The organism is Micromonospora sp. NPDC048040 (genome assembly GCF_055587185.1).
On record NZ_JBVJGT010000034.1, the window covers coordinates 1 to 53,782 of the forward strand.

A 53,782-nucleotide genomic window follows, 5' to 3' on the forward strand; every position below is an offset into this window, starting at 1 on the left:
GGCGAGACGACATGATCACCGAAGCCGTCTTCGTGTCCACCCACGACAGCGCGAGACATCAGGCCAGAGAGCCGAAGGTTAAAAAACAAGACTAGGTGAATTGCGGCTCGTCGTCAGCCGACACAGGCCGGGCGACATAGCTGAGGACAGCCGTTTCCGTACCGTCTGCCAGGCAAACCTTCGTTCTGACAGCTGCACATCGTGGACCGTCTGCCGTTCGATGTTCTCGACCGAGTGCGGCCCACACCGCAGCATCCGCTTCCCAGCCTCGACTGGCTGCGGATCCTGCCCCGTGACCCTGTCGCCGCGTTGCGTGAGTTCGTGGCCGGTTGGTTCGCCGACATCCCACCCAGCGACAACGCGCCTGGCGACTTGGACCGGCCGCTTCCCGGACCGTTGCTTGCCTATTGCCAGGCGGCGGCCTGCCGTGAAGAGGTGGACGGGTTGCACAACCAGATCTACACCGTCGACGAGTTGGAGGACGAGGACGACGGGCTGGTGCAGTTCGGGGCGGAGAACCAGGGCGTCTTCGTGATGTTGCTGCATCCGACCGAGGCAGACCCTAGGGTTCAGTGACCCGGCCCAGCCCTACGTCGCTCCCGGCCTCGTCGTCGCGACCGCGACCTTCCCCGACGGTTCAGTAGAGGTATACGCCGGGAGCCGACACCGGTCGGCGCTCCGACCGCTGCGCGATCCAGGCTTCACCTGAGAACGGTTCGATGGCTAGCAAAGAAACACTCCGCTGCCGAGGCAGGAAGCAGCGAGAAGGCAGCGAAACGGCCGGCGGCTGTCGACAACATGCGGCACCAATCAGCAACGGAGCCGCGTTCCGAGGTGCAAGAGAGCACCGAACGACATCCAACGGTGCACCGCAACCGCGTTCGCGCTCAGACCCAACGGGCCGTTGAGCTGCGACCGCACATCGAAGCTGCCTTCGAGCGACCGCACGTCACCATCGACTTGCCGGCTTCTCCGGCGAGACGCTGCGAGGCCGCCGCGAGCCGATGACGAAGTCAACCAGCTCCAAAATCACATCAGTTCACCTGGCGGTGTCTCATAGGGCCCGAGGAACCGCTCGCCGTTGAAGTGGATCAAGTGTGTGGGTGCATCCCGGATCCAAACTTCCGTCTCCCAGGCGATGTCGACTGCGGCGGCCCGGAAGGTGGCCCTGTCTGGAAAGGCAGTCACGAACACCAAGCCGGGGCGACAGCCGGCGAACAACTTCCGCAGCTCATCGACTCTCTTCGCGTCCATTGGCCCGACTGACTGGTAGGCCTCGACGCAGACCAGCCAGTCTCGGTCGACGTCATGCAGGAGCACGTCGGGCATCTTGCCGTGCGGGTCGACCTTGATCCCGAGGTCGGCGAGGTACGCCTCTTCGTTCACGACCCACTTGGCGCCTGTGTCGCCCAGGTACACGACCTTGGCGCCCGGTGTGTAGTAGGCCGCGAAGTCCTCTACCACAGCCGCGATCAGAGCGCTGTGCTTGCCGGCGCTGAGCGTCACGTTGGACTCGTCCGGCAGCCGTACCGGCACCCGATGCCTCTCACGCTCGGCGGCCCACCGGTCCCGGAGCGACCCAAGCTCTCGCTCGAACATAGCCCGAGCGGTAGGCCAACCCGACGTGCCGAAAGTCCGAAGGGCAACAAGCGCGATCTCCGTCGGCCGGTATGAGTAGTCCCCGCTGTTCACCGCTCGGTCGGGCGCGTCGCTGTTAGCTTCAAGGATTCCCGCAGCCATCAACTGGTGAACGCTCTCCTTGCGGACGCTTTCCCGGCTGTTCGGGGCGTACCGAACTGGATCCTTCCGCCCCTTCTTTACCAAGGGGTAGCGCTCTGCCATCCAGTTCATACTCTCGGTGATGCCGAGCGTCTGCCGCCGCGCTGATATCCACGGCTCGTTCGGGCCTAGGTCGAGCATGCTCAAGAGCACAAGAGCTGTACGAACGTTCTGCTGGGGCTTAGGTAGCCCCAGTTGCTTCAACGCGTCTTGCGCCTCTCGAACACGGGCGTTCTGCGCATCTTCCCAAGACACAGAGGTGCTCCAAGGTCATGAGTACAGGCCTGGCACCACATCCTGCACGACTGCATCCACAGAGCCAACGTTGACCGACTGTCCGATCCTCGATCCAATCTGGCGCAGCTGCTCCAATGACGGGTACCGAAGACTGCGCAGGTCGCCCGCATTGATCTGCGTGTGACCACTGAACAGGCGAACGAACTGGTCGACCGGCGTACTGTTCAGGAACGCTGCCAGACCGGCCGCGACCTGGGGATCTATACCAGCATTGTTCGCGTGGAAGACGTTCAGGTGGTTCTCGATCGCGACGGTCGCGCCTGGGAGGTCGTCCGGCAGTAGCAGCGCCGCGCTGACCCGCCGTGGCTCCTCTTTGGCGCTGAACCTCTTGACCAGCACATACGCTCCCGATGGAAGCAGAAGCGACGCGGTGTCGATGTTGTCGGCGAGGGCGTTCGGCTTGCGGCCGGTAGGCATCGGCCAACTGATACGCCCGGCGCTCAGGTGCCCTGGAAATAGCAGCGGCACCGTGCCCTCGCCGTGCTCAGCCCGCAGGTTGGCCCGAGTTCGGAAGTCCACGACGCGCCCCGTACTCACCTTCAGCTCAAGATCGGCAAGCGATGCGGGTAGCTCAGCCACCCGTTCGGCCAGCTTGAGCCCGGCGATGTCAGTCGTGATCCGGATGAAGGACTTGGGATCGGTCGGGCTTACCACCTGCCCATACGGCACCTCATGCGAGATCGGGCTATCGGTGTATCCCTCGCTGGTTGAGATCCGTACGGTACTCGGCACGTCTCCAACGACCACCCGAAAGATCACGTTCTCTTGAAGAACTTCGCTATCCGCAAACACGACGTTGCGCTTGTCGAATACATGCAGGTTGCGCAGCGCGGCGGTTCTCAGTAGCTCCTCCCGGAACTTTTGGAAGTAGGTGCCGTTCGCGAAGCTGCGCGGAGTGATAGCAATGAGCTGACCACCAGGCGCGAGCAGCCGCAACGCGAGCAGGACAAACGCCGTGTAGAGGTTCGTCGTCGATGCGCCTACGGGATCCAGCACGGCACGCTCAGGACTGTCGGCGCGGATCTTGCGATACGGCGGATTCAAGATCGCCAAATCGAACTGCGGCTCAGCGCCCGTGCGTAGCTGTTCGGCTGCCCAAACAAGGAAGTCGTCGGTGCGCTGATCAATAGTGACGGGGTGCGCATCAGCGCAGTCGGCGAGTGTGACGGTCAACTCAGCATTGACGTTGGCGTCAACTTCAAACGTCGTCAGGTGCAGCTTGAGGTCGGGGGCTTCGCGGGCGGCTCGTGCGACTAGCGCCGCAGTAAGGGACCCCGTACCGGCGCCCGCGTCGAGGCTGCGGATGCTCCCCTTGTCAGGCATATCGGCGAGACCAACGATCAGGTCAGCGGCCGGCGCTGGCGTAAAGAACTGCCCGAGCTTGGCGCGCGTTCCATCGGTGAGCTGTGTACCGCACGTGAGCCGGCGTTGCTCCGCGCGCGCGACGAGGTCGTCGGGCGTGGTTGTCATGCGCTCAGTCTGCCGGCTCGTGTCTGACAGATCGAGCCAGGGCCGGCAACGAGACGGCGTGTGTCTCGACCGCCACTGCCTGTCGGCGCCGCGCAGGGCAGCGAGGAGGCAGCGAGAGCATCGCCACCAAGCGACAACAGCTGCCAGAAGCAAGCATCACGGCCACGGTCGACGGCACCGGACACCACCGGATGACACGCGATCATACTGAGTACCCGCGTTCACACCGAAGAGGTCGGCGTGGCTGTAGCTGCCAACGTCAGTGCTGCCCAGCTGGTTGACATCCATAGGAGCCCCCAGCATGACGAGGGGGCATCGGCCGGTCGCCGCCGGTCAGCCAGGAGGCGCTCGGCAATGGCGGAAGGAGTGTGGCCGTGCATCCCGGGCGGCGGGGCGCGGGCGGGGCGCGGGCGGGGCGCGGGCGGGGCGCGGTGGCCGCGTCGGGCGTGGGAGGCGACGCCCTCCACGCCCGGCCGCTGGACGTCGACGCCCGGTCGGCGGACGGCCCCGACTCCCACGGTCAGGCCGGGTGGGCCGGCCCTCCGACCGACGTGGCGGAATGGACCGACCCGCCCACCACCCGGATACGCAACGGGCGCGAAAAAGCCCGCAAAAACAGGCCGTCACGGGATCACGCGCAGGACCGCGACGGAGTAACGTACGTCACCGGAGAGGCCGCTCCCCCCGTGGCGGCCTCTCCCTCACTTCTCCGCCGCGACCACCACGGCCGGCACGACCGGATGCCGCATCCCCGGGTGACCCGCCGGCAGCGACCGACGCACCACCACCCAGCTCACCGCCAGCGCGGTCGCCACCAGCGGCCAGGTCAGCGCCACCCGGGCGACCGTCAGCGCGACCACCTGGCCGCCGAGCCACAGCGGCAGGAACACGAGCACCCGCAGCACATAGGTCGCCGCCCACACCCAACTGCCCCGGCCGTACCCGCGCAGCAGCGCCGGATCGCGCCGCCACCGGCCGCGCTGCCCGAGCGCGACGCCCACCACCACCCCGAGCAGCGGCCAGCGCACCGCGATGCTGACGACCCAGGCCAGCGCGCTTGCCGCGTTGGAGAGCAGTTGGACGAGGAAGAAGTCCTCGGCGCGTCCGGTGCGCAACGCGACCAGCGCGGCCACGCAGACCGCCAACAGCCCGACCAGCACCGAGCGCGGTCGGTCGCCCCGCCGTAACCGCCAGCCGGCCAGCGCCGCGCCCGTGACGACCGCCGCGCCGACCCCGGCCCACAGTGAGTGGCCGCCGATCAGCCAACCGACCGCGAACGCTACCGGCGGCAGGGTGGCGTCGACGGCGCCCCGACGCCCGCCGAGCAGGTCGGTGAGGCTCTCCGGCCGGTCCGCCGGGGTCGTCTCGCGCTCCGGTGTGCTGACCACCCGCCACCTCCTCACGTTCGCCCCCAACCTATCCGTCGGTGGTGGGCAGGCCAGCGGGTGGCCGGGGCGGGCTGGCCGCTACGGTGTGCGGGTGCGAGCGACGCCGAGGGGTTGGACCGCAGTCTGGTTGGTCGTCCTGGCGATCGTTCAGGCAGCCGCCTTCCTGGCCGTGTGGCGGGTCGCCCTGCACATCGAGGCGGGCCAGTGGGTCGACACCGTCGCGCTGACCGGCAACCGGATCGGTCAGGACCGCATCGACGGCCCGGTGGACCGGATCCTCAACGCCATGTCGGTCGTGTCGCTGCTGGCGGCGACCGCGGTGATCGGCTTCATCGCGCTGATCCGGGGTCGCATCGCGCTCGCCGTCACGGCCACCCTGCTGATCGCCGGCGCGAACGGCACCACCCAGCTGCTCAAGTACGCACTGGCCCGGCCGGACTTCGGCATCGACCCGGAGCGGATCTACGCCGGCAACAGCCTGCCCAGCGGGCACGCCACCGTCGCCGCGTCGGTCGCGGTGGCGCTGGTGCTCGTGCTGCCGCGCAAGGTGCGGGCGCTCGGCGCCTTCCTCGGGGCCGGCTACGCCGCGGTCGCCGGGGTAGCCACCCTCTCCGCCGGCTGGCACCGGCCCAGCGACGCGGTGGCGGCGTTCCTGGTGGTCGGGGTGTGGGCGGCGCTGGCCGGGCTGCTGCTGGTGGTCACGCAGCGCGAACAGGCGCAGGTGGAGTCGGCCGACGCGCACCGGGTCGCCGCCACGGTGCTCGGCGTGGGCGGCGCGCTGGCGGCGGTGGCCTGCGGGCTCGCCCTGGCCTGGCTGCTCGACCTGCGCGCCACCCCGCCCGACGAGTTGGCCCGCCGACCGCTGTTCGTCGGGTACGCCGGCAGCGCCGCGGGCATCGCCGGAACGATGGGCATGGTGATGGCGCTGGTGCTCGCCGCCGTCCACCGTCTGGTGCCCCGCGTCAAGGGCTGAGTCGGGCTCGCCGCCTCCCGGCAGGGCTCAAGCGGCCCTGCTGCCTCCAGGTGCAGGGTTGGCCCCCGGCTCGCCGCCTCCCGGCAGGCGTTGCGCCCGCGTCAGCGGGAGTAGGTGCCCACCATCGTCGCGCTCGCGATGTCCCGCTGTACGAGCGTGCGGTGCACGTCGTCGGCGTGCGGCGTGTCGGGCAGTTCCAGCGGCCGGTCCAGCGCGTAGAGCCGGAAGAAGTACCGGTGGGGATCGTCGCCCTGCGGCGGGTGCGGCCCGCCCCACCCGGTCGTGCCGAAGTCGTTGGGCCACTCCCGGCCGCCCAGGGGCACCCCGCCCTCGGGCACCCCGGCGGCGGTCGGCGCGATGCCCGTCACCAGCCAGTGCAGGAACGGGGTCTTCCCGGCGTCGGGGTCCTCGACGAAGAGGACCAACTCGGTCGCGGACTCCGGCACCTGCGACCACTCCAACGGCGGTGAGACGTTGCCTCCCTCGCGGGAGAAGCGGGTCGGCAACACGTCGTGGTCGTTGAACGCGGTGCTGCGGATCATGATCCCGGCCATCGGTGGCGCTCCTCTCCTCGACCCGGCCGCGCGTACCCGCCCGGCGACCGCCGAAACGGCCACGCCGCCGCCGATCGGCGGTGTGAGAGGGTCGGGGCGGCAGACGCGGACGGGGGAGGACCGGTGGAGCGGGTACGGGCGGCGTTCCGGGACGAGTGCGCGCGGCTCCGCGAGGTGCTGCGCGGCGTCGACGAGGCGGATCTCGACCGCCCCACCGACTGCCGCCCCTGGACCGTGCGGGAGCTGCTGGCCCACGTACGCACCGGCGCCGGGCGGCTGGTCGACATGCTCGCCGCGGCGGCCCCGCCCGGCGCCGAGGTCGACGCCGCCGGGTACTACGGCGCCGCCAAGTTCGCCCCGCCGGTGGACGCCGCCCGCATCGACAGCGGCCGGCGGGAGGCCCGGGAACTCGACGGCTCCGCCCTGGTGGCCGACTTCGACCGGGCCTGGCGGGACGCCCTGGCCGCCGTCGACGCCCAGCCGCCCGGCCGGGTGGTGCGCACCCGCCACGGCGACGCGATGGCGCTGGCCGAGTTCCTGCGTACCCGCGTGGTGGAGGTCGGGGTGCACGGCCTGGACCTGGCGGCGGCGCTGGACCGGGAGCCGTGGCTGACGCCCACCGCGGCGGAGGTCGTCGCCGGCCTGCTCACCGGCGGGCGGCCCGTCCCGGCGGAGCTGGGCTGGGACCGGCTCACGCTGATCCGCAAGGCCACGGGCCGGGCGGACCTCACCGCCCGGGAGCGGGCCGTCCTGGGCGCCACCGGCTTCCGCTGGCTCTCCTTCGGCGGCTGACCGGTCTCCTCCCGCCGACCGCGCGAGCCGCCGCCGCGTCCGCGCGACCGGCGAGGCCGGGGGCCGGGCTGCTCGCGGTCTCCCCGCGCGGGTGTCCGCCCCTGCCCGGGACGGTCGTCGCATGGCGACGCGGGTCAGGTGGTGGCGAGGGGGTCGCCCGCCGCGCGCGGCGCGGGCACCCGCGGCACCGCCTTGCGCAGGTGGTCCAGCACCACGGGGTCGATACGGCCGGGCACCAGCCGCTCCTCCAGGTTCTCCATCCCGGCCCAGGCGAAGAGCGCCTCCTCCGGCCGGTCCGGGTCGACCGGCAGACCCAGCGCGGCCAGCAGCCCGCCGACCTCCGCGGCCACCGCCCCGGTCAGGTCGAGCAGGGTGGCCGGATCGGGCCGGCCGAAGAGCAGGGTGTGTAGCGCGAGCAGCCGGCCCAGCTCGGTCACCGGATCGGGGTGGTCGTCGACCCGCAGGTCGACCAGGACGTCGCTGGTGCCTCCGTACCCGCCGCCGCGCTCGACCACCAGCAGCCCGGCGCTCTGCCGGCCGCGGCGGTCGCCGCCGGCCTGGTCCCCGGCGCGCAGCGCGGCGAGCAGCCGGTCGGGGAACGGCAGCGCCGCCCCGCCCAGCCAGGCGTCCCGCACCGCGTCGATCACCTGCGGGCCCGCCAGGATGTTGCCCTGCGCCGCCCAGCCGTCGCCGGCCTGGCCGCCGGCCCACGGGTGGCAGGCCGGGCCCGTCCAGGTCGCGCCCGCGCCCGTGGCGGCGACCACGCCGAGCTGGCGGTGGTCCCGGTCGGGGTCGGCGGCGACGAGGCCGGCAACCACCTTGGCCGCGGCCACCCCGGTGCGCAGCAGCGTCAGCCCCTGCGGCCGGTATGCGAGGTTGACGTGCGCCTGGGTGGCGAGCGCGCCGACCTCGGCCTCGGCGGCCGGGACCAGCGCGCCGGCGGCCAGGAACCTGCTGGCCACGACGACGCCGTGCAGGCGGCCGTCGTCGGAGCGGGCGACGAGCGAGAAGGTCATGCGAGGAGGTTAGCTCGCGGCCGGCGCCCATCGTCGATGCTGGATGCGGCGTCTTGCCGGGGCGGGTCGGGCGGTTCACCCGGTGCTCAGAAGGGCGGCGCCGCGGCCTCCGGCGGCGCGCCCCGGGCCCGGCGGGCGTCGGCGACCGCGACCGCGGTCAGCAGCGCGGCGGCGACGGCCGCGGCCACCAGCGACGCGGTGCGCAGCAGCACCGGCATCAGGACCAGCAGCACGACGGCGGCGATCCAGCGCGACGGCGACACCCGGCTGAACACCTCGTACTCGAACCGGGCCCGGCCGGCGAGGAAGAGCACCGGCCCGCCGAGCACCATCGCCAGCCAGGCCGCCTCGGGGCGGTCCAGCGGGTGTTCGATCACCAGCTTGTAACCGATCGCGGTGGCGGTCAGCCCGACCACCATGACCAGGTGGGTGTCGGCCGCGGACCGGCCGATGCTGGCCGGGTGCCGGGCCCGCACGACGGCCTCGGCGAGGATCTGCCCGGCCCGCTGCACGTAGATCCGCCACAGCACGATCGAGGTGGCCAGCGCCAGGGCGAAGGCGAGCGTGTGCCCGACGCCGGACGGGCCCTCGCTGTAGGCGAGGCCGGCGACCAGGATCGTCTCGCCGAGCGCGACGAGGAAGAACTGCTGGTACCGCTCGGCCAGGTGCTCACCAGCGATGTCCCACCGGGAGACGGTCGAGCGACCCAGCCCCGGCACCGGCCAGCCGAACCGGGCGGCCAGGTACTCGGCGGCGAGCGCGGTGGTCCACAGCAGCACCCGCGGATTGGTCGGCACGAACGCGCCGATGATCCAGAGCGTGCCGGTCGCGCTGAAGACGAGCAGCATCCGCAGGTTCAGCCGTCGGTACGGGTGCGAGCCCAGGGCGAGCAGCAGGATCAGCGGGCGGGAGAGCTGCGCGGCCACGTACGCCACGGCGAACATCAGCCCGGTCTCCCGGAACGCCTTGGTGATCGCCACCCCCATCACCATGCTGGCCACCAGGGCGGTGATGACGACAGCCTGCAACCAGGCGTGGTGCGGGTCGTACCGGCTGGTCGTCCAGGAGGTGCCCTGCCACACCGCCCAGAGCGCGAGGAGCAGCAGCAGCGTCTTGGCGCCGCCGGTGACCGCGCCCCAGCCCCGGGCGCCCCCGGGCTCCAGCGCCAGGTCCTCGAATGAGCGGACCGAGATGCGGGTGAGCGCGAAGACGTACACCAGGTCGAAGAAGAGTTCGAGGAACGTCGGCCGGTCGGCGGCCGAGGGCAGCCGGCGTCCCGCCTCGTGGGTGGCCATGGTCAGCTCGCCCCGCCGTCACGCGCGCCCATCCCGCAGTCGTAACACCGCCGACCGCCCGACCGCCCGGCTACCGGGAAACCGGGGCGGGATCTTGATCCGGGTGACAGCCGGCGGGCACCATCGACCGATGACGACCCGATGGGGCATGACGGTGCCGCTGGACGGCATCCCGCTCGCCGACCACGCCGCGGTCTACGCCGCTCTCGACCGGGCCGGTTACACCGACGTGTGGTCCTCCGAGGTCGCCGGGGCGGACGCGTTCACCCCGCTGGCGCTCGCCGCCGCCTGGCAGCCGCGGCTACGCCTGGGCACCGCGATCACGCCGGTCTTCACCCGGGGGCCCGGCCTGCTGGCGATGAGCGCCGCCGCGCTCGCCGAGACCGCGCCCGGCCGGTTCGCGCTCGGCATCGGCGCGTCCTCGCCGGTCATCGTGCGGAACTGGAACGCCGTGCCGTTCGACGAGCCCTTTCGGCGCACCCGGGACGTGCTGCGTTTCCTGCGCGCGGCGCTGTCCGGCGCGACCGTCGACGAGGCGTACGACACCTTCGCCGTGCGCCGGTTCCGCCTGGAACGGCCGCCGGCCGTGCCTCCGCCGCTGCTGCTCGCCGCGCTGCGCCCGGGCATGCTGCGGCTGGCCGGCGCGGAGGCCGACGGCGTCATCCTGAACTGGCTCGCCGCAGGCGACGTGCCGCGGGCGCTCGCCGAGGTGGGCGAGCGGCGCCCGGGCTTCGAGGTGGTCGCCCGGATCTTCGTCTGCCCCACCACCGACGCCGCGCACGCCCGCGCCCTGGGCCGCCGGCTGATCACCAGCTACCTGACCGTTCCCGCGTACGCCGAGTTCCACCGCTGGCTGGGCCGGGAGGAAGTGCTCGGGCCGATGTGGCGGGCCTGGGCCGCCGGGGACCGGCGCGGCGCCGGCGCGGCCGTACCCGACGAGGTGGTCGACGCGCTGGTGCTGCACGGCTCGCCGGAGCACTGCCGTGAGCAGGTCCGCCGCTACGCCGAGGCCGGGATCGACGTGCCGGTGCTGGCCCTGCTGCCCACCCCCGAGGTGGCCGCCAGTGGCACGGCGGCGCTGGCTGACCTGATCACGCGCCTCGGTCGGGGTGAGCCGCGTTGAACCTCACCGACCGGGTGGTGGTGATCACCGGCGGGGCCGGCGGCATCGGATCGGCCCTGGCGCGGCGGTTCGCCGCCGAGGGCGCGGCCGCCGTGGTGGTGGCCGACCTCGACGCCGACGCGGCCCGCGCGGTCGCCGACGGCGTCGGCCCGGTCGCCCACGCCGCCGCCCTGGACGTGACCGACGAGGAGCAGGTCCGCGCGCTGGTCGCCGACACCGAACGGCGGTACGGGCGGATCGACCTGTTCTGCGCGAACGCGGGCGTGACCACGAGCGGGGGAGTGGAGGTCGACGACGCCGGCTGGGACCGGGCATGGCGGGTGAACGTGCTCTCCCACGTCTACGCGGCCCGGGCGGTGCTCCCGGCGATGCTGGCCCGGGGCGGCGGCTACCTGCTGCACACGTGCTCGGCGGCGGGCGTGCTGACCGCGGTCGGCGACGCGGCGTACACGACGACGAAGCACGCCGCCGTCGGCTTCGCCGAGTGGCTCTCCGTCACCTACCGGGACCAGGGCCTGCGGGTCAGCGCGCTGTGCCCGCAGGGCGTGGACACGCCCATGCTGGCCGAGGGGCTGGCCGCCGGGCACCTCGGGGCCCGGGTCATCGCCGCCTCCGGCGCGGTGCTCAGCCCGGACCGGGTCGCGGACTCGGTGATCGCCGGCCTCGCCGAGGAACGCTTCCTCATCCTGCCGCACCCGGAGGTCGCCGCGTACGCCCTCCGCCGCGCGGAGGACCCGGACGGCTGGCAGGCCGGCCTGCGCAAACTCGTCCGCCGCCTCCGGGCGTAGTGCTGCGACGGCAGACAGAGGAGGGCCAGCGGCAGGCGGCTGCTGGCCCTCACGTTCGGGTGGTGTTGTCGAGATCGGCGCCAGGGGTCCGCGTTGTGCCGGGGTAAGGCGCTTGGGGGAGACCTAGGCGTGGGTCTGTGCTGCTTCCGTACGGTCGGCGAGCTTGAGCCAGATGACACCGGCGATGATCACGGCGAGCCAGCCGGCTTTGGCGGGATTGAGGGTCTCGTCGAAGAAGACGGGGCCGAGCAGCGCGGCTCCGACGGCGCCGATTCCTGCCCAGACCGCGTAGCCGATGCTGACCTCGATGGTGCGCAGCGCGAGGCTGAGCGCCCACAGTGTGAGTAGGAAGAAGACGACCGCTACCAGTGACCAGGACCAGGTGGTGAAGCCGTGGCTGCCACCAACGGACAGGGCGTAGCCGACCTCGAAGAACCCCGCGAGGAGCAGGGTGAACCAGGCAGTGCGGGACGGGTGGTTCTGTGTCATGACGGGGTTCCTTCGGTGAGTGCTGGACGTGGCTGGGGCAGGTTCTAGGCGGTGCCGGTCAGCTGCAGACCGACCACGCCGCCGATGACGAGGGCGATGCCGATGGCCTTGCGTTGGGTGAGCCGCTGACCGAACAGCAGCGCTCCGAGGAGCGTGATGCCGACGCCAGCGAGGGAGGTCCACAAGGCGTAGCCGACTCCGACGTCGAAGGTGAGCAGGGCGCGGCTGAGGAAGTAGGTGCCCAGCCCGCCGGTGATGAGGGTCGCGACGGTCCAGCCGCGGTGGGCGAAGCCTTGGGCCTTGCCGGCACAGATCGCGACGGCGACTTCGAAGACCACGGCGATGGCGAGGTGGAGCCAGTGCATGAACGGTTCCTTCTGGGAGTAGGTGAGGTGGTTGTCGGCATCGGGATGCCGCGGCGTTGCAGGTAGGTGGCGAACGGCCTGAGACTCCCCTCAACGGGCCTGTCAGCGCTTCAGCCCCACGACGTGCGGCGAGGGAACGCATCGCCACGATCTCGGCGTGGGCGGTGGGGTCACCTGTTGTTCGCACCTGGTTGACGCCGTACGGCGACACCTCGCCGTCCTCGGTCACGACCACGCCGACGAACGGCAGGCCGCCTTGCTCGACATGGTCGCGGGCGAAGGCGACGGCCTCGGTGAGCAGCTCGTCCAGGGTGGTGTCGTCGACGCTCACGCGGTGCCCCTGGCCGCGTCCTCGTCGAGGGCACGCAGGAGCACACCCTCGGTGGCGACGCCCTCGATGCGTCGTGCGCCGATGACGATGGTGGGCACCACGGTGATGCCCATGGCGGCCGACGCATCGAGGGCCTGGGCGTGCCGGCGGGCGTAGTCCCGGGCCTCCAGTGCCGCGAGGTAGGCCGCGCGATCCAGGCCGACGTCGGTGGCGAGCTCGGCGAGCGTGGCCTTGTCGCCGATGTCGCGGTTCTCCTGGAAGAAGGCCGTCATGATGCGGCGGTGGTAGGCGTGAGCGTGACCCTGGTCGGCGGCGTAGAGGCTGCCGCGGAATGCGATCGCCGTGTATGGCTGGGGCGAGATCGTCGGCAGTGTCATCGGCACGTGGTGACGACGCGCCATCGGGTAGACGGTCTGGGCCCAGATGCGCGGCAGGTAGGGGTCTTCCGGCCGCAGCGTTCGGGTCGGGCTGGGACGCAGCTCGTGGGCGTGGTGGATGACCTCGACATCACTCCGCCCAGTGATGGCGCGGTCGATCAACTCGTCGGCGATCGAGCAGAACGGGCAGACGTAGTCCAACCAGACATGGATCTGCTGCATGGCACCTCCTTGAGGAAGGTCGCACCCGGGGGGCGACCTCCAAGAGGGTCGGACTTCACACCAATGTCAGGTGCAACACTTGCCGCGAAGCCGAGACCGTCGGAGGTGTGATGCGCATCGGTGAACTAGCTCAGGCCAGTGGCGTTAGCGCCCGATCACTGCGCTACTACGAGGAGCAGGGGCTCATCCGTTCCCAGCGCACCGCGGGAGGGTGGCGAGACTTCGATCCGTGCATGATCGAGCGCGTCGTGATGATCCAGCACCTGCTCGCCGCAGGCTTGTGCAGCATCACCATCGGCGAACTGCTCCCCTGCCTGGAGGCACCCCCCGAGGAGCGCACCGGCGTCATGGAAGCACTTCTCACCCAGGAGGTCGCCAGGCTCGAAGCCAAGCGTCGAGACATCGACCGTGAGCTCGACGTGCTGCGGGCACTCCGACGAGATGTCACCGACACTCCAGGCGTGTCCAACCCAGGGATCGAGCAGCGATGAGTTTTTCCGGCGCGGAGAGTCTCACCAGCGTTGTCGACAACAGGAGGAACGCGTGGCTCAACTACTGAGAGTGCAGAATTTCAATGTGTCGAGTGACGGAATCGGTGCCGGTGAGGGCCAGAGCCTCGAGCGTCCGTTCGGTCATGCCGATCCCGAGAGGCTGTTCGCCTGGGCCGGCGCCACGGCGAGCTGGCCCATGCGCACCGCCCCCGGGGGAAGTCGGGGCCTCGACGACTACTTCACGCGGGACTACGCACGCAACATCGGCGCCGAAATCATGGGCCGCAACAAGTTCGGGCCCCAGCGCGGGCCCTGGAGCGACCATGAGTGGCGCGGCTGGTGGGGTGACGAGCCTCCGTTCCGCACCCCGGTGTTCGTCATGACCCACCACAAACGTCCTTCGTTCACGCTCTCCGACACCACCTTTCACTTCGTCGACGGCGACCCGGCCACGGTCCTCGAGCAGGCGCGGGAGGCGGCGCAGGGCAAGGACATCCGACTCGGCGGTGGGGTTACCACCATCCGGCAGTTCCTGGACGCGGACCTCGTCGACACCATGCATGTGGCGGTTTCGCCGGTGAAGCTCGGGTCCGGACTACGACTCTGGGAGTCCTGCGATGAGCTGCTCGACCGGTTCCATCTCGAGGTTGTGCCCAGCCCGAGCGGCGTGACACACCACCTGTTCTGGCGAAAGTGACACGATGGCACCTGGGTAGCGGCCTGCTTGGCTGCTCTGCGGTTCGTTCGAGGGCAGCGCCCGGCTGAACAGGTGCGGATGCGGAACGGCACAACTCCGCCGAACCGACTACGCGTCCTGCTCGGCGGGGACGGAATCGGGCGTCGGGCTCGACAGCCCGTCGTCGGATGCGGTCTACTACGCCCCGTGGCGGGAACAGCGGTGAGCGTCCTGAGTCCGTACCCGGCCGAGCGCGTCACGCCGATCGTCGTGGCCGAGATGACCGCCGAGGGTCTGAGGCCGCACGAGACCGATCCGAGCCTGTGGTATTCCGCCGACGGCCTTCCCTACGGTTTCGACGTCCAGGCTCCGGACCTCGAAACCGACCCGGAGGAGCTACGGCTCGTCGAGCGGGCCACCGGGATGGCGGTGCGCTGCGACATCGTGCTGCACGTCTTCGTCAGCGACCTCGCCGCTCGACCGGCCCTGGCCCGGATCGCGCACCGGGTGGCGCGACGCGTCGAGGGCTTCGTCCTCGTCGAGTTCCCCGGACCACCCTCGGCGGACCTGCTCCGCCGACTGAGCGACGCGGGCCAGTGCGTCCGGGCCGGCGACGCGGTGTATCTCGACGCGGCGGCGACGGGCGCGTGGATCGCCCACCCCGACTTCCACGTGGTTAAGTGACCGCAGCGGCCATGGCAGGGTGCGGTGACGGTGTTCTGAGCAGGTGGTGCGGTGGTGGATGGGCAGAGGCACCCCGCTGCCCGCGGAGGGGCACGCCCGGTCGTCAGCGGGCCGTGCGGCGGCCGCGCGCCCTGGACTGGCCGTACATCGACAGCACCAGCGCGGTAACGCCCCAGAGGACGATCGCCCAACTCGTCGGTGGAGTCCAGGCCGACAGCCAGCCCGCACTGTCCGCCGCGCTCAGCGGAGCACGCGGCTGCACCGACATGGCCGCGACGGTGAAGCCGGCTGCCGCAAGGCCGCACAGCACCGGCACCACCGCGCGGCGGAACACGACTGCGGTGAGCAGAGCCGTTACCAGCCACAGAGATGCCCCGGACAGGACAGCGGCGGTGGTGGTGGCGTGGTCGGTCGGAGAGGGCTGCTCACCGAAGAATGCCGCGGAGGCGATGAGGCCCGTGTATAGGGACCATGCGGCGCCGGGCAGCGCCAGGATCAGCATCAGCCATGGGTACGCCCGGTGGCCCCGTTCTCGGGGAGGGGAAGAGCCCGCAACGGCACCGTCGTGCTGCTCGCCATCTCCTGCGTTGGTCATGCCCTGATCCTGGCCCGGCGCGCGCCGGGTCGCCTGAGTTGCGGCACTCACCGGCCTGCGCAAACTCGTCCGCCGCCTCCGTGCCTCGTTCCTCGTGCTGTCCGCGATCGTGGGCCGGTCAGTGAGCGAGGAGGGTGTTCAGCAGAACCACGTGGACGGTGGTGCCGCCGAGGATGCTGAGCAGGGCGTTGCGACGCCACAGGTGTAGTCCGATCGTGACGGCCAGGGCGAGCAGCGGGCTGAGCAGGCGCGCGGAGTCGACCTGTGGCAGGTCGCGCAGGCAGTACGCCACGAGGATGACCATGACCCCGGCCGGCATGCGGGTACTGAGGTAGTGGACGGTTCGGCTGGCGCGCAGCCGGGCCAGGGCTACGAAGGGAAGCGCGCGGAGGCCCCAGGTGACTACGGCGGACACGGCGACTGCCGCGAGCAGGTACGGGCTCTCAGGCATGGGCCGGCCGTCTGGTCGTGATCAGGTGGCGGGTCAGCAGCGCGGCGGTGAAGAGCATGAAGCCGGCCAGCAGCATTTGTCCCGGGAAGGCCAGCCGGGCGGCCACCGCGGCGAGTAGCGCCAGGACCGGGGTCGGTAGGTCGCCACGCCGGGCCCGGATGGCGTCGAGGGCCAGGACGGTGAACAGGGCGGTCAAAGCGAAGTCCAGGCCGATGACGTTGTCGGGGATCAGTGAACCGAGCAGGGCGCCGGCGGTGGCGCTGCCGACCCAGTACAGGTGCATGAACACCTGAAGCCACAGGATGCGGCGGCCGGGCCAGGAGCGGGCCTGTTCGGCGGCGGTCAGCGCGTACGCCTCATCGGTCAGGGCGAAGGTGCCGTAGGCCTTGCCGGCGCGGCTGCGCACCTGGTGCAGGGGAAACGACAACGTGTAGAAGACGTGCCGGACATTGACCAGAAAGGCGGTCACCGCGACGGTTGTCAGGGGGGCCAGCCCGGTGACCAGGCCGACGAGCAGGAACTCGAATGATCCGGCGTAGATGACGGTGGTGATCAGGCTCGCCCACCACCAGTCGAGGCCGGAGTGGGTGAGGAACACTCCGAACGCGATGCCGAGAGGGCCGAAGCCCAGCCCCACGGAGACGGAGTCCCGCAGGGCGGCTCGGGCGTCCGACGGTGCGGGGCCGGCGCGAGTGGGGTCGTCGGCGGCGATCGGGAGTGTTTTCATGATGCAATTTTAATGCGAATTGCAGGCAATGTGGTTTCAACTTATTGCCGTATCATTGGTATGTGAGTAATAAGTATCGGCTTGACGCGCTTGACCGCGACATTTTGTTTCACCTCGGTCGGGACGGGCGGCTGAGCAACGTCGAGCTGGCGAAACGGGTCGGTCTGACGCCGCCGCCGTGCCTGCGCCGGGTGAAGCGGCTGGAGGAGGCCGGTGTCATCACCGGCTACCGCGCCGTCATCGACCCGGCGGCCACCGGTCGGGGTCTGGAAGTGCTGATCGATGTGGAGATCCACGCCCAGGACCTGAAGACCGTGCAGGAGTTCGAGACCGCCGTGGCCGCCTACGACGAGGTCAGCGAGTTCCGCCGGATGTTTGGCCGCCCCGACTACTTCATCCGCGTCGCCGTTGCCGATCACGATGCCTACGAGGCTTTCGTGAGCAGCAAGCTCATCGGCCTGCCCGGCGTCCTGCGGGTCGAGTCCCGCCTCACCATGAAGAAGATCAAAGCCGACTGCTGACTGCCCTCGCCGCACCACCATGACGGCAGGCACGGCACCGCTGTCGGCGACCTCGTCGACCCGCTTCTCGCGGCCGTCGCCGACCCATACGGCGACAAGGACGCGTTCGCCCTGCTGGTGGAGATGGGCGGGGTAGACGCGGTGTCGGGCTGATCGAGTGAGCGCCCAGCCTCTGGGCGGCGCTCACCCGCGTCGGGGAGGGGTCACCTGGGCCAGCGGAGGGGACCGGGGCGGACGGACCAGAGGACGCGGCGCCACCAGGGGCGGGCGGCGCGCAGCGCCGCGACGTAGTCGCCGGCGGTGGTGACGGCCCGGGCGGCCTGCTCCGGCGTGGCCGTGCCCGGGGCGAACGCCGTCCGGTTGAGCAGGCCGGCCAACTCCTCCACCCGCGCGTCCAGCCGCCCGGTGCCTGCCGTGTCGCCCGGCAGGCCGGTTCCTGCGGAGGCGGAGCCGGTCCGGGGCCCGGACATCCTGGCGCGAGCCTCGGTCACGGCCCGGCAGGCGTGGGCGGCGACCTCGGTGGCGGCCAGGTCCCCGCCGACCGCTCGGCCGGCCAGCCGCAACGCGTCGGTGACCTCCCGCCAGGCGCCGGCGATGCGCTGGCCGGGGTCGCCCCGACCCAGCCGTGCCCGGCTCTGCGCCCGGCGCATCGACATCAGGACGACCAGCGCGGCCACGACCAGCAGCAGGGTGCCGCCCGTACCGCCGCCGACGAGCAGCGCCGTGGACGGTCCGCCGGCGTCGGTCGACCCACCCGGCGCGGCCACCGGCTCCGGCGGGGCGGTCGGCTCGACCGTCGGCTCCGGCACCTCCGACGGGGGCGGCTCGTCGGGCGTCGGGCGGAAGTCCTCCTCCACCGGGCGCGGTTCCTCGTCGGGTCGGGGCAGCGGGTCGAACGGCACCCAGCCGAGCCCGTCGAAGAGGACCTCCGGCCAGGCGTACGCGTCGCCGGCCCGGACGGGGCCGTCGCCGGTGGACCGGAAGCCGACCACCACCCGGGTCGGCAGCCCGGCCAGCCGACCCAGCACGGCGAACGCGGCCGCGAACTGTTCGGAGGTGCCGCGCTGGCCGCCGGCGTCGCGCGGTCCGAAGAGGAGGAAGTTCAGGTTCGGGTACGCGTGCCCGCTCGGCGCGTCCGCGACGAGGCGGTAGTGCTCGGCGAGGAACTGTTCCACGGCGGTGGCCCGCGCGTACGGGGCGCCGTTGGACTCGGCGAGCTGGGTGGCGAGCCGGCGCAGCGGCTCGGGCACCCCGTCGGCGACCCGCAGCACCCGGGCCACCTCGTCGCCGGCGGGCACGTCCGCCGTGCTGAGCAGGTTTCCGTCCGGCGTCTCCGCGGCCGAGGTCACGGTGTAGCGCAGGCCCGGTGTCAGCCCCTCCGGCCGGATCAGCGTCCCGGTCGTCGGGTCGTACGCCACCCGCGCCCCGGTGACCTCGCGCGGCGCGGCGACGGCGGGCAGCAGCCGGCCGCTGAGTTCGGCGACGGTGATCTCCTGTCGTACCGTCTGAACGGTGCTGTTCGGGGCGGGTGCCGTTGCGGGCAGGATCCGCCCCGCGTTGCGGTACGTCGCGCCGACCCGCCAGGTCACGCCGTCGTAGTCGCTGAGCACGGCCAGCCGGATCGGTGCCGGCCGGCCGCCGGCTTCTGGCCCGGTGCCGGAGTCGGGGTCGGGGGTGGGCGCCCCGGTCGGCGCGGGCGTGTCCGGGGAGTCGGTGCGGATGTCGAGCAGCTTCTGTCCGGGGTTGAGCGCCCACCCGGAGATGCGGATGAGGGGGCTCTCGTCGAGGGCCTCCACCTGCGGCGGCTCGACGTACCGGCGCGGGTCCACCGGCCGGCCGTCGACCTGGCCGGCGAGCGCCGGGCCGAGTAGGGCGGCCAGGCCGACGACCACCGCCAGCCCGGCGGCGGAGGCGGCGGCGAGCCGGGTCCGCACGGCGGCGCGGACCGCGGGCGCCAGCCCGGCGGTCGGGTCGCCGCCGGCCGTCGCCGCGCTGCCCGGCGGTACCGCCAGGCCGAGCACCGCCACGGCCACGAAGGTTAGGGTGGGCCCGATCGCCGGGTCGGCGTTCGGGCCGACCACGTAGAGCGCGGCGGCGTAGAGCAGCACCGGCGGCAGGTAGCCGAGCAGCACCCGGCCGGCCCGCAGCGCCACCTCCGCCGCGGCGAGCCCGGCCAGCCAGGCGGCGACCAGCGGCACCAGCACCGTGTCGGGGGTCGGCTCGACCGGGATCATCGCCGTCAGCAGCCGGGGGATGCCGTTCGTGGCGGCGTCCGCGGTCACCTCGGCGAGACCGCCGGGCAGCTCGGCCCGGGTCGCGGTCAGCCGCAGTGACCAGGCCGTCCAGCCGGCCATCGCGGTCACCGAGACCGGCGCGACCAGCCACGACGGCAGCCGGCGGGCCGCCACGCTGACCAGCACCGAACCAATTGCGGCACCGAGTACCAGCCGGGTCAGCAGCGGGCCGGCGTAGACCCGGCCGAGCACCGCGCCGGCCAGGCCGATCATCGCGATCAGCGCCAGCGGCACTGGCACGGCCCGCAGCGCCCGCAGTATTGCCCGCCCCGGCCCGGCGGTCCCGCTGCCGCCGGCGCCGTCCCGGTCCGGCCCGGCGCCGCCCGTGGTCTGGCCGGTGCTGCCCGTGGCCTGGCCGTTGCCCGTGGCCTGGCCGCCGCTGTCGGCCAGCGGCGGCGCCGCCGTGCCGTCGCGGACTCCGCCGGTCGCCCTCACCATCTGCGCACCCCGTCCCACTCGGCGGCGAATGCGGCGCCGTCCGGGGCGTCGATCACCACCAGGCCGGCCGCGCCCGACGGTGCCGGCTCCGCCGCCGCGAAGATCCCCACCACCACCGACGGGTACGCGGCGCGCAGCGCGCCCACCGCGCCGAGGTCGCCCCGGCCGCCCGGACCGGTGAGGAAGACGAGCGTGTCGCCGAGCCGTTCCCGCCGCAGTCGGGCGGTGGCGGGTTGGAGGACGTCGTCGTCGGCGAGTTGTGCCGCCGCGAGGCGGTCCAGCGGCCCGCGGCCGTGCCCCGTCTCGTCGCCCGTGGTGTCCGGCCCGGACGGTTGCGGGGCGACCATCAGCAGCATCACCGGCAGGTCCTCGCGGACCGCGGCGGTCACGACCGAGGCGGCGGCCTCGCACGCCGACTCGAACGACTCGGCTACCCCGTCGACCCGCTCCGGGTGGGCGACCGCCCGGTTGTCCAGCAGCACCACGATCCGGGGCAGGCTGGTGTCGACGTTCTCCCGCACCATCAGCTCGCCGACCCGGGCGCTGGTGCGCCAGTGGACCCGGCGCAGCTCGTCACCGACCACGTACTCGCGCAGCGAGTCGAAGGTGATCGACCCGTGCGGCACCTTGTCCACCCGGCCGTCCAGGCTGCGTCCCGCCCCGGTGGGCACCGCGTGCAGCGGATGGATGCGCGGGTGCACCCAGACCGGCACCGTGCCGCCGTACGGGCGGGCCAGCGCCACCAGGCCCAGCGGGTCGCGCCGGGTCACCCGCAGCGGTCCGACCGGCACCACCCCGCGGCGGGAGGTCGGCACGTCGTAGCGGACCGTGGTGTCGCGGCCCGGTCGTAGCCGCAGCAGCGGCACCGGGACCGACCGGTTCCCGCACCGGTCCTCGGCCACCAGGCTCGCCGCCGGCAGCCGGCCGGCGTTGCGTACGGTCAGCGTCATCGCGGCCGGCTCGCCCCGCGCCACCCGGTCCGGGTCCGCGCTGCGGGTCACCTCCAGCCGGGGCCGCCAGGCCGCGGTCGCCAGGGCGTAGCCGACGGCGGTGCCGGCGGCCGCGCCGAGCAGCGTCAGCTCCGGGTACGCGAAGCGGAAGCCGGCGCCGAGCAGCACGACGGCGGCGACGAGCAGCCCGACGCCTCGGGCGGTGAGCGCGGACACCGGCGTTGCCGGTCAGCCCTGGACCGGGGCGGGCTGGCCCGAGGGCAGCGGCACCGGCACCGAGGCGACCGCCTGACGCAGCACCTCGGCGGCGGTCACCCCGCGCACCTGCGCGTCCGGGGTGAGCAGCAGCCGGTGTGCGAAGACCGGCTCGGTCAGCGCCTTGAGGTCCTCCGGCATGATCCAGCCCCGCCCGTCGATCAGCGCGTACGCGCACGCCGCCCTGGTCAGGGCGATCACGCCCCGGGGGCTGACCCCGACGCGCACCTGCGGGTGGGCGCGGGTGGCCGCGGCCAGCCGCACCGCGTACGTGTAGAGCGGCTCGGCGATGTGGACCCGGCGGGCCATGCGGACCATCTCCCCGACGGTGGCCGTGTCGGTGACCGCGGTGAGCGCCTCGGGGGAGCGGACCGTCGCGCCGCGCAGCACCTCCACCTCGACCGCCTCGTCGGGGTAGCCGACGGACAGCTTGACCAGGAACCGGTCGAGCTGGGCCTCGGGGAGCCGGTAGGTGCCGTCCATCTCCACCGGGTTCTGGGTGGCCACCACCAGGAACGGCTGCGGCACGGGGTGCCGGACGCCGTCGACGGTGACGGTGCGTTCCTCCATCACCTCCAGCAGCGCCGACTGCGTCTTCGGCGAGGCCCGGTTGATCTCGTCGGCGATGACGATGTTGGCGAACACGGGCCCCGGGTGGAACTCGAAGCCCCGGGTGGCCTGGTTGAAGATGGTCACCCCGGACACGTCCGATGGGAGCAGGTCGGGGGTGAACTGGATACGCCGCCACTGCCCCTTCACGGTGGCGGCGATGGCCCGGGCCAGGGTGGTCTTGCCGACCCCGGGCACGTCCTCCAGCAGCACGTGTCCCTGGGCGAAGAGCGCGGTGAGCGCCAACCGGACCACCTGTGGCTTGCCCAGCACGACCGCGTTGACGTTCTCGGCCAGCCGGGCGGCGAGGGCGGCGAAGCCCTGCACCTCCGGCTGGGTGAGCGGCTCGTGGGTGTTCACGGTCGGTGGTGCTCCTTGCCTGGGTGGTCAGCAGGTGGGCAGGACGTTGATGTTGTCGCCGCCCTCGAGGTTGAGCCAGGCCCAGGGAATGTAGTTCTTCCCGCTGTACTCGACCTGCACCCACCAGGTGCTGCGCTTGTGGTTGTTGTAGATGTAGGCGTAGACCTCTTCGCCCTGCTTCTTGCAGTACGCCTTCAGCCGGGTGCCCGGCTCCGCCCAGCCGACCTGCCGGTTGTTGTCCTGACGGGGCACCGAGAAGACCTCGTTGCCGTTGCGGCCATCCACGTCCTGGTTGCAGTAGGTGGCCTCCGGACCGGAGGCCCCGTTGCGGCAGGTGGCGATTCCGTACAGCGCGTCGGTCGCCTGGGCGCGGCTGGCGGTGCTCTTGCCGGCGGCGTTGCTCGCGGTCACGGTGAAGGTGTACACCGTGCCCGGGGTGAGGCCCGTCATCGTGATGCCGGAGCAGTTCCCGGTCTTGGTCGGCTCGCCGTTCGTGCTCAGCGAGCAGGTCGCCTTGCCGCCGCCGGCGTCCACGGTGAACGTCACCGTCGCGGAGGTGGCGGTCGCCGACGAGCCGGTCACGGTGATGCGGGGCTCGGCCACCGTGCGGGCCGTGTCGGTGGCTTCCGGGCCCGGGCCGGCCTCGTTGACCGCCTTCACCTTCACGGTGACGTTCTGGCCGTTGCCCAGCCCGTCCACGGTGGCCCGGGTGTCGGTCACCTCGCTGGTGCGCCCACCCACGTCCACCAGGTACTTCGTTACGGGGCGGCCGTTCGCCCCGGCCGGCGACCACTGCACCGCGACCGTGCCCGGCCGGTCGGCGACGGTGGTCGCCCGCAGGTCGGCGGGCCGGTCCGGCGCCGCGTACGGCACGACGGTGTTGCTCACCGGGGAGGCCGCCGAGCCGGCGCCCCGGTCGTTGACGGCGACGACGGTGAACGCGTACTGCGTGCCGTACTCCAGCTCACCGGCCGGCACCACCAGCTCCGTCTTGCGGGACTCGCCGGCCGGCGCGTTGGTGCCCGCCGAGGTGGCCGTGACCACGTACTTTGCGATGGTGTTGCCCTGACCGTTCGCCGCCGGCCAGCGCACCAGCACCGTGCCGTCCGGCCGTTCCTGGGCGGTCACGCTGGCCGGCGGGTCGGGTACCTCGGCGGTCGGCGTCACCGGGTTGCTGGTCCGCGCCGGGCCGTCGCCCTTGGCGTTGACCGCGTGCACCGAGAACCGGTACGTCTCGCCGTTGGTCAGGCCCTTGATCTCCACGGCCCGCTGGTTGGCGCCCACCTGCACCCGCTGGCCGGCGCCCTCCACCACGTACCGGGTGATCTCCGCGCCGTTGTTCGGGGCCGGCCGCCAGCTCACCCGGGCCTGCGCGTTGCCGGCGGCGGCGGTCACGCTGCGCGGTGCGCCCGGCTTGCCGACCTTGGGCTTCTTCGGCGGGGGCGGCGGCGTGGGAGCCGGCGGCGGGTCGCCGCCGAGCACGTCGTTGGCGTACTTGTCGACCTCGCGGACCTGGTGCTTGTCGTCCACCACCCGGGCGGTCGCCGAGTCGGGGGCGTTGACGAAGAGGTGGTTCTCCCGCACCTCCAGCTCCAGCGGCCCCGTCCCCTTGCCGCGGATGGTGTCGACCAGTTGGCCGTTCGCGTCGAAGGCGTAGACCGTGCCCGACGCCTCGTCGGCGCAGTAGAACCGGCCGGCCCACGCCACCGCCGGGCTGAGCCGGTCGCCCGTGCCCGGCACGGTGAACGCGCGCACCTCGCCGCCGTCGCCGACCACGTGCACCCGCCGCTCGCTGGGCACCGTCACCGGCACCGCCGGCCCGCTGGTCCGCGCCGGCAGCGCGCCCGGGGCGCTCATCGTCAGCGGCGTCGGACGGACCTGGCCCCGCTGCACGGTGACCAGCGCGCCGGCGGTGCGGTCGAGCACCGCGACGCCGTCGTCCAGGGTGGAGACGACCAGCTCGTGACTGGCCTCCGCGACGTCGTACGTCTCCACCTGCTTCGGGCTGAGGCCGGCCCCGGCGGCGGCCGAGGCGGGCGCGGAGGGCAGCGCGGCGGCGGTGATCGCCGAGACGGTGCCCTCGCTGGGCACCGCGATCCAGAGCCGGCCCTCGCCGTCGAAGGACCCGCCGGTGATGCCCGGCGGGTAGCGCACGGGCTCGCCGACCGGCGTCAGGGACCGCGGGTCGAGCTGCCGGACGATGCCCTGCACGGCGTCGACGACGAACGCCGCGTCCTCGTGCAGGGCGACGCTGACCCCGAGGCCCGGGGTGGTGCGGGTGGTCGCGGTGATCTGCAGGGTGGCCAGGTCCAGCGAGCTGACCTGGCCGGTGTTCAGGTCCCGCAGGATCAGCAGCCGGTCGGTCTGGGTGACCTGCATCGGGTGCCGGCGGGCGGCCGGGATCTCGACCCGGGTGTCGACCCGCGCGGTGACCCCGTTGACCCGGGCCATCTCGCTGCGCGCGGTGCTCCACAGCCAGGAACTCGCGTCGTAGCTCGCCACCGCGTTGTCCGCCGCGCCGAGACCGAGGACGGTCAGCCCCATCGCGGCCAGCAGCGCCGCCACCGTCCCGATGGTGACCAGACCGCCCCGCATCCGGCGGGAGCGGGGCCGTGGGCCGCCGGAGTTCGCGGCGTCGTCGATGGTGGCCACTACCGGCTGCCTCCCATGTTGTCCTGGCAGGTGGCGCGCCTGACCGGCGACCCTCCCCTGAGCCGGGTGCCATCATATGGCCCGGCCGGGGGCGGGGGAACCCGCGCTGTCCCGCTGTGGACACCGAGCGTGCGCGCCGCGCCGGGGGGCAGCCTCAGGTCGCTGGCGTGTCGCCTTCCCGCTCGGTGCAGACCTGCCCTGACGTGGCGAACGAGTCCGTCGAGTAGACCGCCAGCACCGTGAAGCAGTAGTCCACCCGCGAGTTGAGCCCGTTGACCGTGTACCTGGTCTGGCCGGGGTCCACCGTGGCCATCACGCCCAGCTTCTGCCCGGCCCGGCCGCCGGCCACCATGAACGGCACGCCGCCGCGCGCCGGGTCCGTCCAGCTCAGGGTGATCGTCGCCGAGTCGTCCCGCAGCGTCAGGTCGCCCGGCGGCGGGCCGGCCGCGTTCGGCGAGGCCGCTGCGGTCGTCGAGGCGGCCGGTGTGGCGGGCCCTGCGGGCGGCGCCGCGTCCCGGCTGAGCACCAGCACGCCCACCCCGACGAGCGCCGCCAGGGCCAGGACCGCGACGACCACGGCGACGACGACCGCCGTCCGGCTCCGGCCGCGTTCCTCGGGCTCGGCGACCATCGGGTACGCCGCCGGCGGTGGGAAGGCCGGCACATGGTGGGCCGGCCCGGGCGCGGTGGACGGCGACGGCACCTCCTTCATGGGGAACGTCTCGTCGATGTCGAGGTACGCCGGCGCCTGCTCTCCGGTCCCCTGCTCGCCGGTCCCCTGCTCCCGGCCCGGCTCCCGCTCCAGCGCGGGTTCCTGGTCCGGCTCGTCCTCGACGTCCTGGTCGCGGTCGCTCCCGGTGGCCGCCGGCCCGGTCAGCGCCTGCGGGGGAGCCGTGCTGCTCCACGGCGGAGCGGTCATGCTCCACGGCGGCGCCGGTGCCCCGCTCACGGGAGGCGAGGACTGCGGCGGTGCGCTGACGGGTGGAAACCCGGGAGGCGCGCTGACCGGCGGTCCGCTGACCGGTGGCGCGCTGACCGGGGGAACCGGCGGTGCGCTGACCGATGGCGGGACCACCGGTGGGGGTGACAGCGGTGAGGCGGTGACCGGCACGCGCGGCGGCGGGGGGATCACCGGAGGGGCCGGGATCGTCTGCCGCGGGGTCGCGGGCGGTGCACTGACCGGCGGCGGTGGGGGCGGGCTGACCGCTCGGACCGGCCCGGGCGGTGCGCTGACCGGGGGCGCGGGCGGCGCACTGACAGGTGGTGCGCTGACGGGGGGCGCGGGCGGCACGCTGACCTGTGGTGTAGGTGGTGCGCTCACCAGGGGCGAGCTGACGGGGGGCGTACTCACGGGGGTCGCGCTGACCGGAGCTGTGGGCGGGGCGCTGACCGGTGTCGTCGGCGCGGGCGTGTGCGGCGCTGCGGCTGCTTCCGACGTCCCGGGTGAGGCGGGGGCGGCCTCCGACGCGCCGGGCGGCGCGGTGGCGGCCGACGTGCCCGCAGCGGCCTCGGCCTGCTTCGCGTTGGCGGCGCGGGCGGCCTCCTCGGCGAGCAGGGGCTCGATCTGCCGTACCTGGATCGTGGGGTTGTCCCACCTGGGACCGCGCGTCGACGGTTCCGACGTCTCCGGCCCGGCCGGCGCCGCGTCGTCCGGCACGGCCGGACGCGGCGCCTCGGCGTCGGGCGTCGGGCGTGCCGCGGTGGGGACCGACGGCGGGGTGGGGGGTGTCGGCGTCCTGTCGCCGGACGTCGGTGCCGCGGTCGGCCGACCGCCGGATGCCGGGGACGCGGCCGGTTCGGTGGTGGGTTCCGGTGCCGTGGAGGGCGTGGCGTCGGCCGTCGCCTCGTGGGCCGTCCGCTGCCGCGGTGGCGCGGCGGGGCCCGGCTGCGACGGCGCGATGGCGGGCGGCGTGGGTGGCACCGACACGGCGGCGGTGGCGGGAGGCGCCGCGTGTCGCGGGCCCGGCGCCGCCGTAGGCGGGGGAGACGAGACGGCGCGCGCCACGTGCGGCGGGATCGGCGGTGGTGGCGGGATCGTCCTGGCGGCGGGGGCGGACGGGGAGGTGCCTTCGGCCGCCGGTGCGGCGGGATGAGGCGGGCTCTGCGGCGCGGGCGCCGCCGGAGCCTGCTCCGTGGACGGCTGCGCCGAGGCAGGGGCAGGGGCCCACGGAGACTGCGGCGGCGCTGCGGTACCGCTGGCGTGGCGCGGCGGTACCGCCGGAGGCGGCGGGACGTGCGGTGGCCGCGTCGGGGCGGTGGTCGACGGCTGCGGTGGCACGACCGGTGGTGGGGGGACCGGCGGTGAGGGGACGGCGGCCCGGGCCGACGCCGACGGCGCGCGTGGTGCCAGGACCACCGGGGGCGGCGGGATCTGCTGCGCCGGGACGGCGTGCGGAGCGGCCTGTCCGGTCGCGGCGGCGTGCGGCGGTACGGGCGGAGCCGGGACCCGGGCGGCGTGCGGCGGGTTCGGTACGACGGGCGGGGCCGGGGGAGCCCATCCGCTGTGCGGCGGGCTGGGCACCACCGGCCGGGGCGGCACCGGGGCGGCGCCGGTGTGCGGCGGGACGGGTACCGCCGGGGGAGGCGGCACCGGGGTGGCGTGCGGCGGCGCGGGCACTGCCGGCGGGGGCGGCACCCGGCCGGCATGCGGCGGACCCGGGTAGGGCTGGGCCGGCGGCTGGTGTGGCACCGGCGCGGCGCCGGTGTGCGGCGGGTACGGGGGCGCGGGGGTGTGCGGCGGGGTGGCGGTGGCCCGAACCGGGCCCGGCGGAGCCGGAACGGTGGGCGGCGGCGGGATCGGCCGGTGGTACGGCGGCGCGGGCGGTGCCGTGGATGGGCCGGCGGTCACCTGAGGCGCGGGCGGCTGCGCGGCCGGAGGCTGCACCGTCGGGGTCTGTGCGGCCGGAAACCGGGGTGGCTGGGGGATCGCGGTCGGCTCGTGGGGCCGCCACGCGGTGGAAAGGGCGGCCAGCGAGATGGTCGGCTCCGACAGGGCCGACAGGCCCGGCCGCGCGCCCGGCGCGGGCTGCTGAGGGGCGGGAGCGGCATCGCCGAGATACTGCCGGGCCGTGCGTACGGCCGGGTGCTCGACACCGAGCACGGCGGGGCCCAGGGCGGCGACGAGGCTGTAGTTGCGGCGCGCCTCGTGCCGGTTGCCCAACTCGTGCGCTACTGCGGCCAACTCGAAGGAGAGCGCCAACATCAGCGGGTCGGCGGGCGGCCAGCGTCGCTCGCCGGCGGCGTACGCCTCCTCCAGCGTCCGGCGGGCGGCGCCCGGGTCGTCCGCCTCCCGGTGCAGGCGGGCCAGCAGGTGCGCGGTGCTCAGCACATCCGGGTGATCCTTGCCGTACGGCGGCCGGGCGGATCCGACGGCGTCGGCGAGCAACCGGCGGGCGGCGGTGAGATCGCCCGCGGCGCGCAGGGCGAGGGCCCGGTGCTGGACGGCGGCCAGGGGAGAGGGATGGGACACGTGGTCATGCTGCCGGGTCGGACCCGCCGGACGCCACCCGGGCCCACCGGTCGGCGTCGGTCGTCCCGCGTCGTGGACTGGCCCGACCTGCGCGGACGCACCGGCCGGAAGCCGATGTGCATGATCCACCCGGGCCGTGTACAGTAACTCCTCGTGCGGCCCGCCAGAGCGGCCTACGGGTGATGAGATCCCCCAGGTCGGCGCGGTAGGCTGGACGAGTAAGTCCGGGTGGCGGAATGGCAGACGCGCTAGCTTGAGGTGCTAGTGCCCGTATAGGGCGTGGGGGTTCAAGTCCCCCCTCGGACACAAGATCGAACACGCAGGCTTTGGGCCGCTGACCTGGCATTACTCAGGTTGGCGGCCTTCGTCGTTTCCTGGGCTGATGCCGCCGTGGGAACACCGTGGGAACACGGGCCTGGACGAGCCCCGCAGCCGGGGCGATCTTGTGCCGGTCGGGCGAGACGGTTACGGTCCCACTGTTGCGCATACAGGTGCGTCGGCGGCAGAGCCCACAGGACCCGGGGCGAGGCCGCCGCGTTCACGTGGAGGAACGGTGGCATCAGTCGAGAAGAGGACCACGAAGGACGGCAAGAGCAGCCGGTGGCGGGTGAAGTGGCGCGAGGGCGGCCGCCGCGAGAACCCGTGGAGCAGCCGCACGTTCGAGTACCTGGCCGACGCCAAGCGGTTCAGGACGCTGGTCGAGTCCGCCGGGGAGCGGATGCCGAGGCCGGAGCAGCTGGCCGAGCACGGCTTCGCCGAGCTCCTTCCCGCCGGCGTGGCCGCCCCGGCGCCGGAGCCCGGCGAGCAGCCGCTGACCTTCCGCGCGTACGCGGAGGAGTGGCTGGGCCAGCTGGTGAAGCCGCACCCGGAGACGGTGCGCAAGTACCGGGAGCGCCTGGAGAAGCACGTCTTCCCGCGGCTGGGCGACCGGCCGATCGTCGAGATCACCCGGCGCGAGATGCGCGAGTGGCAGCAGGGCCTGCGCGACGCCGGCCTCTCGGCGAAGACGATCGCCAACATCCGGGGCGAGTCCGTGGTGCCGATCTTCAAGGCGGCGTGCCGGCCCGGCGAGGACGGCGAGCCCGCCGTGCGGACGGCCAACCCGATGGACGGCCTGCCGCTGCCCGAGGGCCCGCGCGCCGAGCGGGACATCCTGGAGAGCCCCGACGAGGCCCGGCTGTTCCTCGAGGCGGCGTACGCGGTCGACCCGGAGGCGGCGGACCTGCTGCTGTGCAAGCTGTCGACCGGGCTGCGCTGGGGCGAGGTGTCGGCGCTGCCGCCGAGGGCGGTGAGCGTCGCCCGGGGCACGGTGTCCATCGTGCAGGTCCTGCGGAAGGTGAACCGCCGGTGGGTGGTCGAGCCCAAGCCGAAGACGAAGCAGGGCTACCGGGAGGTGCCGCTGCCGGCGTCGGTGATGCGGACGGTCGCCGACCGGGTGGCCGCCGCCAGCCGAGAGCCGGGGCGGCAGTTTGTGTTCGTGGCGCCGCGCGGCAACCACTGGCGGTACGAGGACTTCTACACGGACCGGTGGGTGAAGATCCGCGACCTGGCACGTGAGAAGGGCCTGCCGCGCCGGATGACGATGCACGGGCTGCGGCACTCGTTGCTGACGCTGCTGGCCACGGAGGGCGTCGACCTGGCCGCGCTGCGGACGATGGCCGGGCACGCGAGCGTGACCACGACGATGAACGTCTACGTGCACGCGACCCGACGGCACCACGAGCCGGTGCGGCAGATCGTCGGAGGCTTCCTCGGCGTCGACGAGCTGACGGCCGCCGGGCGGTTAGGCCGGGGTCTGGCCGTCACAACCCGCGGCTGATCTCGCCTGCTGCCGGGCACGGGATGGACGGTGCCCGGCAGCGACGCTCGTTCGGCTGCTGAGCTGGCGCTCAGGGCGTCAGCGGAGCGAAGGTGTCGGGATCGATTCCAGCAGCCCGGTAGCGTGCCCATGGATCGTCCCCAGCGCCAGGCACTTTGGCGGTACCGTATCCGGCCTTGGTGACCGCCCGATCCTCCTCTTTGGTGATCACACAGCAGGTAAGCCGCGTATCCAGCACCTTGCGGAGGTGACCAAGGTCGACTGGTGACTGGTCCAACAGCTCGCGGATCACCAGCTTGATTGGCTCGCGGTGCTCGATCACCAAACCGCCAGGGATGCTGCCGCTGATGACCTGCCTTGCGGCCATGGACCACGGAATCAATGCCGGATACTTATTGCGAACCAAGGGCTGGGGCCGCCGAGGTGCCTGCCAGTAGAACCACAGCCACTCCCGCAGCGCCTTGAGGCTGGCCCGTTGGCCGGTCTCTGACTCCCACTGGCGATGAGCTTCGAGCAACGCAGCGAAACAACGAAGATCAGCTAGGTCGCGCTCCATGGCAGACATGATAGGTGCGCACGCTGAATCCGAAAGGTGACGAAGTGCTGCCGCGCTGCGGCACGTGCGGGCGTTTGTCGGTTTGCCGGCGCTGGGGATCGAACCTCGCGCTCTAACGGACCCAACCATCCGACCACTGGCATGACCGCGCTAATCGCGGAGCCATGACGGTGTGTCGTGTCGTCGGCCGGCCGGTCTGGCCATACCGGTTTGTTGGCCTGTGCTCCACAATCCCGTGATGCGGATAGCGGATGTCAGCGACACGGAGCGGGCGGCGGTCGACGCGTTCGGCACCGGGACCCCGGTGGACGTACGGGGTCGGCGGGACCGGGTGGTCCGCAGCGAGGTGATTCGGTTCCTGCTGTTGGGCGGCGCTGCGGTTGAGGCCGGTGACCTGCCGGCATTGCAGCTGACCGGCGCGCATATCACTGGTGCGCTGGAGCTGGAGCATGCCGACATCATGGTGCCAATCAGCCTGCATGAGTGCCGGTTTGACGAGCGGATGAATGTCTTCGGCTCTCACCTGCGACGGTTGAGCCTCCACAGGTCAGCCATGCCTGGCCTGATGGCCTCCATGGTGACCTTGGATGCGAGCCTCGAATTGACCGGCTGCCAGAGCACCGGCGAGATCAGTCTGGTGGGCGCGCAGATCGGCGGCGCTCTGATACTTGACGGGGCGGAGTTGACCGGCCCGGTGACGGCGCTCGATGGCACTTGGCTCCGCGTTGGCACCGACGTGCTCGCTCAGCACGGCTTCACCTGCCGGGGCACGTTGCGGCTCAACAACGCAGAGGTCGGTGGTTCTCTGCGCTGGGAAGGCGCCGTCCTCGAGAATCCCGATGGCGTCGCACTCTCCGGTGAAGACCTGCGGGTCGGCGCAAACGCCGACCTCTGTGACGGGTTCACCGCCAACGGCACGGTCCGCTTGCGCTATGCCGAGATCAACAGCCGGTTGTGCTTCGAGCGGGCCACGCTGACCGTCCCTCCCGGGAGGACCGCGTTGGACTGCCGCCACGTTGTCGCCCGGGAGCTGGTGTTGCTGCCCGCTGAGCCACCCGGTGGCGTCGTGGATCTGAGCCATGCGCGGATCGGGCTGCTGCGTGACGACCCGGCGACCTGGCCGTCGGCCCTGCACCTCGACGGGCTGACGTACGAAACGTTGGCCGAGCTCGATAACGGGGCTGACCGGCTGCGGTGGCTGCGGCTGGACCCACACGGATTCCGGCCTCAGGCGTACACGCAGTTGGCGCAGATGTATCGCAGCGCGGGCCGCGACGACGTTGCGCGTACTGTCCTGCTCGCCGGTGAGCGCCACCGGCGTGACATCCTTGCCCTGCCAGGACGGCTGTGGGGGCATCTGCAGGACCTGACCGTTGGATACGGCTACCGACCGATCAGGGCCGCCGGATGGCTTGCGGCCCTGCTCGTCGTTGGCACCATGATGTTCGGGCTGCATCCACCCCTGGCCGTCGAGCCCGGCAAGGCGCCCGACTTCGTCGCGTCCATATACACGCTGGACCTGATCCTGCCGGTCATTGACCTTGGGCAGCAGTCAGCGTTCCAACCACGTGGGGCGTCGGTCTGGCTCGCCTACGCCCTTATCGCCGCCGGCCTGCTGTTGGTGACCACCATCGCCGCCGCCGGTGCCCGCCAGTTGCGACGCGACTGACCGCCCCGCCAGACCCCACGCCCGAGCTGGGCGTCGCTCTACTCTCGGCACATTTGGTCGTCTCGACGCGTTGTCAGCGGCAGATCAGGCCGCTTCGAAGTACCTCGGTGGCCACAAGTGTGGCGGATCAGCTGAACCGCCACGGGCCAGACCTGCTCTACCGTGACCGGATGCCTGAGACGTTCGAGGTCGACCGGGTCGACCGTATCGCGGACATCCTTTTCGGCGTCGCTACAGCGAAGGGACTGATCGGCTATGGCCCCCTCGCGAAGCGGGTGGACACCAGGCCGGACTTCCTGAGCCAGCCACTCGACAAGGTCTCCCGTCGAGCGTTCGACAAAGGCGAGCCGCTGTGGAGCGCACTGGTCGTCTCCCGTAGCACCGACCGACCGAATTCGGGTTTTTACGGCTTGGCCCGAGAGATGCGGCCCGAGTATGCCTCGCTGAGCGACGACGAACTGTGGGAGCAGGAACGCAAGCGCTGTTACGGAGCGGCCTCCTAGCCGAGAAGGTCGGAAGTCTGGCAGGCCCAGCCGGCAGGACCAGCTGGGCGGTCAGGCCGGCTTGGATCGCGCCGTGCACGTAACCATCCGTAGCGGGCGGATCGCGGCAGATCCGGATGCCAGGGCGTACGTTTCTTTGGCGGCGTAGAGGCGCGGGGGGCGAGGTTGATTAGGGTTGCCGCGTTCGCAGGCACGGGAAGCCACGTTCGGTGGTTCCCGGCGGGGCTTATCGCTCGCGAGTCTGGCGCCTCGGCGATGACCTCGTTTCGTCGGTGCGCCGGATGACAGCCTTGGCCACAGGCTTGAGTGGACGCCAGTCCACGCCGCTACCTCGCCAGAAGCGTTCGCAATCGGCTTCGATCTCGGACTTGAGCTCGTCAAGATGGGCGTAGACCGCTTGCTCAGCCTGGCTGAGGCCTTTGCCCTTCATCTGCTCCCTCAAGTCATCGAGCCTCTTCTGGATTTGCCGCAGCGCGATGCCGGCGGCCGACCTGAACCCGTGTGCGAAATGTGCGTCACCGTGGTCGCTCATCGTCTCTTGAACTGAGTCGCGGACGGCGTCCATGATGAACTGGCCTGCTTCCCGGATCCGCCCTGCACGCGCCTCCGTACACACGAACCCGATCCGGGTCAGTACGCGTTGCGCCTCCATGGTTGTGAACGTTGTGCGGTCCCATCCAGTGACGTGCCCGAGGACCTGCTTGGGCGGGAACATCTGCCCGTTGACCTCGACCATGTGCTTCTGAATCAGTTCAGGATCCTCACCCATCATGCGGGCCTCCACCTCCTGCTTCGTGAGGTCGAAGTCCCGGCCACCTACCTTCATCTGCACCCCTTCGTTCGTTTACTATAACTTACTGTAAGCAACAGTAAGTTATAGCCTTTCACTTGGTCAAGCATGAGAGCGTCGGATCGGCTTCTGGGTGGCGGCCGCCGATCGGCCGCGTGAGGCAGTCGGGGCGCCAAGCCCCGCACAACTCGGCAGAAGCGGATGTTGCCGCAGCGTCGCCGGCCAGAGTTCACCGTCCGTAGACAGTGAGTCGGGGACCGCGTAGCTCATCAAGCGGAGTAGGAACCAGCAGTGGGCGGCGTGCCGGTGGGGTGGGGGCGGTGGCTCGCGGCGCGTCGGCGACCGATCCTCCTAGGACGGTCTAGGGGGTGTGAGGTGGGGCGGCGCCTGCAGGTGCCCGCATCGGGTCGGCTGGGAACGACGAGCTGAGGGAGTGACCTCATCCGGCGGCCCCACGTCAGCGGCGCCCGGCCAGGGCGGGGCACGCCTGGTAGGCGGCTTCGAGGTCCTCGTCGGTGAAGCGGACCTTGCGGCCGAGCCGGTGGCAGGGGATGCGGCCCTTGGACACCCAGCGCCGGAGGGTGGTCTCCGCGATGCGAAGCTTCGCCGCGGCCTCGGCGTAGGTGTAGTCCCTGGCCACCTCGTCCTCCTCCTGCCCTCTGGCGCTGGGTGCGGGGTCACTGTAGAACATTGCGGCCCGATAGATCTACTGTGGGCTACGCCCGGCCACGGCAAGATCGGAAGTCGCCAGCACCTCTCGCCGTAGGCCGGGTGTACGGCTACGATCTGGCACTGCGCGTGCATAGCACGCGGTCGCGCTGGAAGTGCTGTTGGCTGGCACGCCGCCGTTCCACGGTGGAGGCCCAGGTTCGAGTCCTGGCCGGCGCTCGACGCCCGGCCACGGGGGAAGGTGGTGAGCGGCGTGTTCCACGGCAGCATCCCGGCTGACCTGCGCTCGATCATCTACGAGCACGCGGAGTCCTGGCCGGACACCGACCTGTACGTCGGCTGCTCGGGGAACTTCACGATCGAGCGGACGTTGCACAGCCGCCCGGGCGAAGGGCGCGCGATCCACGGCAACGACGTCCAGGCGTACAGCTCGGCGCTCGGCTGGTGGCTCGCCGGCCGGGAGCTGGACTACCGGCTCAAGGAGGAGCACGCCGAGGAGCTGGCCTGGCTGGAGCCGTACCTGGGCACGTCGACGGACACCCTGGCGACGCTGATGCTCGGCACCCGGTTCCTCCAGTACGTCGGCCGGCAGGGCGTCTACTACGAGCGGATGGTCCGCGCGACGGTCGGCCAGTTCCCGACGATGCACGCGAAGACGGTGGCGAAGCTGTCGGCGTTGACGCTGCGCCTGGCGGACTACTACTGCGGGGACGTGCGGGACTACCTGCGCGACGTCGTGCCCGCCGAGGCGCCGGTGGCGATGTTCCCGCCGTTCTTCGCCGGCGACTACGAGGCGCAGTTCGCCGGGATCGACGAGTTCTTCGACTGGCCGGCACCGAGCTACGACATGCTCGACGAGGACGGCAAGGAGGAGATCATCGGGGCGGTGCTCGACCGGCCCCACTGGATCCTCGGCCTGCACATCGCCCGCGACGAGCTGCGCCCCTGGCTGCGCGGCGTTGTCCAGACCTCCAACCGGGGCATGCCGATCTACGTGTACGCCAGCTCCGGAGCGCGGCGCGTGGTCGCGCCCGCCCAGCAGGTCGCGCCGATCCTGCTGCCGAAGATCGGGCCGGACGAGGACCTGGGCGACCGGATGGCGCTGCACGTGCTGACCGGCGGCCAGTTTTCGGCGGTGCGGTCGCAGTTCATGAGCAAGACGATCCTGCCCGGGTCGCCGCTGCTGGCCTGCGGCGTGAGCGTGGACGGGAAGCTGATCGGGGCGTTCGCGTACCTGCCGCCGAAGTTCGACCCGAGCACCGCGTACCTGATGAGCGACTTCCCGGTGTCCTGGACCCGGTACCGGCGGCTGGCGAAGCTGATCGTGATGGCGGCCGCCAGCCGCGAGGCGCAGCTGCTGTTGCAGCGGTCCCTGTCGAAGCGGCTGTTCGGCTGGTCGACCACGGCGTTCACCGACCGGCCGAACAGCGCGAAGTACGGCCGGGGCATCCCCGGCGTGAAGCTGCAGAAGCGCAGCGAGCCGGCCGCCGACGGCATCCACCGCTACCAGCTCCAGTACGGCGGCCCCCTGGGTGACTGGACCCTGCAAGAGGCGCTGGCGGAGTGGAAGCGCCGCCACGGGAAGGACGAGCGATGAGCGACGAGCAGCCCGGCGAGCCGCCGGCCGCCGAGCAGCTGGCTGGCTGCCCGAAGACGCTGTGGGACGCGATGACGCCCTACCAGTGCGAGAAGGGCGCCGAGACGGGCGTGTGCCCGGACCACGGCCGGTTCCGGATGCCGCCGCCGTCGGCGGACCCGGACAAGCCGTGCCAGCACGTCGACATGCACCTCGACGCCGACGTGCAGCGGCTGACCGCCTCCGACGACGACACCACGGTGGTGGCGTACATCGTGGAGCTCTCGATCCGCTGCCTGGCCTGCCAGGAGCGGTTCCGCTGGTCGGGCGTGCCCGCCGGGCTGATGCCCGACCGGCCGGCCTGCTCGGCCGACGAGTTCGTGCTGCACGCGCCGATCCGGCCGGCGTCCGCCGACCCGGACTTCGGCCTCGGCATCCCCGGGTTCGCCATCCAGTACCGCGGCGGAGGCGAGCGGTGAGCGACGTCGACGAGCTGGCCGGGCCCGCCGACGGCGGCCCGCTCAACCTGCGCCCCGAACGGGTCGACCCGCGCACCCTGACCCTGCTGGAGGTCAACGCGCGGTACATGCGCAAGGAGGTGTACGACCGCCTGGTGGCGAACGTCCGCCGAGACGGCGCGCTCACCAGCACGCCGCTGGTGTGGAACGACACCGCCGGCGAGCGGATGGTGGTGCTGTCCGGCAACCACCGGATCATGGCCGCGCTGGACGTCGGCCTGGAGCAGGTCGACGTCATCGTGGTCGACCAGCCGCTGACCCGCGCCCGGCAGGTCGCCTTGCAGCTGTCGCACAACGCGATCGAGGGCGAGGACGACCCGGCCACGTTGAAGCACCTGTACGAGGAGCTGGACGACGTGGACTGGCGGGCCTACTCGGGCCTGGACGACAAGCAGCTCGACCTGCTCGCGCAGGTCGACCTGGAGGGCCTGTCCGAGGCGAACCTGGACTTCGCCACGGTGCAGCTGGTGTTCCTGCCGCACGAACTCGAGGCGGCCCGCGCCAGCTTCGACGAGGCCCGCAAGCTCACCCAGGCGGACGCCCGCTGGCTCGCCGGGTACGGCGACTACGAGTCCACCCTGGACGCGCTCGCGACGGCCCACGGCGCCCACAACGTCGGCAACGTGGCCACCGCGCTCGGCCTCATCCTCGCCGTGTTCGAGCGGCACCTCGGCGAGCTGCGCGACGGCGTGTGGCTCGACGAGGAGAGCGGCGAGCCGATCGGGCACGCGCACCGCCTGGTGCCGATCGAGACGGTGCTGGAGACGCGCTCGATGCCGGCCGACGCGGCGGCGGTGCTGCACCGCGCCGTGGACAAGCTGGTCCGCTCCGGCGAGGTGCCCGCCGATCAGCGGTGGCGCGCCCTGGAGCTGCTGGCCGCCGACTACCTGGCCGGCTGAGGCTGGCCCCCCTCACGTCCCGGTCGGCTGCCCGCGGACCGGCGATCCGGCCGCAGTACCGCACCGCGGCCCGACCCCCTGGAGGAAGAGATGACCGGACCCGCCCAGAGCGGCGAGGACCTGTACGCCGGCCTCGACGAGCGCCAGCGGCACGAGCTGGACCGGCGCTGCGACTACCACCCGCCGGTGGACCTGGCGACCGCCGAGGCGCACCAGGCGTGGCGGCGAACGATCAAGGGCGCGATGGCGCAGGCCATGCGCAGCCTGCCGTCCGGCCGGGAGACGTCAATGGTGCTGACCGCCTTGGACGACGCCCTGATGTACGGCAACGCGGCGATCGCCCGACCGCCCATGAGCGGAGGACGCAGGCCGGGGCACTGAGACGTGGGCGGTCCGGCGCTGCACCCGCCGGGCCGCCCGCCCAGCAGCACGAGGAGGTGACCATGAGCGAGCCGGAGATCCTGGCGTGGGACCGGCAGCGCAACGAGCCCGAGAAGGCGTACGGGTACTTCGCCCTGTACCGCGACCTCGGCCGCACCCGCACCGTCGCGAAGGTCGCCGAGCAGGTCAACAAAAGCCGGGATTACCTCCACAAGCTGGCGACCCGCTGGAAGTGGGTGCAGCGGGCGTCGGCGTGGGACCGGGAAGAGGACCGGCTGTATGCCGAGGGCTTGGCCGAGCAGCGGCGCGACATGGCCCGGCGGCACGCCCGGATCGCGTCGGCGCTGCAGGGGAAGCTCGTCACCCGGTTGCAGAACCTCGACGCGTCGAAGCTGACCCCCGGCGACATCGCCCGCTGGCTGGAGGTGTCGACGCGGGTCGAGCGCCTGGCGCTGGGCCTGCCGGACTCCACGACGGCGCACACCGGGCCGGACGGCGGGCCGATCCGCGCCGAGGTCGAGCAGATGACCGAGCAGCAGCGCGCCGACTTCTTCCGGGCGCTGATGGCCGAGGCGGCGGCCCGCGCCGGCCAGGGCAACCCGACCGCCGAGCCCGGCGACCCGGGCGGCGACGACGACGAGGACGAGGAGGCGCCCGATGGTCCGGCGGAGCAAGGCTGACGGGGAGGCGTGGATCGCGGTGGAGATCCGCGCGCCCCGCTGGGCGGTGTGGTGCGTGTCGGTCGGCGCGCTGCTGGCCGGCATGTCCGGGGTGGCGCTGGTGGCGCTGCGATGGTGACCCGTGGCCTGCGGTCGGCGCGGCTGCTGCACGGGCGCCGGACGCCGATCGCCGCCCCCGCGTACCGGCAGGGCGGCCCGGTGCGCGGCCTCGCCCCGGTCGCCCCGCCGCCGGCGCCGAGCCTCGCCGTGCCGCCGCGGCCGCCCCTGGGCCGCGAGCAGGCGCGAGCTCTCGCCCGGCGGGCGTGGGGCTGGCGGGCGCTGCTCGTCGGCTGGCTGGCGCTGCTGGCGGCCGCCGCGTGGGCGGGCCTGCGGTGGGTCGGGCCGGCGTCGCTGGGCTGCCCGGCGGTGATGCTGGCGACGGAGCTGGCCCTCGCGTGGTGCGCGGTCGTCGACCTGCGGCAGCGCGCAGCCGAGATGCGGACCGAGGGCTGAGCCGTGCTGCTGGCGTACCCGGACCCGGCGCTGATGACCGACGCCGAGCTGGCCGCGTACCTGCGCGAGGTGTCGGAGGTCCAGGGCCTCGTCCGGTACGACTGGCGGCGGCACGCCCGGCCCGAGCAGATGGAGCCGGCGTACTACCGGATCTGGATGCTGCTGGCCGGTCGTGGCTTCGGCAAGACCCGCACCGGGGCCGAGACGGTGCGCGGCTGGGCGGGCACCAGGCCGGGCGGGCACTACGCGGTCATCGCGAAGACGCACCGCGAGGTGTACAACGTCTGCTTCACGGCGCGGCGTGCCGGCCTGCTGGCGGTGATCCCGCCGAAGGAGGTGCGGACGTTCAACAAGAGCGAGCCGTACCTGGAGCTGACCAACGGGGCGATCATCCGCGGGTTCGGCGCGCAGGACCCGGACACGCTGCGCGGCTACGACTTCGACGGCTGCTGGCTCGACGAGTACGCGGCCTGGCCGTTGCAGACGGCGCAGGGCGTGTTCGACATGCTGTGGTTCTGCATGCGTGAGGCGCCCGACCCGCGCATGGTCGTCAGCACGACCCCGAAGCCGCTGCCGCACGTGAAGAAGCTGCTGGCGCGGGCGAAGAAGCAGCGGGCCCGGTCCCGCCGGCCCCGGGTGGTCATCACCCGAGGGCGGACGCTGGACAACGCGGCGAACCTCAGCGCGGAGGCGCTGGAGGAGCTGCTGGAGCAGTACGGCGGCACCCGGCTGGGCCGGCAGGAGCTGGACGCCGAGCTGCTGTCCGACGTCGACGGCGCGCTGTGGAAGTCGTCGTGGATCGAGGCCGGCCGGGTCGACAAGGAGGACGTGCCGCCGCTGGTGCGGACCGTGGTGTCGGTCGACCCGGCGGACACGGTGTCGGAGACGAGCGACGAGACGGGCATCGTCGCGGTCGGCCGGGGCGAGGACGGCGAGCACTACGTGCTGGCGGACCGGAGCATGAAGATCGCCGGTATGGCGGCGGCCCGCCGGATCTGGCAGTGCTACCTGGACGTCGACGCGGACGTGGTGGTGTACGAGGGCTCGTCGGGGTGGCTGCGGGACATCCTGGTCGACGCCTGGGTGGCCATGCAGAAGGAGGGCCTGGTCGGCGGCGGTGACCCGCCGATCGACGTGGTGCAGGCCCGCCAGTCGAAGCGGGTGCGCGCCGAGCCGGTGGCAGCCCGGTACGAGGTCGACCCGCCGCGCGTGCACCACGTGGGGACGTTCCCGGCGCTGGAGGACCAGCTGACGACGTGGACGCCCGAGTCGGGCGACTCCCCGGACCGGCTGGACGCCCTGGTGCACGGGGTGACGTACCTGCGGTCGAAGGAGTCCCGGCGGGCGGTGGTGGCGTCGCCTCTCAGCCAACGACTCCGACCGAGTGCGGGCCCGAGATGAGGTGGAGATCAGCTGAGCTACTACCTGCGCAGCTCGACGCTGGCCTCCTTGGCCCACTCGGCGATATGGGCCTGCTGGTCCCGATACCAGAAGGTGAGGCGGACGGCTCCGTCCGGCGTGATCGCAGGCACCTCGGGGGCACCGAACGCCTGGAACAGCTCGCTGGCGAGCCGGTACGTCGCCGCGACCAGCGCCGGACCGTCGTCGCAGAGATCGTCGATGTCGGCGACCATGTCAGCGACCGGCGACTCGGTTACGGCGTCGGTGCCGAGTTCCTCGTTTGGGTCCCCAACGCTGGAGACCAACTTGACCGGGACGACCGGGCCGCCCGGGAAGGCGGACGTGACCGGCCAAAGGGTGGCTCGGATGGTGGCGAGGCCACCGGCGGCCGCGCGGTCGCGTGCGTGGCGGGCAAGAAACCGCAGTGCCGCGCAGATGCCGACGGTGAGCGACGGGCCGTCCACGAGGTTCTGATGCCCGTTCGGGTGTCCCGACCGCGGACCGACTGCCGTAGCGAAGACGCCACTCCCGTTCTCGTGCAGCTCGCACGCCCCACGCGAGTACGGCTTGTTTGCTTCATAGGTGGCGGCACCGACCAGGCGGCGATGCCGCACGGTGGAACGCACGAAGCTACGTACCGGCATCCCGAATGCGCCTGGCGGCTGTTGGGCATTGCTCAGCTGAAAGGCGCTCAGCGCGGCGCTGTCGACGGTGAAGCGGCCTGGCAGGTCTGGGACCAGGGTGACGACCAGGAACATCTCGTCGGTCGCGAGACGTTGGAGGAGGTCGACTTCGATGCGGGCGGCCTCATCGATGCGGTCCTTGAATCCGGCGAACCGCGCCCGGTATGCCTCGGCCACCTCTGCCTCGGACAGCCAGGCGGTCTCGGTGCCGATCCGCTTCGGGTAGAGCAGCGCCTTGTTCTGGATGTAGGCGTGCGGGGCTGTCGCCGTCCGGGCGACCGAGATGACGAGGAAGCCGGTGCCATCCCGGTCGGGGTCCTCGACCGGGATGATCTCGAAGGTCGGCGGCGGCTGCACGTTGGTGATGACGGTCTGCCGGAGCCGGATGCGCTCGCCGTCGCTGATGTCGACGCCGAAGTCCTTCTTGGCGCGGCCCTGGTTGTCCTCTTCCATGCCGAGGATGAGGAGGCCGCCGTTGGCGTTGGCGAGCGCGCCGACGTCGCCGCACAGCTTCTTCCGCTCCGGGTCGTTTCGGCCGTACGTGTCGCGCTTGAAGTCCAGGTCGGGGCCTTCCGTGGTGTTCGGGATGAGCCCCTTGACCTGGGCGTAGGTCAGGGTTTCGTCGATCGGCCCGCCGAGGAGCTGTTCGAGCCTTCGGTTACGCAGAGGTGGCATGCGTTCGATCGTGGACCGCCCCGCCGTTCCGAGCAAATCGGCAGGTCAGCGAGGTTCCTGATTGGACGGTAGTGGATCTTGTCGTATACAATGAATGTGTACGGCCAAGACCGTACGCGAGTTCACGTGGAGTAGGAAGGACCGAGAGGTGACAGCACCCACGAAGACCCGCCGCCCGAGGGCGGCGGCGAAGGCGGCGGCCAAGACCGCGAACAACGCGCCGTACCTCGCGCAGCTCGACCCGCGGGAGCTGGTCGCGCACCCGACCAACCTGCGCACCCAGCTCGGCGACCTGACCGAGCTGCGCGCCTCGATCGCCGCGAGCGGCGTTCTGCAGGCGCTGACCGTCGTCCCCGAGGACGGCGGCATGCGGATCGTCGCCGGGCACCGCCGCGCGGCGGCCGCCGCCGAGGCGATCGAGGCCGGCGAGTGGCCGGACGGCCAGCCGCTGACCGTGCCGTGCCTGGTGCGGCCCGACATGGAGGGCCTGGCCCCCGCGCAGGTCGTCGCGATGCTGGTCGAGAACGACCAGCGCGCCGACCTGACCGAGAGCGAGCGGGCGAACGGGTACGCGCAGCTGGAGCTGTTCGGCCTGGACGTCGCCGAGATCGCGCGGCGCACCGGCCGGACGCAGGTGCACGTCAAGTCGGCGTTGAAGTTGAAGACGCTCGGCGACGTGGCCACCGAGGCGGCCGACGCGGGCAAGCTGACGCTGGAGGACGTCGCCGCGCTGGAGCAGTTCGAGGACGACCCGAAGGCGATGGAGCGGATCCTCAAGGGCGTCGAGTCCGGCTGGGGCGTGCGCCACCGGGTCCAGGAGGAGAAGCGCAAGCGCGACGACAAGAGCGCCACCGAGCAGCTGACCGAGGAGCTGACGGCGGCCGGCGTCCGGGTGTTGAAGAAGCCGAAGGACTGGCCGTGGAACTGCCAGATGGCGAAGGTCGAGGACCTGGCCGACGCCGACGACCAGCCGCTCGACGTGGAGGCGTTGAAGACGGTCGAGGGCTTCGGCGCGATCATCGAGGGCTCGTACGGGAACATGCGGGCCGTCATCGTGTGCGAGGACCCCGAGGCCCACGGGTACAAGCGCACGAAGTGGACGCAGTACAAGAGCCCCGCGCAGAAGGTCGCCGAGGAGCTGAAGAAGCGGGAGGCCGAGGAGCGGCGGCAGAAGCTGGCCGACGCCGGCGAAGTGCGGCGGCGGTTCCTCGTCGAGAAGTGGGGCAGCGCGAAGGCGGCGAAGGCGCTGCTGGTCGACGCGATGCGCGCCGCCGTGGTGATGCCCGGCTTCTTCGACCGGTGCGAGGAGGAGCTGGTCGCGGCCCTGGCCGGCGGTGACCCGCGCGACGGGCAGACGGCCGGCATCGACCGGCTGAACCGGCTGCTGGTCGCCCGGTTCGTCGCCGCGCACGAGGGCAACACGGCGACCGTGGCGGCCGGCCGGTACTCCAACCGGGAGCACCTGGTGCTGCCGTGGCTGGACCGCCTGGTGGCCGAGGGCTACGAGCTGTCGGACGCCGAGAAGACCTGGCACGGCGAGCTGGTCGAGGAGGAGGAAGAGCGGCGGCTGGCCCAGGAGCAGGAGGACGCCGAGGCCGCGCTGGAGTACGACGAGGCCGAGGGCTACGTCGAGGACGCCGACGGCGTGCGGCCGATCGAGGACGTGCACCTGCCCGAGGGCGACGTCGAGCCCGAGGAGCCGTTGGCGGAGGCCGAGGAGCCCGAGGCCGCCGAGGCCGACGCCGAGCCGGACCCGTGCCCGGAGGCCGACCTGGACGCGGCCGAGCCTGACGCGAAGGACAGCGAGTGAGCGTGACCCCAGCGGGTCAGCCGGAGGCGCGTACCGACCTGGTGCGCGCCTCCGGCGCCGGCCCGACCGACAGCATGGAGGAGCTGCCGCGCGGCACCTGCCCGGCCTGCCAGGTGGCGATCGGCGAGGCGCACCGCGACGACTGCGACGTAACCGAGTGCCTCGCCACGGGCATGAAGCGCATGTGGTGCCGGGCGCAGCCCGACACCGGCGGCCACGACTGTGGCCGGGCGGACTGGACCGGCCGGTGGCCGGGCCACCGGGAGGCCCGCGAGTTCGGCTGGCACGTCCGCTGGGACGTGGAGGCGAAGAAGTTCGTGCGCTGCGCCCCGGACGTCGACGGCTCCGGCCCGGACCTGTCCCGGCTGTACGAGCACGCGCGGTGGGACCGGGAGGCGCGGCGGTGGAGGCGGCGCCGAGCGGTGCTGTTCTCGAGGGCGGTGCGCGGCGGCCGGGCCACGCTGGAGGAGCTGACGAAGGCGGCGCAGCGGTGGTGCGCCGAGCAGGGCTACGAGGTGGTCGGGGAGCACGTCGGCGCCCGCGGCTGGCGGGAGGCCGTCGCCGACGTCGCCGACGGGGTGGCCGACCTGGTGGTGGTGCCGTCGGTGGAGCGGCTGGGCTTCGGGAAGCAGGTGTTCGAGCGGATCGCGGCGGTGCGGGCGGCGGGCGGCGACGTGTCCGGCCCCGGCGTGCGGATCGACGCGGACGGCATGGTGGTCGCCGCGGCGGCCCCCGAGCAGATGTGAGGGAGATTCCGATGGGCGCGAGCGCCTTGACCTTCCCCTGTACTGGAAGGTCCAGTCTGGTACCGGTAGAGCCGTGACGGCCACGGGGTGAGCGTTCTGCCACCGGGGCCGCGTGCTGTGAGGAGGCTGCGATGACCGCGGCAGCAGATGCTGTAGGGGCCGAGGGCGGCGGACTGGACCGGCTCTTGGCGGAATACGTCAAGATCATGCCGGTGCTCGATCCGGCCCAGGCGCGCATCGCCGTCGGGCTGTGGCGGCTGCTCGCCGAGGGCGCGCCGGTCACCATCCCAGCGCTGGCCGAGCGGCTCGGCCTGCCGGAACAGCAGGTGACCGCTGCTATCGACGGTGTCTTGGCCGGCACTCACCATCGGGACAGGCAGGGCAGGATCGTTGCCTTCTGGGGTCTGTCCCTGCCCGACATGCCGTCGCCGCACCGACTGACGGTCGACGGGCAGACGCTGTATGCGTGGTGTGCGCCGGACACGCTGTGGCTACCGCGGGTGCTGGGCAAGACGATCGCGGTGCAGTCGTCGCTGGAGACGACCGGGCAGCCGATCTCACTGCTCGTGGCAGCCGATGGCATCGAGGAAATCTCCGTCGATGGGGTTGTCCTGTCCTTCGTGCGAGCTCGCGACAACAGTGTGGGCGACACGGTTCCCGCGGTGCTGTCCAGCTACTGCCATCACCAGCTGTTCTTCCCGACGAAGCAAGCCGCACATCAGTGGGCTGAGGCCCAAGGACGCGACGACCTCGCCGTGTTCCCTGTCGAACAGGCCGCGGACGCCGCGGGCCGGTTCATCGAGGCCATCGTCGGATCAGCTCTGCCCACTCGGGTGATGGTTGAACTCCGTTCGGTGCCGGACTGTCCGAACCTTGCCCCCGCTCGGCAGGCGCTGCACGCCGCGCTCGCCGACCTCGGGCTGCCGCCGGCGGTGGTCACCGAGGTCGTAGGGGACTACCCGTCGCCGTCGATCCTGGTCAACGGCGTGGACGTGATGGGCGGCAGCGGCGACGGCCCGGCCGCGTGCCGCCTGGATCTCCCCACCGAGGAGCCCATCCGTGCTGCCCTGCGCCAGGCGATGGGCGGCGAAGCCGCTACCGCCGCGACGGGGCCGAGCCTGGCGGATTGCTGCACCGGGCCGGGCGACGCTATCCGGACCGGCCGGCCCCGCCGGGCTGAGCAGCTGCCAGACAGGCTGCGGCAGGTGCACCGGGCCATCCTGCGCCACTTCGCCGCCACCGGCACCGCTCCCAGCGACGCCGACATCCGCGCTGCCCTCAACGGGGCGGACCTGGACACCGCCGACGCGCTGCGGGAACTCGCTCGCCAGGACCTGGTCGCCGTGGACAGCGCCGGGCGCCTGGTCGCGGCCTACCCGTTCTCGCCAACGCCAACGCCGCACGTGGTGTCACTCGGCGATGTCGAGGTGTTCGCGATGTGCGCCATCGACGCGTTGGGCATGCCGTTCATGCTCGGCACCGACGCGGTGATCACCTCCGCCGACCCGCACACCGGCCAACCGGTCCGCGTGACCATCACCAACGGTGCCGCCAGCTACGAGCCGGCGGAAGTGGTGATCGTGTACGCGGCCACCGGAGCGACCGGCCGCTCCGTCGACACCTGCTGCTCCACCATCAACTTCTTCGCTGACGCCACCACCGCCCAGGCGTGGATCACCGCCCATCCCGGCCTGGCCGCCACCGTCCTCGACCAGGACAAGGCCACCACGCTCGGCCGCGACATCTTCGAACCGCTGCTCGCCTGAGGTCGACCGTCGCCGGCCCTCAGCGGGCAGGGCTGCCGAACCGGACCCGGTTGCCGTCGGGGTCGGTCAGGACGAACTCGCGCAGCCCGTAGTCCTGGTCGGCAATCGGGCCTACCCCTGCGGTGGCGCGGTGGCGCAGCTGCTTCCACAGCTTCAGCGCGTCGGTGACGTGGATGAAGCACTGGCCAGGTGCCGGACCGTCCGGTTCAAGGGAGAAGTGCAGTTCCACGCCGCTGTTGTGCATCAGCAGGTAACCCTCGTGGCGGCCCGTCTCGGTGAACCCAGCGGCGATGTAGAACGCCGCGGTGCGGTCCAGGTCGGTGCTGGGCAGGACCGGGATAGCACCCCGCGGCCCAGCACCGGTGCTGCCACCGGCGAGCCTGCGCACCAGTGCCCCCAGCGGAGTGAACCGAAGCTGACGCAGCGCCGCCGCCGGGCCGGCACGGCGGGCGGCCCAGATCGCGCAGCCGACGCAGATGAACACCCCCGGCGTGTTGCCCAGCTCGACGACCTCGCTTCTAGGTAGCTGACGGCCGCAGCAGCCGCAGTGTTCGTGGTCGGATTCTCGGACTGTTTCGGCGGCGGCGGTCATGGCGAGCCCCTTCGGCAGCGTGTGGGTTACAGGTAGCGGCAGACCTGCTCGGGGTGGCAGCTGCCGGGGTCGGGAGTGCTGGCCGCGCCGTGCAGCTGTGCGACGGTGTCGCGCAGCGCGCGCAGGTCGGCGATCTGGGCGTCGAGGTCGCGTAGGCGGGCAGCGAGCAGGTCCTCGACGTGCTGGCAGGGCGCCTGGCCGCGGTCGCGGACGGCGAGGACTTCGCGGATCTGGGCAAGGGTCAGCCCGGCGGCGCGGCCGCGGCGGATGAAGTCCAGCCGCGCGACCGCCTCCTCCGTGTATTCCCGGTACCCGGTAGCGGTGCGCCCGGCCGGGCGCAGCAGGCCGCTGTCCTCGTAGAAGCGCAGGGTCTTGGGGGTGGTGCCGGTCGCCGCGGCCAGTTCCCCGATTCGCAATTCCGATCGCCTCCGGTCGTCGGGACTCGGCCTTCCCCTGTACTGGAAGGTCCAGTCTGGCGCAGGCACCATCTCGACGGCCAGCGGCGGTCGGTGGTCCAGCGCGCGGTGCGCGGACTGGCGGCCACGACATGTGGATCGGCCAGAACCAGCGGTGACCGATGACACCCGAGTTTGACGATGCATCAGGGGATGACGTTATCATCGGGTCATGGCGATGATGCAAGAGGTGGAACGAGAAACTCTGGCCCCTGCGGTGTCCCTGTTCCGGGGCCTGGCCGACCCGGTACGGCTGTCGATCGTGCGCCGCCTGGCCGACGGCGAGGCCCGCGTGGTGGACCTGGTGCGAGAACTCGGCCTCGCCCAGTCCACGGTCTCTGCGCACCTGTCCTGCCTGCGCGACTGCGGGCTGATCGACTACCGGGCGCAGGGCCGCCAGTCGTTCTACACGCTGACCCGGCCCGAGCTGATGGACCTGCTCGCCGCCGCCGAGCACCTCCTCGCCGCGACCGGCGAGGCAGTCGCGCTGTGCCCCACCTACGGCCATAAGGGCGGGCGCAGGTGAGCGCCGCGCTGCCGAAGGCCACCGGCGCACCGGCCCGCCGCGCGATTCGGCTGGAGCAGGCCACCATCGGCTACAACATCATCGAAGGCGTCATCGCCGTCGTCGCCGGCCTCGTCGCCGGGTCGATCGCCCTGGTCGGGTTCGGGTTCGACTCCTGGATCGAGGTCGCCGCCGCCGCGGTGGTGCTGCACCGGCTGCGCGCCGAGATCCGGCACGGGGTCGTGGACGAGGCCAAGGAACGGCGGGCGCTGCGGTTCATCGCCATCACATTCTTCGCCCTCGCCGCCTATGTGACCTTCGAGGGCATCCGCGACCTGGCCACCGAGTCCCGCCCGGACACCTCGATCGTCGGCATCGTCCTCACCGGGCTGTCGATCATCATCATGCCGTGGCTCGCGCATGGCAAACGCAAGGCCGGGCAGGCGTTGAACTCCCGCCTCGTGCTCGCCGACGCCGCCGAGACGAAGCTGTGCGCCTGGCTTTCGGTGTCCACCTTCGCCGGACTGCTCGGCTACGCCCTGCTCGGCTGGACCTGGATCGACCCGGTCGCCGGGTTCGTCATCGCCGTCTTCGCCCTGATGGAAGGCAAGGAGGCATGGGAAGGCGAGCTGGTCGAAGACGACGACGATGATGACTGAACGTAACCGGGCCTCGGATCATGTATCTCCGGGCTTGGGGCTAGTCCGCTGAGCGGACCAGCGGGGCGGGTCACGGCGACGTGGCCTGCCCCTTGCGTGTGTCGCAGTCGGCGCCGACCGGCGGCTCGACCTGCGCGTCGGGGCACATGCGGCAGCGAATGACAAGGTGCCCGCCGCAGCGGCACGGCCACCAGTCCCGCATCGGGGTGGTCGCCGAGCCTCCGGCGTAGCCGTGCCCGTTGTGGCACTGCTGCGGCTCGTCGCCGACCAGCTCGCGCACCGGCCGGTACGGGAAGGCGACCACGTGCGGGTCGGCGCGGGCCCGCGCGATCAGGCGGCGCAGGTCGGCGGGGGAGTCGACGACGCGCTCCAGGACGGTCACGCCGGTGGGCGAGTTGTCGGCCCGGTCCCAGCGGATCGTGATGTACCAGCGCGTTCGCCACTCCACGATCACAGGTTAGTCGAACACGCGTTCTAAGACGCGGCATCAGTGGCCGGCGTGGCGGAGACGTCCAGCAGCGCGCCGAGCTGGCGGAACGCCTCCGGCTTGACCCGGTACCACACCCACGTGCCCCGACGCTCGGAGTCGACCAAGCCAGCCTCCCGCAGCACCTTCAGGTGGTGGGAGATGGTCGGCCCGGACAGGTCGAATGCCGGGGTCAGATCGCACACGCACATCTCCGGCACCGAGGCGATCATCGACATCAACCGCAGGCGGACCGGGTCGCCGAGGGCCTTGAACATCGGCGCGACCGCCGCCGCCTGGTCGACATCCAGCGGACGCACCGCCAGCGGAGAGCAGCACGCCACCGCTTGAAGGTCCACCACCGGAAGAGCTTGTTTCGACATACGCCTACCTTGACAGATATCAAAACAGGGTGCAACAGTAGGTCTCTGCTTCGAAAATCATCTAGGCAAGGACGAAGCGATGATCAAGCTGTTCCGCCGCCGTCACGCCGGCGACGTCCAGGACGTGACGCTCTGCGAGTCCTGCGGGCAGGTCTGCACCGCGGCCTGCCGCGCCGACGCCCGCTACGACCGCACCCGTACCACCGCGTTGACCAACCACTACGTCCGCTGAATCTGTCAGGAGGAAATCCGATGTCCCGTGTCCAGCTCGCCCTGCGCGTGTCCGACCTCGAAGGCTCCGTGGCCTTCTACACCAAGCTGTTCGGCGTTGAGCCGGCCAAGCGCCGCCCCGGCTACGCCAACTTCGCCGTCGAGAACCCGCCGCTGAAGCTCGTCCTGCTCGAAGGCGAGCCCGAGCAGCCCACCGTCCTGGATCACCTCGGCGTCGAGGTGTTCAGCGCCGACGAGGTCGCCGCCGCCACCCAGCGGCTCACCGACGCCGGCCTGATCACCCTCGAGGAGAACAACACCGAGTGCTGCTACGCCCTCCAGGACAAGGTCTGGGTGCGCGGCCCGGGCAACGAGCCCTGGGAGGTCTACACCGTCAAGGCCGACTCCGGGCAGCTGGAGAAGGCGACTGAGAGCGCCTGCTGCACCCCGGCCGCGGAGAAGGAGCCGGTCACCAGCGGAGCCGCGTCAAGCTGCTGCTGACCGTTGCGGTGTGCGCGCCTATCGGGAAACTGGCGGTTGGCGCGCACACCGATTACTGCGATGCAGGAGCTTTCCCCTGCGGCGACGCTGCGTCAGGCGGTCGGGGTGAGATCGGCGAGGAGGTTCTCCACCCGGGTGCGGATCTCGTCACGGACGCCACGGACCATGGCGAGGTCCTGGCCGGCCGGGTCGTCGAGCTTCCAGTCCTCGTAGCGCTTGCCGGGGAAGGCGGGGCAGACGTCGCCGCAGCCCATCGTGATGATGACGTCAGAGGCTTCGGCGGTGGCGTAGTCGAGGATCTTCGGCTTGTTGGCGGTGATGTCGATGCCGACCTCGCGCATCGCCTCGATGGCCACCGGGTTGATCTGGTCGGCGGGCTCGCTGCCGGCAGAGCGGACCTCGACGGCGTCGCCGGCGAGGTGGCGCAGCCAGCCGGCGGCCATCTGGGAGCGGCCGGCGTTGTGGACGCAGACGAACAGGACGCTGGGCTTGGACATCAGGAGCCTTCCTTGCAGTACAGGTCATAGCGCGGATTCATTGGTGCCTCGGCACGGGGTGCAGGCAGCGACCGGGCCGGGTCGCTGTTGCGGTCGAGCAGCCGGTAGCGGCCGGCGGGACGCGACGGGTTGAGCAGGCCCCTGTGGGGCCCGTCCACTCCGCCGTGTGCCTGGGGGGTGCTCATGCGCGGTGGTCCAGCGCCGCGTCGCGTTCGTCAGTGGGGACGACCACCTGGTCGGCGGCCCGCCCGGCGTCGGGGTACAGCGCAGCCAGGAGACCGATGCCCACGGCGAGCCCGACGAGCTGCGCGATGACGAAGCCGGGCACCGAGGCGGGCGCGATCCCGGCGAAGGTGTCGGTGAACGCCCGACCGATCGTCACCGCCGGGTTGGCGAACGACGTCGACGACGTGAACCAGTACGCCGCGCCGATGTACACGCCGACCGCGGCGGGGGCGACCGGGGCGCGGCCGGAGCGGGCCAGGGCGAAGATCAGCAGGATCAGGCCGGTGGTGGCGACGACCTCGCCGAGCCACAGGTTGCCGGCGGCCCGGTCCTTGCTCGACCAGGCTACGGCGGACAGATCGAACATCAGGTTCGCCAGGATCGACCCACCGATCGCGCCAGCGACCTGTGCGATCACGTAGCCGCCGAGGTCGCGGGCGGTGAGGCCGGTGCCAGCGCGGCGGCCGAGGAACCAGTCAGCCACCGAGACGACCGGGTTGAAGTGTGCCCCGGACACCGGGCCGAAGATCAGGATCAGCGCGCCCAGGGCGAACGCGGTGGCAGTCGAGTTCTCCAGCAGCTGGAGCCCGACGTCGTCAGGAGAGAGGGTGGCGGCCATGATGCCGGAGCCGACCACGGCGGTGACCAGCAGGGCGGTGCCGGTGAACTCGGCCAGCAGGCGCCGCCAGAGTGCGATGGTCATTAGTCTGTTCTCTCCCATGGGTGTGACTTCCCGAGCCGCGTTTCGGCCCGGCGTTGTGGTCTATCGGATGGCGGAGACGTTCAGCTCGTCGAGCAGCCGGCGGACCCGGCGTTCAATCTCGTCCCGGATCGGCCGGATGCCAGCCAGGCTGAGACCGGCCGGATCGTCGAGGTCCCAGTTCTCATAGCGGGTGCCGGGGAAGACCGGACAGGCGTCACCGCAGCCCATCGTGACGACCACGTCGGCGGCGCGGACGACCTCGTCGGTCCACGGCTTGGGGAACTCCTCGGAGATGTCGATACCGCGCTCGGCCATCGCCGCGACCGCCGCCGGGTTGACCTCGATCCCGGGTTCGCTGCCACCGGACCAACCGACGGCATGCTCGCCGGCGAGGTGGGTGAAGAACCCGAGGGCCATCTGGGAGCGGCCGGCGTTGTGCGTGCACAGGAACAGGGCGACCGGTTTGCCGTCGCGGTGGTGGCCCTCGACACGGGCGAGGGCCTGCAGGCGCTGGCGGGCGAACCGCTCGGCGAGCAGCGGCAGGAAGTTGGGGACGCTGCCGACGGTGGCGAACTGGTCGTAGCTGGAGTGCAGGAACCGCTCCACCGTCTCGGTGCCGTAGGTGCCGTCGAACTCGGCGGCGAGGCGGGTGGCGGCGGTGCGCAGGGCGAGATGCTGGTCGACGGAGAGGTCTTCGCGCAAGTAGGGCCGGTGTCAGTCACGGTGGTCTCCCGAACTCATGGCGGGGGTGATGACGGGGGCGACGCGGTCGACGCGGGCGGCGAGGTCGGCGAACGCGGCCTCGAACGCGGCATCGGTGTCGACGCGGACCGGGTCGGGCACCGACCAGTGCAGCCGGGGCCGGACCGGCCCGGTGAGTTCCTCGTGGGCGTTGTCGCAAACAGCGATCAGCAGGTCGTCGTCGCGCACGATGTCCGCGACGTGCGCGGTGCCGGTCGACATCAGGTCGAGGCCGTGCCGGTGGGCAACCGCGACGGCGCGAGGATGAATCTGCCTGGCGGGCTTCGTGCCGGCCGACGCCGCCGCAGTGTGCGTTCGGTCGGACCAGAGGGCGGCGGCGAGCTGCGAGCGGGCGGAGTTGCGGGTGCACACGAACACCACCCGACCCACCCCGGCCAGCGGCGGCGGGGTCAGCGTGGCCAGGGCCTCGGGCCGCAGCCGCAGGTAGGTGCGGCGGCGGTCGCCCTCGGACCGGCCGCGAACGACCAGGCCGGCCTCGGTGAGGACCTTGACGTGGTGGGCGACCAGGTTCGTCGGCATGCCCAGGTCGTGGGCGATCTCGCCGGGGGAGGCGTCGCCCAGGGTGAGCGCGTCCACGATCGCCAGGCGCGCCGGGTCGCCGAGCGCGGCGTGGATCCGGGCGCGCCCCGACAGGGAAGCATGCTCAACGTTCATTGAGTCAACTATCGCTGAGCGATATGCCGTTCGTCAAGTGCCGTGGTCGTCGACGGCACCTCGCTAGCCGCACACGCCTCCCCTCATGGCACGCAAGTACGGCGCCCCCCGTCGATACGCGGGGCCTTCGCCCGAGCAGCAGGCAGGAAGCGACTCTTCGTGCGCAGGTTCCATGCATTGGTTGTGCCTGATCTGGGCCCGGACCCCTCTTCTGCTGGCTGACGATGGCGGGGGAGGGACGAAGCATGGGCGGCGCTCACGGTCGGGGCGGATGGGGCTGGAGGGGGTGAGCCCGGCCTGGCGGTGGGAGACGTCGCCAGGTGGGCCGGTGCTGCGCCGGCCTGTCGCCCCGATGCTGGCCGCGCCGGTCGACGCGGTGCCCGAGGGTCCGAATTTGATCTATGAACCGAAGTGGGACGGGTGGCGGGCGCTGGCCTTCAGGGGAGCCTCCGACGTCTACCTGCAGTCGCGCGCCGGCAGGAATCTGACGCCATACTTCCCGGACATCACGCGGGCGGTGCGGGCGTTCGTCCCGCCCGGTGTGGTCCTCGACGGGGAACTGGTGGTCTGGGAGCGCGGGCGGACGAACTTCGCCCTGTTGCAGCGGCGGGTCACCGCCGGCCGGCAGCTGCTGCGCGAAGCCCGTGAACACCCGGCCTACTACGTCACCTTCGACCTGCTCGTCGACGCCGGCGCGGAGCCGTTGCTCGACGCGCCGCTGGTCGAGCGTCGTGCCCGGCTGATGCGGCTGCTCGCCGGCGCCCCGCCGCAGCTGGCGGTCACCCCGCAAAGCGCCGACCTGTCCGAGGTCAGCGAGTGGCTGACTACCTGGACCGCGGCTGGCGTCGAGGGTGTGGTGATCAAACGGCTCGACAGCCGGTATGAGCCTGGCCGGCGAGGATGGGCAAAGTTCCGGGTACGTGCCACCACGGAGGCGATCATCGGCGGCGTCACCGGCAGCATCCGCAACCCCGAGACTGCTCTCCTCGGACGCTTTGATCGGCGGGGTCGACTGCGATACACCGGCCGCACACACCCGCTGGCCGCGCCGCAGCGTCTGGAGCTGGCTTCGCTGCTGTCGCCGCCACGTCCGACCGAGCGCCGTG

59 protein-coding genes, 2 tRNA genes and 3 pseudogenes (1 of these 64 cut by a window edge) are annotated in these 53,782 nt (G+C 72.0%); 32 read left to right on the top strand and 32 right to left on the bottom strand.

The window, feature by feature from the left end; all coding sequences use genetic code 11:
* Nucleotides 1-201: 201 nt before the first annotated feature.
* Nucleotides 202-576 (top strand): hypothetical protein, encoded by a 375-nt coding sequence (locus tag ACZ6O2_RS25255; protein WP_466024537.1) that lies wholly within the window; start codon nt 202-204, stop codon nt 574-576.
* Nucleotides 577-879: 303 nt separating this feature from the next.
* Nucleotides 880-989 (top strand): annotated as a pseudogene (locus ACZ6O2_RS25260) (GntR family transcriptional regulator); the annotation flags it as partial.
* 40 nt (nt 990-1,029) lie between these two features.
* On the opposite strand, the gene ACZ6O2_RS25265 reads toward ACZ6O2_RS25260, so the two are convergent.
* The 3 genes from ACZ6O2_RS25265 to ACZ6O2_RS25275 form a co-directional block, all read right to left on the bottom strand.
* Entirely contained in the window at nt 1,030-2,034 is a 1,005-nt protein-coding gene (locus ACZ6O2_RS25265) for a BsuBI/PstI family type II restriction endonuclease (RefSeq protein WP_466024538.1), read from the bottom strand.
* Nucleotides 2,035-2,049: 15 nt separating this feature from the next.
* Nucleotides 2,050-3,546 (bottom strand): Eco57I restriction-modification methylase domain-containing protein, encoded by a 1,497-nt coding sequence (locus ACZ6O2_RS25270; RefSeq protein ID WP_466024539.1) that lies wholly within the window; start codon nt 3,544-3,546, stop codon nt 2,050-2,052.
* Nucleotides 3,547-4,247: 701 nt separating this feature from the next.
* Nucleotides 4,248-4,934, bottom strand: coding sequence for a DUF3159 domain-containing protein (locus tag ACZ6O2_RS25275; protein ID WP_466024540.1), 687 nt, complete (start codon nt 4,932-4,934; stop codon nt 4,248-4,250).
* An 85-nt stretch (nt 4,935-5,019) separates the two neighbouring features.
* On the opposite strand from ACZ6O2_RS25275, the gene ACZ6O2_RS25280 reads away from it, so the two are divergent.
* On the top strand, nt 5,020-5,907 hold the full coding sequence (locus ACZ6O2_RS25280; protein WP_350711109.1) for a phosphatase PAP2 family protein: 888 nt from the start codon (nt 5,020-5,022) through the stop codon (nt 5,905-5,907).
* 101 nt (nt 5,908-6,008) lie between these two features.
* On the opposite strand, the gene ACZ6O2_RS25285 is transcribed toward ACZ6O2_RS25280, so the two are convergent.
* Nucleotides 6,009-6,461 (bottom strand): YbhB/YbcL family Raf kinase inhibitor-like protein, encoded by a 453-nt coding sequence (locus tag ACZ6O2_RS25285; protein ID WP_350711107.1) that lies wholly within the window; start codon nt 6,459-6,461, stop codon nt 6,009-6,011.
* A gap of 123 nt (nt 6,462-6,584) precedes the next feature.
* On the opposite strand from ACZ6O2_RS25285, the gene ACZ6O2_RS25290 reads away from it, so the two are divergent.
* The gene (locus ACZ6O2_RS25290; RefSeq protein WP_466024541.1) at nt 6,585-7,253 is read left to right on the top strand and encodes a maleylpyruvate isomerase N-terminal domain-containing protein; all 669 of its coding nucleotides are present in this window, start codon (nt 6,585-6,587) and stop codon (nt 7,251-7,253) included.
* Between the two features lie 134 nt (nt 7,254-7,387).
* On the opposite strand, the gene ACZ6O2_RS25295 is transcribed toward ACZ6O2_RS25290, so the two are convergent.
* Together ACZ6O2_RS25295 and ACZ6O2_RS25300 are read right to left on the bottom strand one after the other, a co-directional pair.
* Complete coding sequence (locus ACZ6O2_RS25295; protein ID WP_466024542.1) at nt 7,388-8,269, bottom strand: DUF1028 domain-containing protein; 882 nt, start codon at nt 8,267-8,269, stop codon at nt 7,388-7,390.
* 86 nt (nt 8,270-8,355) lie between these two features.
* Nucleotides 8,356-9,564 carry a low temperature requirement protein A gene (locus ACZ6O2_RS25300; RefSeq protein WP_466024543.1) on the bottom strand — a complete coding sequence of 403 codons (1,209 nt, stop codon included), beginning with the start codon at nt 9,562-9,564 and terminating at the stop codon, nt 8,356-8,358.
* Nucleotides 9,565-9,712: 148 nt separating this feature from the next.
* On the opposite strand from ACZ6O2_RS25300, the gene ACZ6O2_RS25305 reads away from it, so the two are divergent.
* Nucleotides 9,713-10,687 carry an LLM class F420-dependent oxidoreductase gene (locus ACZ6O2_RS25305; RefSeq protein ID WP_466024600.1) on the top strand — a complete coding sequence of 325 codons (975 nt, stop codon included), beginning with the start codon at nt 9,713-9,715 and terminating at the stop codon, nt 10,685-10,687.
* A complete protein-coding gene (locus ACZ6O2_RS25310) occupies nt 10,684-11,475 on the top strand; it encodes an SDR family oxidoreductase (RefSeq protein WP_466024544.1) in 792 nt (263 codons plus the stop codon). Before ACZ6O2_RS25305 ends, ACZ6O2_RS25310 begins: the two co-directional genes overlap by 4 nt.
* 123 nt (nt 11,476-11,598) lie before the next feature.
* Here the strand turns inward: ACZ6O2_RS25310 and ACZ6O2_RS25315 are convergent, their stop codons facing one another.
* The 4 genes and pseudogenes from ACZ6O2_RS25315 to ACZ6O2_RS25330 form a co-directional block, all read right to left on the bottom strand.
* Complete coding sequence (locus ACZ6O2_RS25315) at nt 11,599-11,964, bottom strand: DMT family transporter (protein WP_466024601.1); 366 nt, start codon at nt 11,962-11,964, stop codon at nt 11,599-11,601.
* A gap of 44 nt (nt 11,965-12,008) precedes the next feature.
* Entirely contained in the window at nt 12,009-12,329 is a 321-nt protein-coding gene (locus tag ACZ6O2_RS25320; protein ID WP_466024545.1) for a DMT family transporter, read from the bottom strand.
* 118 nt (nt 12,330-12,447) lie between these two features.
* A pseudogene (locus ACZ6O2_RS25325) lies at nt 12,448-12,660 on the bottom strand (tRNA-specific adenosine deaminase); the annotation flags it as partial.
* Nucleotides 12,657-13,259: a DsbA family oxidoreductase gene (locus ACZ6O2_RS25330; protein ID WP_466024546.1), complete on the bottom strand. Its 603-nt coding sequence runs from the start codon at nt 13,257-13,259 to the stop codon at nt 12,657-12,659. The gene ACZ6O2_RS25330 and the pseudogene ACZ6O2_RS25325, both read right to left, overlap by 4 nt.
* Before the next feature lie 110 nt (nt 13,260-13,369).
* Here ACZ6O2_RS25330 and ACZ6O2_RS25335 point away from each other — a divergent pair, with 110 nt between their 5' ends.
* The 3 genes from ACZ6O2_RS25335 to ACZ6O2_RS25345 all read left to right on the top strand — a co-directional run bounded on the left by ACZ6O2_RS25335 (nt 13,370) and on the right by ACZ6O2_RS25345 (nt 15,110).
* Nucleotides 13,370-13,750: a MerR family transcriptional regulator gene (locus ACZ6O2_RS25335; protein ID WP_466024547.1), complete on the top strand. Its 381-nt coding sequence runs from the start codon at nt 13,370-13,372 to the stop codon at nt 13,748-13,750.
* A gap of 52 nt (nt 13,751-13,802) precedes the next feature.
* Nucleotides 13,803-14,447: a dihydrofolate reductase family protein gene (locus ACZ6O2_RS25340; protein ID WP_466024548.1), complete on the top strand. Its 645-nt coding sequence runs from the start codon at nt 13,803-13,805 to the stop codon at nt 14,445-14,447.
* 201 nt (nt 14,448-14,648) lie between these two features.
* Nucleotides 14,649-15,110: a hypothetical protein gene (locus tag ACZ6O2_RS25345; RefSeq protein WP_466024549.1), complete on the top strand. Its 462-nt coding sequence runs from the start codon at nt 14,649-14,651 to the stop codon at nt 15,108-15,110.
* Between the two features lie 103 nt (nt 15,111-15,213).
* Here the strand turns inward: ACZ6O2_RS25345 and ACZ6O2_RS25350 are convergent, their stop codons facing one another.
* The 3 genes from ACZ6O2_RS25350 to ACZ6O2_RS25360 form a co-directional block, all read right to left on the bottom strand.
* Entirely contained in the window at nt 15,214-15,612 is a 399-nt protein-coding gene (locus ACZ6O2_RS25350) for a hypothetical protein (RefSeq protein ID WP_466024550.1), read from the bottom strand.
* Nucleotides 15,613-15,823: 211 nt separating this feature from the next.
* Nucleotides 15,824-16,156: a branched-chain amino acid transporter permease gene (locus tag ACZ6O2_RS25355; protein ID WP_466024551.1), complete on the bottom strand. Its 333-nt coding sequence runs from the start codon at nt 16,154-16,156 to the stop codon at nt 15,824-15,826.
* Nucleotides 16,149-16,883, bottom strand: a complete 735-nt coding sequence (locus ACZ6O2_RS25360; protein WP_466024552.1) for an AzlC family ABC transporter permease — start codon at nt 16,881-16,883, stop codon at nt 16,149-16,151. Before ACZ6O2_RS25360 ends, ACZ6O2_RS25355 begins: the two co-directional genes overlap by 8 nt.
* A gap of 44 nt (nt 16,884-16,927) precedes the next feature.
* Between ACZ6O2_RS25360 and ACZ6O2_RS25365 the strand changes: the two genes are divergently transcribed.
* On the top strand, nt 16,928-17,404 hold the full coding sequence (locus ACZ6O2_RS25365; protein WP_466024553.1) for an Lrp/AsnC family transcriptional regulator: 477 nt from the start codon (nt 16,928-16,930) through the stop codon (nt 17,402-17,404).
* Between the two features lie 203 nt (nt 17,405-17,607).
* On the opposite strand, the gene ACZ6O2_RS25370 is transcribed toward ACZ6O2_RS25365, so the two are convergent.
* The 5 genes from ACZ6O2_RS25370 to ACZ6O2_RS25390 form a co-directional block, all read right to left on the bottom strand.
* Entirely contained in the window at nt 17,608-19,911 is a 2,304-nt protein-coding gene (locus ACZ6O2_RS25370; protein WP_466024602.1) for a transglutaminase TgpA family protein, read from the bottom strand.
* Nucleotides 19,912-20,129: 218 nt separating this feature from the next.
* Entirely contained in the window at nt 20,130-21,302 is a 1,173-nt protein-coding gene (locus ACZ6O2_RS25375) for a DUF58 domain-containing protein (protein ID WP_466024554.1), read from the bottom strand.
* Between the two features lie 12 nt (nt 21,303-21,314).
* A complete protein-coding gene (locus tag ACZ6O2_RS25380) occupies nt 21,315-22,310 on the bottom strand; it encodes an AAA family ATPase (RefSeq protein ID WP_357700432.1) in 996 nt (331 codons plus the stop codon).
* A gap of 27 nt (nt 22,311-22,337) precedes the next feature.
* Nucleotides 22,338-24,962, bottom strand: coding sequence for a fibronectin type III domain-containing protein (locus ACZ6O2_RS25385; RefSeq protein ID WP_466024555.1), 2,625 nt, complete (start codon nt 24,960-24,962; stop codon nt 22,338-22,340).
* A 154-nt stretch (nt 24,963-25,116) separates the two neighbouring features.
* Nucleotides 25,117-25,881, bottom strand: coding sequence for a fibronectin type III domain-containing protein (locus ACZ6O2_RS25390; protein ID WP_466024556.1), 765 nt, complete (start codon nt 25,879-25,881; stop codon nt 25,117-25,119).
* On the opposite strand from ACZ6O2_RS25390, the gene ACZ6O2_RS25395 reads away from it, so the two are divergent.
* The gene (locus tag ACZ6O2_RS25395; protein WP_466024557.1) at nt 25,880-27,055 is read left to right on the top strand and encodes a hypothetical protein; all 1,176 of its coding nucleotides are present in this window, start codon (nt 25,880-25,882) and stop codon (nt 27,053-27,055) included. The genes ACZ6O2_RS25390 and ACZ6O2_RS25395 overlap by 2 nt on opposite strands.
* A gap of 937 nt (nt 27,056-27,992) precedes the next feature.
* Here ACZ6O2_RS25395 and ACZ6O2_RS25400 read toward each other — a convergent pair.
* A pseudogene (locus tag ACZ6O2_RS25400) lies at nt 27,993-28,431 on the bottom strand (tetratricopeptide repeat protein); the annotation flags it as partial.
* A gap of 222 nt (nt 28,432-28,653) precedes the next feature.
* Between ACZ6O2_RS25400 and ACZ6O2_RS25405 the strand changes: the two are divergent.
* Both ACZ6O2_RS25405 and ACZ6O2_RS25410 read left to right on the top strand, forming a co-directional pair.
* Nucleotides 28,654-28,737 (top strand) — tRNA-Leu (locus ACZ6O2_RS25405).
* Between the two features lie 247 nt (nt 28,738-28,984).
* Entirely contained in the window at nt 28,985-30,250 is a 1,266-nt protein-coding gene (locus ACZ6O2_RS25410; protein WP_466024558.1) for a tyrosine-type recombinase/integrase, read from the top strand.
* Between the two features lie 70 nt (nt 30,251-30,320).
* Here ACZ6O2_RS25410 and ACZ6O2_RS25415 read toward each other — a convergent pair whose 3' ends face one another.
* On the bottom strand, nt 30,321-30,806 hold the full coding sequence (locus ACZ6O2_RS25415; protein WP_466024559.1) for a hypothetical protein: 486 nt from the start codon (nt 30,804-30,806) through the stop codon (nt 30,321-30,323).
* A 238-nt stretch (nt 30,807-31,044) separates the two neighbouring features.
* On the opposite strand from ACZ6O2_RS25415, the gene ACZ6O2_RS25420 reads away from it, so the two are divergent.
* Nucleotides 31,045-32,475 carry a hypothetical protein gene (locus ACZ6O2_RS25420; RefSeq protein ID WP_466024560.1) on the top strand — a complete coding sequence of 477 codons (1,431 nt, stop codon included), beginning with the start codon at nt 31,045-31,047 and terminating at the stop codon, nt 32,473-32,475.
* A gap of 170 nt (nt 32,476-32,645) precedes the next feature.
* A complete protein-coding gene (locus tag ACZ6O2_RS25425) occupies nt 32,646-32,978 on the top strand; it encodes a hypothetical protein (RefSeq protein WP_466024561.1) in 333 nt (110 codons plus the stop codon).
* A 226-nt stretch (nt 32,979-33,204) separates the two neighbouring features.
* On the opposite strand, the gene ACZ6O2_RS25430 is transcribed toward ACZ6O2_RS25425, so the two are convergent.
* A complete protein-coding gene (locus ACZ6O2_RS25430; RefSeq protein WP_466024562.1) occupies nt 33,205-33,810 on the bottom strand; it encodes a hypothetical protein in 606 nt (201 codons plus the stop codon).
* 415 nt (nt 33,811-34,225) lie between these two features.
* Entirely contained in the window at nt 34,226-34,459 is a 234-nt protein-coding gene (locus ACZ6O2_RS25435; protein WP_466024563.1) for a helix-turn-helix domain-containing protein, read from the bottom strand.
* Nucleotides 34,460-34,583: 124 nt separating this feature from the next.
* Between ACZ6O2_RS25435 and ACZ6O2_RS25440 the strand changes: the two genes are divergently transcribed.
* The 9 genes from ACZ6O2_RS25440 to ACZ6O2_RS25480 all read left to right on the top strand — a co-directional run bounded on the left by ACZ6O2_RS25440 (nt 34,584) and on the right by ACZ6O2_RS25480 (nt 40,384).
* A tRNA-Gly gene (locus ACZ6O2_RS25440) sits at nt 34,584-34,656 on the top strand.
* Between the two features lie 25 nt (nt 34,657-34,681).
* A complete protein-coding gene (locus tag ACZ6O2_RS25445) occupies nt 34,682-36,034 on the top strand; it encodes a putative antirestriction adenine methyltransferase (protein ID WP_466024564.1) in 1,353 nt (450 codons plus the stop codon).
* On the top strand, nt 36,031-36,492 hold the full coding sequence (locus tag ACZ6O2_RS25450; RefSeq protein ID WP_466024565.1) for a hypothetical protein: 462 nt from the start codon (nt 36,031-36,033) through the stop codon (nt 36,490-36,492). Before ACZ6O2_RS25445 ends, ACZ6O2_RS25450 begins: the two co-directional genes overlap by 4 nt.
* Entirely contained in the window at nt 36,489-37,430 is a 942-nt protein-coding gene (locus tag ACZ6O2_RS25455) for a hypothetical protein (RefSeq protein ID WP_466024566.1), read from the top strand. The genes ACZ6O2_RS25450 and ACZ6O2_RS25455 overlap by 4 nt, the downstream gene beginning before the upstream one ends.
* A gap of 90 nt (nt 37,431-37,520) precedes the next feature.
* The gene (locus tag ACZ6O2_RS25460) at nt 37,521-37,811 is read left to right on the top strand and encodes an Acb2/Tad1 domain-containing protein (RefSeq protein ID WP_466024567.1); all 291 of its coding nucleotides are present in this window, start codon (nt 37,521-37,523) and stop codon (nt 37,809-37,811) included.
* Nucleotides 37,812-37,873: 62 nt separating this feature from the next.
* Complete coding sequence (locus ACZ6O2_RS25465; RefSeq protein ID WP_466024568.1) at nt 37,874-38,491, top strand: hypothetical protein; 618 nt, start codon at nt 37,874-37,876, stop codon at nt 38,489-38,491.
* Nucleotides 38,469-38,609, top strand: coding sequence for a hypothetical protein (locus ACZ6O2_RS25470; RefSeq protein WP_465999624.1), 141 nt, complete (start codon nt 38,469-38,471; stop codon nt 38,607-38,609). Before ACZ6O2_RS25465 ends, ACZ6O2_RS25470 begins: the two co-directional genes overlap by 23 nt.
* A complete protein-coding gene (locus ACZ6O2_RS25475) occupies nt 38,603-38,983 on the top strand; it encodes a hypothetical protein (protein WP_466024569.1) in 381 nt (126 codons plus the stop codon). The genes ACZ6O2_RS25470 and ACZ6O2_RS25475 overlap by 7 nt, the downstream gene beginning before the upstream one ends.
* Before the next feature lie 3 nt (nt 38,984-38,986).
* A complete protein-coding gene (locus tag ACZ6O2_RS25480; protein WP_466024570.1) occupies nt 38,987-40,384 on the top strand; it encodes a terminase large subunit domain-containing protein in 1,398 nt (465 codons plus the stop codon).
* A gap of 20 nt (nt 40,385-40,404) precedes the next feature.
* On the opposite strand, the gene ACZ6O2_RS25485 is transcribed toward ACZ6O2_RS25480, so the two are convergent.
* Nucleotides 40,405-41,778, bottom strand: coding sequence for an AlbA family DNA-binding domain-containing protein (locus ACZ6O2_RS25485; protein ID WP_466024571.1), 1,374 nt, complete (start codon nt 41,776-41,778; stop codon nt 40,405-40,407).
* A gap of 112 nt (nt 41,779-41,890) precedes the next feature.
* Here ACZ6O2_RS25485 and ACZ6O2_RS25490 point away from each other — a divergent pair, with 112 nt between their 5' ends.
* The 3 genes from ACZ6O2_RS25490 (at nt 41,891) to merB (ending at nt 46,064) form a co-directional block, all read left to right on the top strand.
* A complete protein-coding gene (locus tag ACZ6O2_RS25490) occupies nt 41,891-43,552 on the top strand; it encodes a ParB/RepB/Spo0J family partition protein (RefSeq protein WP_466024572.1) in 1,662 nt (553 codons plus the stop codon).
* Entirely contained in the window at nt 43,549-44,298 is a 750-nt protein-coding gene (locus ACZ6O2_RS25495) for a recombinase family protein (RefSeq protein ID WP_466024573.1), read from the top strand. Before ACZ6O2_RS25490 ends, ACZ6O2_RS25495 begins: the two co-directional genes overlap by 4 nt.
* Nucleotides 44,299-44,429: 131 nt before the next feature.
* Nucleotides 44,430-46,064, top strand: coding sequence for an organomercurial lyase (merB, locus tag ACZ6O2_RS25500; protein WP_466024574.1), 1,635 nt, complete (start codon nt 44,430-44,432; stop codon nt 46,062-46,064).
* Nucleotides 46,065-46,083: 19 nt separating this feature from the next.
* On the opposite strand, the gene ACZ6O2_RS25505 is transcribed toward merB, so the two are convergent.
* Entirely contained in the window at nt 46,084-46,656 is a 573-nt protein-coding gene (locus ACZ6O2_RS25505) for a bleomycin resistance protein (protein ID WP_466024575.1), read from the bottom strand.
* Between the two features lie 26 nt (nt 46,657-46,682).
* Entirely contained in the window at nt 46,683-47,072 is a 390-nt protein-coding gene (locus ACZ6O2_RS25510) for a heavy metal-responsive transcriptional regulator (RefSeq protein WP_466024576.1), read from the bottom strand.
* 211 nt (nt 47,073-47,283) lie between these two features.
* Between ACZ6O2_RS25510 and ACZ6O2_RS25515 the strand changes: the two genes are divergently transcribed.
* Nucleotides 47,284-47,637 (top strand): ArsR/SmtB family transcription factor, encoded by a 354-nt coding sequence (locus ACZ6O2_RS25515; protein ID WP_466024577.1) that lies wholly within the window; start codon nt 47,284-47,286, stop codon nt 47,635-47,637.
* Complete coding sequence (locus tag ACZ6O2_RS25520) at nt 47,634-48,275, top strand: cation efflux transmembrane domain-containing protein (protein WP_466024578.1); 642 nt, start codon at nt 47,634-47,636, stop codon at nt 48,273-48,275. Before ACZ6O2_RS25515 ends, ACZ6O2_RS25520 begins: the two co-directional genes overlap by 4 nt.
* A gap of 70 nt (nt 48,276-48,345) precedes the next feature.
* On the opposite strand, the gene ACZ6O2_RS25525 is transcribed toward ACZ6O2_RS25520, so the two are convergent.
* Nucleotides 48,346-48,723 (bottom strand): hypothetical protein, encoded by a 378-nt coding sequence (locus ACZ6O2_RS25525; RefSeq protein ID WP_466024579.1) that lies wholly within the window; start codon nt 48,721-48,723, stop codon nt 48,346-48,348.
* 26 nt (nt 48,724-48,749) lie between these two features.
* A complete protein-coding gene (locus ACZ6O2_RS25530) occupies nt 48,750-49,124 on the bottom strand; it encodes an ArsR/SmtB family transcription factor (RefSeq protein ID WP_466024580.1) in 375 nt (124 codons plus the stop codon).
* Between the two features lie 79 nt (nt 49,125-49,203).
* Here ACZ6O2_RS25530 and ACZ6O2_RS25535 point away from each other — a divergent pair, with 79 nt between their 5' ends.
* The gene (locus ACZ6O2_RS25535) at nt 49,204-49,356 is read left to right on the top strand and encodes a hypothetical protein (RefSeq protein ID WP_466024581.1); all 153 of its coding nucleotides are present in this window, start codon (nt 49,204-49,206) and stop codon (nt 49,354-49,356) included.
* Between the two features lie 20 nt (nt 49,357-49,376).
* Nucleotides 49,377-49,835 (top strand): ArsI/CadI family heavy metal resistance metalloenzyme, encoded by a 459-nt coding sequence (locus ACZ6O2_RS25540; RefSeq protein WP_466024582.1) that lies wholly within the window; start codon nt 49,377-49,379, stop codon nt 49,833-49,835.
* 92 nt (nt 49,836-49,927) lie between these two features.
* Here ACZ6O2_RS25540 and ACZ6O2_RS25545 read toward each other — a convergent pair whose 3' ends face one another.
* From ACZ6O2_RS25545 to ACZ6O2_RS25565, 5 genes are read right to left on the bottom strand one after another with little or no spacing between them, the layout of a single operon-like run.
* On the bottom strand, nt 49,928-50,335 hold the full coding sequence (locus ACZ6O2_RS25545) for an arsenate reductase ArsC (protein ID WP_466024603.1): 408 nt from the start codon (nt 50,333-50,335) through the stop codon (nt 49,928-49,930).
* Nucleotides 50,332-50,517: a hypothetical protein gene (locus ACZ6O2_RS25550; RefSeq protein ID WP_466024583.1), complete on the bottom strand. Its 186-nt coding sequence runs from the start codon at nt 50,515-50,517 to the stop codon at nt 50,332-50,334. Before ACZ6O2_RS25550 ends, ACZ6O2_RS25545 begins: the two co-directional genes overlap by 4 nt.
* Nucleotides 50,514-51,260 carry an aquaporin gene (locus ACZ6O2_RS25555; protein ID WP_466024584.1) on the bottom strand — a complete coding sequence of 249 codons (747 nt, stop codon included), beginning with the start codon at nt 51,258-51,260 and terminating at the stop codon, nt 50,514-50,516. Before ACZ6O2_RS25555 ends, ACZ6O2_RS25550 begins: the two co-directional genes overlap by 4 nt.
* 60 nt (nt 51,261-51,320) lie before the next feature.
* Nucleotides 51,321-51,962 (bottom strand): arsenate reductase ArsC, encoded by a 642-nt coding sequence (locus ACZ6O2_RS25560; RefSeq protein WP_466024585.1) that lies wholly within the window; start codon nt 51,960-51,962, stop codon nt 51,321-51,323.
* A gap of 12 nt (nt 51,963-51,974) precedes the next feature.
* The gene (locus tag ACZ6O2_RS25565; protein WP_466024586.1) at nt 51,975-52,676 is read right to left on the bottom strand and encodes an arsenate reductase/protein-tyrosine-phosphatase family protein; all 702 of its coding nucleotides are present in this window, start codon (nt 52,674-52,676) and stop codon (nt 51,975-51,977) included.
* 352 nt (nt 52,677-53,028) lie between these two features.
* Here ACZ6O2_RS25565 and ACZ6O2_RS25570 point away from each other — a divergent pair, with 352 nt between their 5' ends.
* Nucleotides 53,029-53,782, top strand: partial view of an ATP-dependent DNA ligase gene (locus tag ACZ6O2_RS25570; protein ID WP_466024587.1) — the 5' portion only. The gene runs 254 nt beyond the window's last position; only the first 754 of its 1,008 coding nucleotides appear in the window; it begins with the start codon at nt 53,029-53,031; its stop codon lies off the right edge, out of view.

Excerpts from the sequence above, each read along its gene's own strand:
- ACZ6O2_RS25270 (WP_466024539.1), bottom strand. The coding sequence starts at position 3,546 with ATGACAACCACGCCCGACGACCTCGTCGCGCGCGCGGAGCAACGCCGG.
- ACZ6O2_RS25285 (WP_350711107.1), bottom strand. The coding sequence starts at position 6,461 with ATGGCCGGGATCATGATCCGCAGCACCGCGTTCAACGACCACGACGTG.
- ACZ6O2_RS25295 (WP_466024542.1), bottom strand. The coding sequence starts at position 8,269 with ATGACCTTCTCGCTCGTCGCCCGCTCCGACGACGGCCGCCTGCACGGC.
- ACZ6O2_RS25300 (WP_466024543.1), bottom strand. The coding sequence starts at position 9,564 with ATGGCCACCCACGAGGCGGGACGCCGGCTGCCCTCGGCCGCCGACCGG.
- ACZ6O2_RS25305 (WP_466024600.1), top strand. The coding sequence starts at position 9,713 with ATGACGGTGCCGCTGGACGGCATCCCGCTCGCCGACCACGCCGCGGTC.
- ACZ6O2_RS25315 (WP_466024601.1), bottom strand. The coding sequence starts at position 11,964 with ATGACACAGAACCACCCGTCCCGCACTGCCTGGTTCACCCTGCTCCTC.
- ACZ6O2_RS25320 (WP_466024545.1), bottom strand. The coding sequence starts at position 12,329 with ATGCACTGGCTCCACCTCGCCATCGCCGTGGTCTTCGAAGTCGCCGTC.
- ACZ6O2_RS25330 (WP_466024546.1), bottom strand. The coding sequence starts at position 13,259 with ATGCAGCAGATCCATGTCTGGTTGGACTACGTCTGCCCGTTCTGCTCG.
- ACZ6O2_RS25335 (WP_466024547.1), top strand. The coding sequence starts at position 13,370 with ATGCGCATCGGTGAACTAGCTCAGGCCAGTGGCGTTAGCGCCCGATCA.
- ACZ6O2_RS25350 (WP_466024550.1), bottom strand. The coding sequence starts at position 15,612 with ATGCTGATCCTGGCGCTGCCCGGCGCCGCATGGTCCCTATACACGGGC.
- ACZ6O2_RS25355 (WP_466024551.1), bottom strand. The coding sequence starts at position 16,156 with ATGCCTGAGAGCCCGTACCTGCTCGCGGCAGTCGCCGTGTCCGCCGTA.
- ACZ6O2_RS25360 (WP_466024552.1), bottom strand. The coding sequence starts at position 16,883 with ATGAAAACACTCCCGATCGCCGCCGACGACCCCACTCGCGCCGGCCCC.
- ACZ6O2_RS25370 (WP_466024602.1), bottom strand. The coding sequence starts at position 19,911 with ATGATCGGCCTGGCCGGCGCGGTGCTCGGCCGGGTCTACGCCGGCCCG.
- ACZ6O2_RS25395 (WP_466024557.1), top strand. The coding sequence starts at position 25,880 with ATGCTCCACGGCGGCGCCGGTGCCCCGCTCACGGGAGGCGAGGACTGC.
- ACZ6O2_RS25390 (WP_466024556.1), bottom strand. The coding sequence starts at position 25,881 with ATGACCGCTCCGCCGTGGAGCAGCACGGCTCCCCCGCAGGCGCTGACC.
- ACZ6O2_RS25415 (WP_466024559.1), bottom strand. The coding sequence starts at position 30,806 with ATGGAGCGCGACCTAGCTGATCTTCGTTGTTTCGCTGCGTTGCTCGAA.
- ACZ6O2_RS25420 (WP_466024560.1), top strand. The coding sequence starts at position 31,045 with ATGCGGATAGCGGATGTCAGCGACACGGAGCGGGCGGCGGTCGACGCG.
- ACZ6O2_RS25425 (WP_466024561.1), top strand. The coding sequence starts at position 32,646 with ATGCCTGAGACGTTCGAGGTCGACCGGGTCGACCGTATCGCGGACATC.
- ACZ6O2_RS25435 (WP_466024563.1), bottom strand. The coding sequence starts at position 34,459 with ATGTTCTACAGTGACCCCGCACCCAGCGCCAGAGGGCAGGAGGAGGAC.
- ACZ6O2_RS25450 (WP_466024565.1), top strand. The coding sequence starts at position 36,031 with ATGAGCGACGAGCAGCCCGGCGAGCCGCCGGCCGCCGAGCAGCTGGCT.
- ACZ6O2_RS25460 (WP_466024567.1), top strand. The coding sequence starts at position 37,521 with ATGACCGGACCCGCCCAGAGCGGCGAGGACCTGTACGCCGGCCTCGAC.
- ACZ6O2_RS25465 (WP_466024568.1), top strand. The coding sequence starts at position 37,874 with ATGAGCGAGCCGGAGATCCTGGCGTGGGACCGGCAGCGCAACGAGCCC.
- ACZ6O2_RS25470 (WP_465999624.1), top strand. The coding sequence starts at position 38,469 with ATGGTCCGGCGGAGCAAGGCTGACGGGGAGGCGTGGATCGCGGTGGAG.
- ACZ6O2_RS25475 (WP_466024569.1), top strand. The coding sequence starts at position 38,603 with ATGGTGACCCGTGGCCTGCGGTCGGCGCGGCTGCTGCACGGGCGCCGG.
- merB (WP_466024574.1), top strand. The coding sequence starts at position 44,430 with ATGACCGCGGCAGCAGATGCTGTAGGGGCCGAGGGCGGCGGACTGGAC.
- ACZ6O2_RS25505 (WP_466024575.1), bottom strand. The coding sequence starts at position 46,656 with ATGACCGCCGCCGCCGAAACAGTCCGAGAATCCGACCACGAACACTGC.
- ACZ6O2_RS25515 (WP_466024577.1), top strand. The coding sequence starts at position 47,284 with ATGGCGATGATGCAAGAGGTGGAACGAGAAACTCTGGCCCCTGCGGTG.
- ACZ6O2_RS25530 (WP_466024580.1), bottom strand. The coding sequence starts at position 49,124 with ATGTCGAAACAAGCTCTTCCGGTGGTGGACCTTCAAGCGGTGGCGTGC.
- ACZ6O2_RS25535 (WP_466024581.1), top strand. The coding sequence starts at position 49,204 with ATGATCAAGCTGTTCCGCCGCCGTCACGCCGGCGACGTCCAGGACGTG.
- ACZ6O2_RS25540 (WP_466024582.1), top strand. The coding sequence starts at position 49,377 with ATGTCCCGTGTCCAGCTCGCCCTGCGCGTGTCCGACCTCGAAGGCTCC.
- ACZ6O2_RS25550 (WP_466024583.1), bottom strand. The coding sequence starts at position 50,517 with ATGAGCACCCCCCAGGCACACGGCGGAGTGGACGGGCCCCACAGGGGC.
- ACZ6O2_RS25555 (WP_466024584.1), bottom strand. The coding sequence starts at position 51,260 with ATGACCATCGCACTCTGGCGGCGCCTGCTGGCCGAGTTCACCGGCACC.
- ACZ6O2_RS25565 (WP_466024586.1), bottom strand. The coding sequence starts at position 52,676 with ATGAACGTTGAGCATGCTTCCCTGTCGGGGCGCGCCCGGATCCACGCC.